This window comes from Azospirillum lipoferum (assembly GCF_024170005.1).
Lineage (GTDB): Bacteria > Pseudomonadota > Alphaproteobacteria > Azospirillales > Azospirillaceae > Azospirillum > Azospirillum lipoferum.
Genome location: NZ_JALJXJ010000018.1, coordinates 1 through 55,266 on the forward strand (window position 1 = coordinate 1; position 55,266 = coordinate 55,266).

General features: G+C 67.4%; 56 protein-coding genes and 1 rRNA gene (1 of these 57 only partly in view). 29 read left to right on the forward strand and 28 right to left on the reverse strand.

All coding sequences use genetic code 11. From position 1 onward, the window contains the following. From rrf to J2848_RS30195, 3 genes are all read left to right on the forward strand, one after another. A 5S ribosomal RNA gene (gene rrf / locus J2848_RS36310) occupies positions 1–75 on the forward strand; the annotation flags it as partial. Positions 76–293: 218 nt separating this feature from the next. Beyond that, entirely contained in the window at positions 294–1,382 is a 1,089-nt protein-coding gene (ada, locus tag J2848_RS30190) for a bifunctional DNA-binding transcriptional regulator/O6-methylguanine-DNA methyltransferase Ada (RefSeq protein WP_149234314.1), read from the forward strand. Next, positions 1,379–2,077 carry a 2OG-Fe(II) oxygenase gene (locus tag J2848_RS30195; RefSeq protein WP_149234313.1) on the forward strand — a complete coding sequence of 233 codons (699 nt, stop codon included), beginning with the start codon at positions 1,379–1,381 and terminating at the stop codon, positions 2,075–2,077. Before ada ends, J2848_RS30195 begins: the two co-directional genes overlap by 4 nt. Positions 2,078–2,081: 4 nt before the next feature. On the opposite strand, the gene J2848_RS30200 is transcribed toward J2848_RS30195, so the two are convergent. From J2848_RS30200 to J2848_RS30215, 4 genes are read right to left on the reverse strand one after another with little or no spacing between them, the layout of a single operon-like run. Continuing rightward, entirely contained in the window at positions 2,082–2,900 is an 819-nt protein-coding gene (locus J2848_RS30200; protein ID WP_149234312.1) for an ABC transporter permease, read from the reverse strand. Next, positions 2,897–3,661, reverse strand: coding sequence for an ABC transporter ATP-binding protein (locus J2848_RS30205; RefSeq protein ID WP_149234311.1), 765 nt, complete (start codon positions 3,659–3,661; stop codon positions 2,897–2,899). The genes J2848_RS30200 and J2848_RS30205 overlap by 4 nt, the downstream gene beginning before the upstream one ends. 23 nt (positions 3,662–3,684) lie before the next feature. Further along, positions 3,685–4,686 carry a YVTN family beta-propeller repeat protein gene (locus J2848_RS30210; RefSeq protein WP_149234310.1) on the reverse strand — a complete coding sequence of 334 codons (1,002 nt, stop codon included), beginning with the start codon at positions 4,684–4,686 and terminating at the stop codon, positions 3,685–3,687. Then, a complete protein-coding gene (locus tag J2848_RS30215; RefSeq protein WP_149234309.1) occupies positions 4,683–5,903 on the reverse strand; it encodes an ABC transporter substrate-binding protein in 1,221 nt (406 codons plus the stop codon). The genes J2848_RS30210 and J2848_RS30215 overlap by 4 nt, the downstream gene beginning before the upstream one ends. A gap of 231 nt (positions 5,904–6,134) precedes the next feature. Between J2848_RS30215 and J2848_RS30220 the strand changes: the two genes are divergently transcribed. The 6 genes from J2848_RS30220 to J2848_RS30245 all read left to right on the forward strand — a co-directional run bounded on the left by J2848_RS30220 (position 6,135) and on the right by J2848_RS30245 (position 12,015). Further along, entirely contained in the window at positions 6,135–7,010 is an 876-nt protein-coding gene (locus J2848_RS30220) for a transporter substrate-binding domain-containing protein (RefSeq protein WP_149234308.1), read from the forward strand. A gap of 41 nt (positions 7,011–7,051) precedes the next feature. Beyond that, positions 7,052–7,906 carry a quinoprotein dehydrogenase-associated SoxYZ-like carrier gene (locus J2848_RS30225; RefSeq protein WP_149234307.1) on the forward strand — a complete coding sequence of 285 codons (855 nt, stop codon included), beginning with the start codon at positions 7,052–7,054 and terminating at the stop codon, positions 7,904–7,906. Then, the gene (locus J2848_RS30230; RefSeq protein WP_211103296.1) at positions 7,903–8,874 is read left to right on the forward strand and encodes a quinoprotein relay system zinc metallohydrolase 1; all 972 of its coding nucleotides are present in this window, start codon (positions 7,903–7,905) and stop codon (positions 8,872–8,874) included. The genes J2848_RS30225 and J2848_RS30230 overlap by 4 nt, the downstream gene beginning before the upstream one ends. A gap of 236 nt (positions 8,875–9,110) precedes the next feature. Then, positions 9,111–10,865: a methanol/ethanol family PQQ-dependent dehydrogenase gene (locus tag J2848_RS30235; protein ID WP_149234306.1), complete on the forward strand. Its 1,755-nt coding sequence runs from the start codon at positions 9,111–9,113 to the stop codon at positions 10,863–10,865. Between the two features lie 206 nt (positions 10,866–11,071). Continuing rightward, complete coding sequence (pedF, locus tag J2848_RS30240) at positions 11,072–11,500, forward strand: cytochrome c-550 PedF (RefSeq protein WP_211103295.1); 429 nt, start codon at positions 11,072–11,074, stop codon at positions 11,498–11,500. A 56-nt stretch (positions 11,501–11,556) separates the two neighbouring features. Beyond that, complete coding sequence (locus J2848_RS30245) at positions 11,557–12,015, forward strand: cache domain-containing protein (RefSeq protein ID WP_149234305.1); 459 nt, start codon at positions 11,557–11,559, stop codon at positions 12,013–12,015. A gap of 122 nt (positions 12,016–12,137) precedes the next feature. Here J2848_RS30245 and J2848_RS30250 read toward each other — a convergent pair whose 3' ends face one another. Beyond that, positions 12,138–13,934, reverse strand: coding sequence for a tetratricopeptide repeat protein (locus J2848_RS30250; RefSeq protein ID WP_149234304.1), 1,797 nt, complete (start codon positions 13,932–13,934; stop codon positions 12,138–12,140). 244 nt (positions 13,935–14,178) lie between these two features. On the opposite strand from J2848_RS30250, the gene J2848_RS30255 reads away from it, so the two are divergent. From J2848_RS30255 to J2848_RS30270, 4 genes are all read left to right on the forward strand, one after another. Continuing rightward, the gene (locus J2848_RS30255; protein WP_246194265.1) at positions 14,179–15,117 is read left to right on the forward strand and encodes a L,D-transpeptidase; all 939 of its coding nucleotides are present in this window, start codon (positions 14,179–14,181) and stop codon (positions 15,115–15,117) included. A gap of 102 nt (positions 15,118–15,219) precedes the next feature. Then, positions 15,220–16,089, forward strand: a complete 870-nt coding sequence (locus J2848_RS30260) for a branched-chain amino acid ABC transporter permease (protein WP_149234302.1) — start codon at positions 15,220–15,222, stop codon at positions 16,087–16,089. Next, entirely contained in the window at positions 16,086–17,105 is a 1,020-nt protein-coding gene (locus tag J2848_RS30265) for a branched-chain amino acid ABC transporter permease (RefSeq protein WP_149234301.1), read from the forward strand. Before J2848_RS30260 ends, J2848_RS30265 begins: the two co-directional genes overlap by 4 nt. Position 17,106: 1 nt before the next feature. Beyond that, on the forward strand, positions 17,107–17,835 hold the full coding sequence (locus J2848_RS30270) for an ABC transporter ATP-binding protein (RefSeq protein ID WP_149234300.1): 729 nt from the start codon (positions 17,107–17,109) through the stop codon (positions 17,833–17,835). A 12-nt stretch (positions 17,836–17,847) separates the two neighbouring features. On the opposite strand, the gene J2848_RS30275 is transcribed toward J2848_RS30270, so the two are convergent. From J2848_RS30275 to J2848_RS30290, 4 genes are all read right to left on the reverse strand, one after another. Next, the gene (locus J2848_RS30275; protein WP_246194263.1) at positions 17,848–18,609 is read right to left on the reverse strand and encodes a family 16 glycosylhydrolase; all 762 of its coding nucleotides are present in this window, start codon (positions 18,607–18,609) and stop codon (positions 17,848–17,850) included. A gap of 196 nt (positions 18,610–18,805) precedes the next feature. Then, the gene (gene rodA / locus J2848_RS30280; RefSeq protein ID WP_149234298.1) at positions 18,806–19,972 is read right to left on the reverse strand and encodes a rod shape-determining protein RodA; all 1,167 of its coding nucleotides are present in this window, start codon (positions 19,970–19,972) and stop codon (positions 18,806–18,808) included. Between the two features lie 201 nt (positions 19,973–20,173). Then, positions 20,174–21,367, reverse strand: coding sequence for a GGDEF domain-containing protein (locus tag J2848_RS30285; protein ID WP_149234297.1), 1,194 nt, complete (start codon positions 21,365–21,367; stop codon positions 20,174–20,176). A gap of 185 nt (positions 21,368–21,552) precedes the next feature. Beyond that, positions 21,553–22,182, reverse strand: a complete 630-nt coding sequence (locus J2848_RS30290; protein ID WP_246194261.1) for a TetR/AcrR family transcriptional regulator — start codon at positions 22,180–22,182, stop codon at positions 21,553–21,555. Between the two features lie 236 nt (positions 22,183–22,418). Between J2848_RS30290 and J2848_RS30295 the strand changes: the two genes are divergently transcribed. The 3 genes from J2848_RS30295 (at position 22,419) to J2848_RS30305 (ending at position 25,867) form a co-directional block, all read left to right on the forward strand. Beyond that, positions 22,419–23,525: an HlyD family secretion protein gene (locus J2848_RS30295; RefSeq protein ID WP_149234295.1), complete on the forward strand. Its 1,107-nt coding sequence runs from the start codon at positions 22,419–22,421 to the stop codon at positions 23,523–23,525. A gap of 166 nt (positions 23,526–23,691) precedes the next feature. Continuing rightward, the gene (locus tag J2848_RS30300; protein ID WP_149234294.1) at positions 23,692–25,245 is read left to right on the forward strand and encodes a DHA2 family efflux MFS transporter permease subunit; all 1,554 of its coding nucleotides are present in this window, start codon (positions 23,692–23,694) and stop codon (positions 25,243–25,245) included. A 94-nt stretch (positions 25,246–25,339) separates the two neighbouring features. Continuing rightward, positions 25,340–25,867: a hypothetical protein gene (locus J2848_RS30305; RefSeq protein ID WP_149234293.1), complete on the forward strand. Its 528-nt coding sequence runs from the start codon at positions 25,340–25,342 to the stop codon at positions 25,865–25,867. Between the two features lie 43 nt (positions 25,868–25,910). Here J2848_RS30305 and J2848_RS30310 read toward each other — a convergent pair whose 3' ends face one another. Together J2848_RS30310 and J2848_RS30315 are read right to left on the reverse strand one after the other, a co-directional pair. After that, complete coding sequence (locus tag J2848_RS30310; RefSeq protein ID WP_246194259.1) at positions 25,911–27,125, reverse strand: E22 family MetX-like putative esterase; 1,215 nt, start codon at positions 27,123–27,125, stop codon at positions 25,911–25,913. 113 nt (positions 27,126–27,238) lie between these two features. Continuing rightward, a complete protein-coding gene (locus tag J2848_RS30315; RefSeq protein ID WP_149234291.1) occupies positions 27,239–27,559 on the reverse strand; it encodes a heavy metal-binding domain-containing protein in 321 nt (106 codons plus the stop codon). A 164-nt stretch (positions 27,560–27,723) separates the two neighbouring features. Here J2848_RS30315 and J2848_RS30320 point away from each other — a divergent pair, with 164 nt between their 5' ends. From J2848_RS30320 to J2848_RS30345, 6 genes are all read left to right on the forward strand, one after another. Continuing rightward, positions 27,724–28,359 carry an XRE family transcriptional regulator gene (locus tag J2848_RS30320; RefSeq protein ID WP_149234290.1) on the forward strand — a complete coding sequence of 212 codons (636 nt, stop codon included), beginning with the start codon at positions 27,724–27,726 and terminating at the stop codon, positions 28,357–28,359. Positions 28,360–28,648: 289 nt separating this feature from the next. Then, complete coding sequence (locus tag J2848_RS30325) at positions 28,649–29,623, forward strand: YqaJ viral recombinase family protein (protein WP_149234289.1); 975 nt, start codon at positions 28,649–28,651, stop codon at positions 29,621–29,623. Next, complete coding sequence (locus J2848_RS30330) at positions 29,611–30,495, forward strand: hypothetical protein (RefSeq protein ID WP_246194257.1); 885 nt, start codon at positions 29,611–29,613, stop codon at positions 30,493–30,495. Before J2848_RS30325 ends, J2848_RS30330 begins: the two co-directional genes overlap by 13 nt. 8 nt (positions 30,496–30,503) lie before the next feature. After that, the gene (locus J2848_RS30335; RefSeq protein ID WP_149234288.1) at positions 30,504–30,845 is read left to right on the forward strand and encodes a hypothetical protein; all 342 of its coding nucleotides are present in this window, start codon (positions 30,504–30,506) and stop codon (positions 30,843–30,845) included. A 33-nt stretch (positions 30,846–30,878) separates the two neighbouring features. After that, the gene (locus tag J2848_RS30340) at positions 30,879–31,139 is read left to right on the forward strand and encodes a hypothetical protein (RefSeq protein WP_085083685.1); all 261 of its coding nucleotides are present in this window, start codon (positions 30,879–30,881) and stop codon (positions 31,137–31,139) included. Between the two features lie 131 nt (positions 31,140–31,270). Then, positions 31,271–31,906 carry a LysE family translocator gene (locus J2848_RS30345; RefSeq protein WP_149234287.1) on the forward strand — a complete coding sequence of 212 codons (636 nt, stop codon included), beginning with the start codon at positions 31,271–31,273 and terminating at the stop codon, positions 31,904–31,906. Positions 31,907–31,909: 3 nt separating this feature from the next. Here the strand turns inward: J2848_RS30345 and J2848_RS30350 are convergent, their stop codons facing one another. From J2848_RS30350 to J2848_RS30365, 4 genes are all read right to left on the reverse strand, one after another. Next, the gene (locus tag J2848_RS30350; RefSeq protein ID WP_149234286.1) at positions 31,910–34,273 is read right to left on the reverse strand and encodes a Tex family protein; all 2,364 of its coding nucleotides are present in this window, start codon (positions 34,271–34,273) and stop codon (positions 31,910–31,912) included. Between the two features lie 370 nt (positions 34,274–34,643). Next, a complete protein-coding gene (locus J2848_RS30355; protein WP_149234285.1) occupies positions 34,644–35,087 on the reverse strand; it encodes a periplasmic heavy metal sensor in 444 nt (147 codons plus the stop codon). Next, positions 35,084–35,512 (reverse strand): hypothetical protein, encoded by a 429-nt coding sequence (locus J2848_RS30360; RefSeq protein ID WP_149234284.1) that lies wholly within the window; start codon positions 35,510–35,512, stop codon positions 35,084–35,086. Before J2848_RS30360 ends, J2848_RS30355 begins: the two co-directional genes overlap by 4 nt. Continuing rightward, the gene (locus J2848_RS30365; RefSeq protein ID WP_246194255.1) at positions 35,509–36,063 is read right to left on the reverse strand and encodes a sigma-70 family RNA polymerase sigma factor; all 555 of its coding nucleotides are present in this window, start codon (positions 36,061–36,063) and stop codon (positions 35,509–35,511) included. The genes J2848_RS30360 and J2848_RS30365 overlap by 4 nt, the downstream gene beginning before the upstream one ends. 350 nt (positions 36,064–36,413) lie before the next feature. Between J2848_RS30365 and J2848_RS36335 the strand changes: the two genes are divergently transcribed. Then, complete coding sequence (locus J2848_RS36335; RefSeq protein WP_465252109.1) at positions 36,414–36,500, forward strand: small membrane protein YohP; 87 nt, start codon at positions 36,414–36,416, stop codon at positions 36,498–36,500. Positions 36,501–36,541: 41 nt separating this feature from the next. Here the strand turns inward: J2848_RS36335 and J2848_RS30370 are convergent, their stop codons facing one another. Further along, positions 36,542–37,516 carry an NAD(P)H-dependent flavin oxidoreductase gene (locus J2848_RS30370; RefSeq protein WP_149234282.1) on the reverse strand — a complete coding sequence of 325 codons (975 nt, stop codon included), beginning with the start codon at positions 37,514–37,516 and terminating at the stop codon, positions 36,542–36,544. A 411-nt stretch (positions 37,517–37,927) separates the two neighbouring features. Here J2848_RS30370 and J2848_RS30375 point away from each other — a divergent pair, with 411 nt between their 5' ends. From J2848_RS30375 to J2848_RS30390, 4 genes are read left to right on the forward strand one after another with little or no spacing between them, the layout of a single operon-like run. After that, positions 37,928–40,147, forward strand: coding sequence for an ATP-binding protein (locus J2848_RS30375; RefSeq protein ID WP_149234281.1), 2,220 nt, complete (start codon positions 37,928–37,930; stop codon positions 40,145–40,147). Between the two features lie 4 nt (positions 40,148–40,151). Continuing rightward, positions 40,152–40,625, forward strand: a complete 474-nt coding sequence (locus J2848_RS30380; RefSeq protein WP_149234280.1) for a response regulator — start codon at positions 40,152–40,154, stop codon at positions 40,623–40,625. Continuing rightward, positions 40,625–42,124, forward strand: a complete 1,500-nt coding sequence (locus J2848_RS30385; RefSeq protein ID WP_149234279.1) for a sensor histidine kinase — start codon at positions 40,625–40,627, stop codon at positions 42,122–42,124. The genes J2848_RS30380 and J2848_RS30385 overlap by 1 nt, the downstream gene beginning before the upstream one ends. Next, positions 42,121–42,489, forward strand: coding sequence for a response regulator (locus J2848_RS30390; RefSeq protein ID WP_149234278.1), 369 nt, complete (start codon positions 42,121–42,123; stop codon positions 42,487–42,489). The genes J2848_RS30385 and J2848_RS30390 overlap by 4 nt, the downstream gene beginning before the upstream one ends. On the opposite strand, the gene J2848_RS30395 is transcribed toward J2848_RS30390, so the two are convergent. Continuing rightward, positions 42,455–42,922 carry a PAS domain-containing protein gene (locus J2848_RS30395; RefSeq protein ID WP_246194254.1) on the reverse strand — a complete coding sequence of 156 codons (468 nt, stop codon included), beginning with the start codon at positions 42,920–42,922 and terminating at the stop codon, positions 42,455–42,457. The two genes, J2848_RS30390 and J2848_RS30395, sit on opposite strands and share 35 nt — an antisense overlap. Before the next feature lie 303 nt (positions 42,923–43,225). Between J2848_RS30395 and kdgT the strand changes: the two genes are divergently transcribed. After that, positions 43,226–44,242, forward strand: a complete 1,017-nt coding sequence (gene kdgT / locus J2848_RS30400) for a 2-keto-3-deoxygluconate transporter (protein ID WP_149234277.1) — start codon at positions 43,226–43,228, stop codon at positions 44,240–44,242. 79 nt (positions 44,243–44,321) lie between these two features. On the opposite strand, the gene J2848_RS30405 is transcribed toward kdgT, so the two are convergent. From J2848_RS30405 to J2848_RS30440, 8 genes are all read right to left on the reverse strand, one after another. Further along, positions 44,322–44,846 (reverse strand): copper chaperone PCu(A)C, encoded by a 525-nt coding sequence (locus tag J2848_RS30405; RefSeq protein WP_149234276.1) that lies wholly within the window; start codon positions 44,844–44,846, stop codon positions 44,322–44,324. Positions 44,847–45,019: 173 nt separating this feature from the next. Continuing rightward, positions 45,020–45,460, reverse strand: coding sequence for a DUF2946 family protein (locus J2848_RS30410; RefSeq protein ID WP_246194252.1), 441 nt, complete (start codon positions 45,458–45,460; stop codon positions 45,020–45,022). Between the two features lie 138 nt (positions 45,461–45,598). Continuing rightward, on the reverse strand, positions 45,599–46,408 hold the full coding sequence (locus tag J2848_RS30415; protein WP_246194251.1) for an ABC transporter ATP-binding protein: 810 nt from the start codon (positions 46,406–46,408) through the stop codon (positions 45,599–45,601). Further along, entirely contained in the window at positions 46,311–47,078 is a 768-nt protein-coding gene (locus J2848_RS30420; RefSeq protein ID WP_366520500.1) for an ABC transporter permease, read from the reverse strand. Before J2848_RS30420 ends, J2848_RS30415 begins: the two co-directional genes overlap by 98 nt. A gap of 3 nt (positions 47,079–47,081) precedes the next feature. After that, positions 47,082–48,089, reverse strand: coding sequence for an ABC transporter substrate-binding protein (locus J2848_RS30425; protein ID WP_149234273.1), 1,008 nt, complete (start codon positions 48,087–48,089; stop codon positions 47,082–47,084). 110 nt (positions 48,090–48,199) lie between these two features. Then, positions 48,200–48,904, reverse strand: coding sequence for an ABC transporter ATP-binding protein (locus J2848_RS30430; RefSeq protein ID WP_149234272.1), 705 nt, complete (start codon positions 48,902–48,904; stop codon positions 48,200–48,202). Between the two features lie 47 nt (positions 48,905–48,951). Continuing rightward, on the reverse strand, positions 48,952–49,689 hold the full coding sequence (locus tag J2848_RS30435; protein WP_149234271.1) for a sulfite exporter TauE/SafE family protein: 738 nt from the start codon (positions 49,687–49,689) through the stop codon (positions 48,952–48,954). A gap of 4 nt (positions 49,690–49,693) precedes the next feature. Beyond that, positions 49,694–51,310, reverse strand: a complete 1,617-nt coding sequence (locus tag J2848_RS30440) for an acyl-CoA synthetase (protein WP_149234270.1) — start codon at positions 51,308–51,310, stop codon at positions 49,694–49,696. A 180-nt stretch (positions 51,311–51,490) separates the two neighbouring features. On the opposite strand from J2848_RS30440, the gene J2848_RS30445 reads away from it, so the two are divergent. Beyond that, complete coding sequence (locus tag J2848_RS30445) at positions 51,491–52,000, forward strand: RT0821/Lpp0805 family surface protein (protein WP_149234269.1); 510 nt, start codon at positions 51,491–51,493, stop codon at positions 51,998–52,000. A gap of 4 nt (positions 52,001–52,004) precedes the next feature. On the opposite strand, the gene pseG is transcribed toward J2848_RS30445, so the two are convergent. The 3 genes from pseG to J2848_RS30460 all read right to left on the reverse strand — a co-directional run. Next, positions 52,005–53,087, reverse strand: coding sequence for a UDP-2,4-diacetamido-2,4,6-trideoxy-beta-L-altropyranose hydrolase (gene pseG / locus J2848_RS30450; protein WP_149234268.1), 1,083 nt, complete (start codon positions 53,085–53,087; stop codon positions 52,005–52,007). A gap of 173 nt (positions 53,088–53,260) precedes the next feature. Continuing rightward, positions 53,261–53,986, reverse strand: coding sequence for a nucleotidyltransferase family protein (locus J2848_RS30455; RefSeq protein ID WP_149234267.1), 726 nt, complete (start codon positions 53,984–53,986; stop codon positions 53,261–53,263). Positions 53,987–54,156: 170 nt separating this feature from the next. After that, positions 54,157–55,266 carry the 3' portion of a tetratricopeptide repeat protein gene (locus tag J2848_RS30460; RefSeq protein WP_149234266.1) on the reverse strand. 2,898 nt of this gene lie beyond the right edge of the window, so only the last 1,110 of its 4,008 coding nucleotides appear in the window; its start codon lies beyond the right edge, outside the window — the gene reads right to left on this strand; its stop codon occupies positions 54,157–54,159.

The window sequence follows — 55,266 nt, forward strand, 5'->3', positions numbered from 1 at the left end:
CGAACTCGGCCGTGAAAAGCCTCCGCGCCAATGGTACTGCGTCTTAAGACGTGGGAGAGTAGGTCGCCGCCAGGTCACTCAGTCTCAAGAGACGCCCTAAACAAAGCACAAGCTTGCATCGTCATCAGCTATACCGAAACGCCCCGGCTCACAAAAGCCGGGGCGTTTCGGTGTTTGGAGTGGATCATCGCAATTCGAAAGCAAGCGGCGGAGTGTGCCGGCCGGCCCAGTGGTCCAGATTGCTCCCTCATCACACCACGGAACCTGTAAGGTTCGTGCAGGGAGAGGGACATATGACAGTCGCACTCGACACTGCCGCGCATGACGCCATCGATCTGGAGACGGACCGCTGGGCGGCTTTGCGCCGCCGTGATCCGGCCGCCGACGGGCGCTTCGTCTATGCGGTCCGCAGCACCGGCGTCTATTGCCGGCCAAGCTGCGCGGCGCGGGCGGCACGGCCGGAGAATGTCGTTTTCTACGCCACCAACGCCGAGGCCGAGCAGGCAGGCTTCCGACCTTGCAAGCGCTGCCGGCCGGATGAGCCGAGCCAGACAGACCGGCGGGCCGAGGCCGTCGCTTCCGCCTGCCGTCTGATCGAGGCGGCGGAGGAAGCGCCGCAGCTGGAGGAGCTTGCCGCGACGGCGGGGATGAGCCCGCACCACTTTCACCGCATTTTCAAACAGGTGACCGGCGTCACCCCGCGCGCCTATGTCCAGGCCCATCGTGCCGCCCGCGTCGCCGATGCCCTTAAACAGGCTGGCAGCGTGACCGAAGCGATCTATGAGGCCGGCTATGGTTCGTCCGGACGGTTCTATGAGACCGCCGCGGCGCGGCTGGGGATGACGCCCACCAGCTACCGCAAGGGCGGAATGGGTGAGACCATCCGTTTTGCGGTCGGGGTCTGTTCGCTCGGTTCGATTCTGGTGGCGACGACGGACCGCGGGGTGTGTGCGATCCTGCTGGGCGACGACCCGGACATGCTGCTCCGCGATTTGCAGGACCGCTTCCCAAAGGCGGATCTGATCGGTGGCGATTCAGGTTTCGAGGCGATCGTGGCTCAGGTCGTGGGCCTCGTCGAAGCACCGGGAACGGGGCTTGCCCTGCCGCTGGACATCGGCGGCACGGCTTTCCAGCAGCGGGTATGGCAGGCGCTGCGTGCCATTCCGGCCGGCAGGACCGCCAGCTATGCCGAGATTGCCAATGCCATCGGCGAGCCGGCGGCGGTGCGGGCGGTGGCGCGGGCCTGTGGAGCCAATCCATTGGCAGTGGCGATCCCCTGCCATCGGGTGTTGCGGTCCGACGGCGGCCTGTCCGGCTACCGCTGGGGCGTCGAGCGCAAACGCGATCTGCTGGACCGCGAGCGCAAGGAGGCGGCGCAGTGACCGTGGTCGAGGATCTGGACTGGACGCATATCGAGGCGGAACTGGAATCGGTCGGCCATGCCGTCGCGGGGCCTCTGCTGGATGCGGAAAGCTGCAAAGCGTTGGCGGGGCTTTATGAGCAGAACATCCCCTTCCGCAGCCGGGTGGTGATGGAGCGCCACGGCTTCGGCAAGGGCGAGTACAAATACTTCAATCACCCGCTGCCCGATCCGATCACGGCCTTGCGCGGGCCGCTCTACCGGCGGCTGGCGCCGCTCGCCAACCGTTGGGCGGCGGCGATGGGACTCGACACCCGCTATCCGGCAGAGCATGCCGAGTTCCTGGAGCGCTGTCATGCGGCGGGACAGATGCGTCCGACGCCGCTGCTGCTGAAATACGATCCCGGCGACTACAACTGCCTGCATCAGGATCTGTATGGCGAGACGGTGTTCCCGTTGCAGGTCGCCATCCTGCTGTCGGTACCGGGATCGGAGTTCGCCGGCGGCGAATTCGTCCTGACAGAACAGCGGCCGCGCATGCAGTCACGCGCCACTGTGGTACCGCTGGGGCTTGGGGAGGCGGTGATCTTCGCGGTGGACCAGCGCCCGGTTCAGGGCACCCGCGGCACCTACCGCGTCCGTCATCGCCATGGCGTCAGCACGGTGCGCTCGGGCGCGCGCTATACCTTGGGCATCATCTTCCACGACGCGGCGTGAGGCGTTACCCCGCCGCCGACGGCGCCCGTGATCCCATGCCGCGCGCCGGGGAATAGCCGCGCACCGCCAGAGCCGCGAACAGCAGGGTGGCGCCGGTGACGACTGCCAGCGCCAGCCCGTCGATTTGGCCATAGAGCGCGAAGCGGATCAGTTCCACCCCATGGGTGAAGGGATTGAGGCTGCACAGCCACCACAGCAGCGGTCCGGCCTCCTCCATGCGGTAGAGCGGATAGAGGGCGGAGGACAGGAAGAAGAGGGGGAAGACCACGAAGTTCATCACCCCGGCGAAATTCTCCAGCTGACGGATGGTGGAGGCCAGCACCATGCCGAGCGCCCCCAGCATCAGCCCGTTCAGCAGCAGGGCCGGCAGCACGGTCAACGGCGCCCAGGCGGGAAGGTCGATGCCATAGAGCCTGACGATCAGCAGGAAGGCCGCCACCTGGAGGATTGACACCACCACCCCGCCCAGCAGCCGCGCCACCAGCAGGAAGGCACGGGGCAACGGGCTGGTCAGCAGGATGCGCATGCTGCCCATCTCGCGGTCGTAGACCATCGACAGCGAGCCCTGCATGCCGTTGAAGAGCTGGATCATGCCGATCAGCCCCGGAACGATGTAGACCTCGTAGGGGATGTAGGTCTCGTAGGGCGGGATGATGGCGATGCCGAGCGCGGCGCGGAAGCCGGCGGCAAAGACGAACAGCCAGACCAACGGACGGACCAGCGCGCCGAGGAAGCGTTCACGCTGATGGATGAAGCGCAGCACCTCGCGTGTGACGATCCCGCGGAAGGCGATTCCCCAGATCGTGAACTGTTTACCGGTCATGCCGCGGCCTCCACTTCAGCGGTGGGGCGGGCGGCGGTCAGCCGGTCGAAGCTTTCCCCCACGGTGGCACAGCCGGTCTCGGCATTCACCATGGCCACCGGCCCGCTGGCGCGCACCCGGCCGCGGTGAAGGACCACCACATGGTCGGTCGCGGGGTCGATCTCGTCGATCAGGTGGGTGGCCCACAGCACGGCGATGCCGTCCTCCGCGCACAGGGTATGGACATGGCGGATCAGGGTGCGGCGGGCGGGGATGTCCAGCCCGACCGTGGGTTCGTCGAGCAGCAGCAGGGTCGGGCGGTGCAGCAGAGCGCGGGCGATCTCCACCCGCCGGCGGTGACCACCATTCAGGGCGCGGACCTTCTCCCCCCGACGCTCGAACAGGGACAGGCGGGTCAGTTCAATCTCGATCCGCCGGTCGGCTTCGCGCCGGCCGATTCCGTGCAGGGCCGCGAAATAGCGCAGATTCTGCAACACCGTCAGGTCGAGGTCTAGGGTCGGCTGCTGGAACACGACGCCCAGTTGGGCCAGTGCGTCGCCCGGTGCTTGCGCGATGTCGTGGTCATGGATGCGCACATGCCCGGCGGCTGGTCGCAGCAGGCCGGTGGCGAGCGCGAACAGTGTGCTTTTCCCCGCCCCGTTCGGACCGAGCAGGCATGTGAAGGCGCCGGGCATCACGCGGAAGCCGACATCCTCCAGCGCAAGGCGGCTTCCGCCATAGCCGTGGCGCAGCCCCTCGACCTCCAGTGCCGGTACCGTCATTCCGCCGTCCTTTCCCTGTACCCTCAGCCCTTGACCGCCACGCCCCAGGGGTAACGGCCGACCTTGACGGTCTTGGTCACCTTCAAGCTGTCGACATCGATCACCGACACGTCGCCGCTGACGCCGTTGGTGGTGTAGAGCATCTTCTGGTCAGGCGTCAGCGCCAGATGCCAGACGCGGCGGCCGACCAGCAGGTAATCCTTCACCTCGAAGGTCTTGGCGTCCACCACCGCGACATGGTTGGCCGGACCCAGCGCCACGAAGGCATAGCGGCCGTCATCGGTCAGCTTGACGCCCACCGGCTGGATGCGGTCCTTGGCGACGCCCTTGATGTGGAAATCGACGACCTTCCTGACCTGACGGGTGGCGGTGTCGATGACGCTGACGGTGCCGCCGATCTCCGACGACACCCACAGCTGCGAGCCGTCCTTGGTGAACTGGGCGTAGCGCGGGCGGGGGCCGACAAGCGTGTTGTCGACCACCGCGCGCTTTTCCATGTCGATCCAGTGGACCATGCTGGTCGTCTCGGAGGTGTTGACGCCCCAGCGGCCGTCGGGGCTGACGTCCATCCCCTCCGGCTCCACCCCGACATCGACCTGGAAGGCGACCTTGCGGGTCGGCACGTCGACCACGGTGACGATGTTGCTGTCCTCGTTGGCGATGATCAGGCTCTTGCCGTCGGGGCTGAGGGCGAACTGCTCGGGATCCTCGCCGGAGGGAAGGTTGTGGACGACCGTCTTGCTGGCGAGGTCGAAAACCTGCACCGTGTGGTCGTCGCTGGCGCAGATGAACAGCTGGGTACCGTCCCTGGACAGGGTGATGCCGCGCGGGCGCTTGCCGACCTTGATCGTGTCGGTGACTGCCATGGTCTTGCCGTCGATCACCGACAGCGTGTTGTCCTTCTCGTTCGACACATAGATGGTCTGGGCCGAGGCGGCCGACGCCAGAAGGATGGTTGCCGAGGCAGCAACCAGGGCGGCCCGGGAAATGCCAGTGGTTTTGCCGGTGAAGCGGGCGGCGGTCATGGCGTGGTCTTTCCTCGCGTCTTGCAGAGCGTTTCCGGTTGGTCGTAGCCCAAGCTGTCCAGTTCGGTGCGCGGATGCAGGAAACCTTCCTGCGGCGACACTGATACCAGCGAGCGGTCGGCGGCCAGCAGCACCGGCTGGCGCAGCTGGCCGTCCCAGGGGCGCAGGCTGAGCGGTGCGCCGCGGAAGGCGGACATGGTGAAGTCGGGCGACTGGATGAAGGCGATCAGGCGGTCGGGATCAGCGGTTCGGGCACGGGCGGCGGCTTCGCCGACGACGCGGACGGCGGTCCAGTCATTGTGGTCGCGCGCCGTCATCGGGCGCTTGGCCGACGCCTTGAAGCGGGACTGCAGCTGTGCGGCACCCCATTGTTCGTGGGTGCGGTGCCAGACGGTGGGGACCAGCCCCTGGGTGCCGGCGACCGGGCGGGGATCGGCGGTGCGGTAGGACAGGTAATCGCCGAACTCCCCGACCTCGTCGGCGACGACCAGCACGTCGTAGGCCTTGGTCTGGGTGAAGACCGGGATTTCGGATTCGGCGGTGCGGTTGACGTCGCTTTCGGCGGTCCAGTCCTTCTCCGCCACGATCTGGGCGCCGAAGCGCTTGGCGGCGCGGCGGACGGCATCGGCATACAGCTTGTCCTCCGGCCGGCGGCCGGTGACCAGGAACCAGCGCGGCCAGCGCTTCTTCACCAGATACTGGCCCAGCGCGTCGGCCAGCATCGCCCGGCTGGGCGCGACATGGACGAGGTTGGGCGCGCAGGCGCCGCCGCGCAGGGCATCGTCGGGGGCGGTGGCGTTCAGCAGCAGCAGGTTGCGCGCCTCCGGCAGTTTCGACAGTGCCTCCACCGTGGCGCCGGGGGCGTCGACGATGACGAAGCGGTCGCCGCGGCCGGCCAGTTCGCGCAGGGCCGCGGCGGCGTCGCCGTCCGGCGGCACCTCCACGCTGTCGAGCAGGAAGGACTGCTTGAGGAACCTGCCGGTCGTGTTGTTGTCGGCGATGGCGAGCGTGGCGCCGGCCAGCCCGTCATCGGCCGCCGGTTCGTCCGGGTTGGCGACGGAGGGCGGCGGTTCGGGCGTCTGCGAGAGGAAGCCGATGCGGATCTCGCCCACCGCTTCGGCGGCAGTACCGGCGCCCGGCGTCGCGGCCAGCAGGATGGCGCTAAGGGCTGCCAGCGATACGCTGTGAAGAAGGCGGGGCAGGCGGGGCTTCGTCATCGTATCCGTCGGGATGCCAACAGTTTGGAGAGCAGCCTATCGGGCGAACCCCGGCGGCGGAATGCGACTATGGAAGCATGGACAGGGAAGGGAGGGGTGAAGGCGGCGATCCGCCAGGGTACCGGTCGGGGAGAGGTGCCTCTTGTACGAAAGTCCAATTATTGGCGTGGCGGAGCGATGGCTATCCTGGGCGGCCGTTATCTGACGAATCCACCACTGCCGGAACCTGTCATGGCGTTTGTGACCCGCCGCCGATTCCTGTCCGGACTGGCCGCCAGCTGCGCGTCCACTGGGATCGCGTCCACGCTTGGCGTCCGACAGGCCGCAGCCCGGCCGCTGGACGAGGTGATGGAGCGCGGGCGGCTGCGCGTGGCGGTCTATCGTGAGTTTCCGCCCTTCTCCTTCCAGCGCGACGGTGCTCTGGTCGGCATCGACGTCGATCTGGCGCGGGCGATCGCGGGAAAGCTGGGCGTCAAGGCCGACATCTACGAGCAGATTCCCGGAGAGACGGTGTCGGACGACCTGCGTGTCGCGGTGTGGCGCGGCAGCCTGTTCGGTGGCGAGCTGGCCGACATCATGATGCACATCCCCTATGACAAGCGCTTCGGGCTGATGAACCCGGAAGCTGTGCTGTTCGGCCCCTATCATCAGGAGGTCTTCGCGCTCGCCCGCGACCCGCAGCGGGTGCGCAACGCCGTGCTGGCGACGCTGCCTGACGAGCCGATCGCGGTGGAGATCGACAGCGTGCCCGACTTCTTCCTGCTGGGTTTGCAGGGCGGACGGCTGCGCAGCCGCATCATCCATTGTCCGACGCCCGAGGCCGCCATCGCGAAGCTGACCTCCGGCGAGGCCGCGGCGGTGCTGGCGCCGCTGAGCCAGGTGCAGGCGGCGCTGGGTGCGAAGATGGAGCAGTTCCCGGTCACCACCGTCACCCTGCCGGGCATGATGACCTCCAGTTGGAACATCGGCATGGCGACGAAGGAGAACTCCCGCGATCTCGCCTACAGCATCGGCGACGCGGTGACGGCGCTGACCGAGGACGGCACGATGGCGAAGATCTTCGCCGCCTATGGCGTCACCCACACGCCGCCGCCGCTGGTGGAGTGAACCGGGAACAAGCGGACGGGTCGGCGGTCGGGAGGGGATAGATGAGATACGCGTGGCGCCAGATGGGACTCACCGGTGCGATGCTTGTCATCGCCGGTCCCGGTTTTGCTGCAAGCTCTCCGTCCGACCCGCTGAACTCCGTGATGTGGGAGGTGCTGCGCGACCAGTATTTCGCCGGTGCGCCGGTCGTGTTCGACGATGCGGTGAAGGTCACCGCCCCCGCGGCGGCGGAGGATACCCGCGCGGTGCCGCTCTCCGTCGACGCCACGGCGCTGGGGCGGGTGGTGGAGATGGTGGCGATCGCCGACCTCAATCCCTTTCCGCTGGTGCTGCGCTACCATCCCGGCACGGCGGCTCCCTATATCGCCACCCGCATCAAGATTCAGCAGGCAACCGCCGTGCGCGGTGCGGCGCGGACCGCTGACGGGGTTTGGCATGTCTCCGGCGTGATGGTCGATGCGGCGGGCGGTGGATGCAGCGCTCCGCCGGCGTCCTACGCCCAGAAGGATTGGGCCGACCATGTCGGCGAGGTGCAGGCGCGGCTGTGGCCGGCAGCGGAGGACGGGGTGGCGCGGCTGCGGCTGCGCATCCGCCATCCCAACGACACCGGACTGGTCGACGGCATTCCGGCCTATTTCGTCGAGACTTTGCAGGTGGATGCGCAGACCCCCGGCGGCTCGCCCACACTGGCGCGGATCGACAGCCTGGAACCGGTGTCGGAAAATCCGGTCTATTCGCTGGACCTCCGTCCGCCGCCGGACGCCACGGCGCTGATTCTGCGTGGGCGGGACAATCAGGGCGGCGAGATCCGCGCGACCATCCCGATGCCGCCGCCGGGCGCCAAACCGGCAATGTCGCTGAAACCAGCCGGCCAGTCCTGGAGCGTCGGGCAATGAGCAGGACGTTCTTGCGCCGGCTGATGTTCTCCGCAGTTCTGGCTGCTGGTGTGATGGCGGCCGGTGTGATGGCTGGTAGTGCGGCGCAGGCCGCCGGGCCGCTGACCTATGATCTGAAGCCGACGCGGATCGCCCCCGACACCTATGTCTTCGAAGGCTCGACCAAGCATTTCACCCGCGCCAATGGCGGCAACATCCTGAATTCCGGCTTCATCGTCACGGCCGACGGGGTGATCGTCATCCAGACCGGGCCGTCCCGCCGCTATGGCGAGGAGATGCGCACGGCCATCCGCAAGGTCACCGAAAAGCCGATCCGCAAGGTCTTCATCAGCAACCTGCATCCCGATTACTGGCTGGGCTCCCAGGCCTTCGCCGATGTGCCCATTGCGGCGCTGCCCGGCACCATCGCCGGCATCCAGGAGGAAGGGAACGGCATCGCCGAGAACATGTACCGGCTGGTCGGCGACTGGATGCGCGGGACCGAGGTGACGGTGCCGACCGAGCCGGTCTATGGATCGACGGTGAAGTTCGGCGACCACCGCCTGCGGCTGATCCCGCTGAGTGGCCACACCGCCGCCGACCTGATGATCCTGGACGAATCGACTGGTGTTCTGTTCGCCGGCGGCGTCATCTTCTGCGACCGCACCCCGACCACGCCGCACGCCACCGTCGCCGACTGGCTGAAGGAACTGGACGCGGTCGATGCGCTGGACATCCGGCTGCTGGTGCCCAACCACGGGCACATCCGCCCCGACAAGGCCTGCGTCGCCCAGACCCGCGACTGGCTGACCTGGCTGGACGGCACGCTGCGCCACGCCGTGGAGTCCGGACTGGACATGGCCGAAGCGCTGGAGCTGCCGATTCCCGAGCGGTTCCAAGTGCTTGATGTGCTGCGTGAAGAGTATCGCCGCTCCGTCGCCCATCTCTGGCCGAAGATCGAGCAGGCAAGTCTGCCGCGGGTCAATTGACGGATTGGTGACGCAGAGGGGAACTGACGCTTACGCCTGCTACTATCCGACAATTTACCCGACCGATCATCCGTCTACACTGCCGAATATCGTAGAGCGACGCGACCCATTCGGTCGCCAAAAGCTTGAAAAAGCCGCCCTGACTCCGTTCGCCCGCCGGACCCGCCCGTCCAGCGGCAACGGGCGGGTCTTGCCCGGGCGGTGCCGTCATCATCAGTTTTGGGAGGCAACCGCACATGAAGCGCCTGGTTACAAGTCTCGCCCTGGCAGCCTCGCTGACCGCGTTCAGCGCCACCGGCGTCCTCGCCGCCGATGGCCCCTCCAGCGACGATCTGCTGAAGAGCGCCACCAACACCGAAGCGGTCCTGACCTATGGCATGGGGCCGCAGGCCCAGCGCTTCAGCCCGCTGACCGACCTGAACGCCGACACCGTCAAGAAGCTGGTCCCGGTCTGGTCCTTCTCCTTCGGCGGCGAGAAGCAGCGCGGCCAGGAAGCCCAGCCCATCATTTATGACGGCACCATCTACGTCACCGGTTCCTATTCCCGCCTCTATGCGGTCGATGCCCGCACCGGCCACAAGAAGTGGGAATACAACCACCGGCTGCCCGATGGCATCATGCCCTGCTGCGACGTGGTGAACCGCGGTGCTGCGATCTACAAGGACAAGATCTATTTCGCCACGCTGGACGCCCGCCTCGTCGCGCTGAACCGCGAGACCGGCAAGGTGGTGTGGAACAAGAAGCTGCAGGAATACAAGGAAGGCTATTCCAACACCGCCGCCCCGCTGATCATTGACGGCAAGATCATCACCGGCAATTCCGGCGGCGAGTTCGGCGTGATCGGCATGGTCGAGGCCCGCGATGCCGAGACGGGCGAGCTGGTGTGGCAGCGCCCGACCATCGAAGGCAACATGGGCACGTTGAACGGCAAGGACTCGACCGTCACCGGCAAGACCAATGCCAGCTGGCCGGGCGACATGTACAAGACCGGCGGCGGCGCCACCTGGCTGGGTGGCACCTACGACCCGGAAACCAAGACGCTGTTCTTCGGCACCGGCAACCCGGCGCCCTGGAACTCGCACCTGCGTCCGGGCGACAACCTCTACACCTCCTCCACGCTGGCCATCAATCCGGACAACGGCGAGATCAAGTGGCACTACCAGACCACGCCGCATGACGGCTGGGACTTCGACGGCGTGAACGAGTTCGTGTCCTTCGACCTGAAGAAGGACGGCAAGGTGGTCAAGGCCGGCGGCAAGGCCGACCGCAACGGCTTCTTCTACGTCATCGACCGCACCAACGGTAAGCTGATCAACGCCTCGCCCTTCGTCACCAAGATCACCTGGGCCAAGGGCATCGACATCGAGACGGGCCGTCCGATCTACATCGACGACAACCGTCCGGGCGCTCCGACCGAAGGCGGTGGCGAAGGCAAGGGCAAGTCGGTCTTCGCGGCTCCCGCCTTCCTGGGCGCCAAGAACTGGATGCCGATGGCCTACAACCCGCAGACCGAGCTGTTCTACGTCCCGGCCAACGAGTGGGGCATGGACATCTGGAACGAGCCGATCACCTACAAGAAGGGTGCGGCCTATCTCGGCGCCGGCTTCACCATCAAGCCGCTGTATGACGATTACATCGGCGCACTGCGCGCCGTCGATCCGAAGACCGGCAAGATCGTCTGGGAATACAAGAACCCGGCCCCGCTGTGGGGTGGTGTCCTGACCACCGCCGGCAACCTCGTCTTCACCGGCACGCCGGAAGGCTATCTGAAGGCCTTTGACGCCAAGTCCGGCCAGGAGGTCTGGAAGTTCCAGACCGGTTCCGGCGTGGTCGGCAGCCCGGTCACCTGGAAGATGGATGGCGAACAGTATGTCGCCGTCGTCTCCGGCTGGGGCGGTGCGGTGCCGCTGTGGGGCGGCGATGTCGCCAAGCTGGTGAAGGACATCAACCAGGGTGGCTCGCTCTGGGTCTTCAAGCTGCCGAAGGCCTGACCACGAGCGCGGACAAGCAGGACGGGGGCGGGCCGGAGCGATCCGGTCCGCCCGTTTCTGCGTCTGCGTGCCACATAGTCATGTTGGGCATCGTTTCGATGATGTCCTACCATAGTCCAATTATTCGCGGGTCCCACTGCTGATAACGTCTGCTCATGCGAAGCAAAAGCCGCAGGGCGGCTAGAAACAGAGGGAACGTCTTTCTCATGAATGCACGGATTGTTCGGCTTGCAGCCGCGATTGGTCTGATCGGTGCCGTTGCTCTTCCCGGTCTGGTTTTCGCCCATGGCGATGTCGTCCCGCAGCCGGTCGACACCAGCGGACTGGAGAAGCTGGGCGACAAGTGGCGGGACAGCAACCCCTACCGCGGCAACCCGCGCGCCATCGAGATCGGATCATCCGCCTTCAACCAGAACTGCGCACGCTGCCATGGTCTGGGCGCGGTGTCCGGCGGCATCGCCCCCGACCTGCGCTACCTGGAAAAGGGCGATGCCGGCGACGAGTGGTTCAAGGAGCGTGTCACCAACGGCTCGATCCGCAACGGCGTGACCTACATGCCGCAGTTCGGCGAAGCGCTGGGACAGGAAGCGCTGTGGTCGATCCGTTCCTGGCTGGAAACCGTGCACGAGGACTGACCCCTGCCGGATCCTTGGCTCCTTCCCTCCATCCCTCTCTTCCAAGGTGGTCATCCATGATTCGCAGAACCGCATCCCTGGTCGCCGTCGCGGCGGCCCTTCTGGCAGCCCCGGCCCTCGCCGCCGATCACGCCACGCCAGAACAGGCCAAGTCGCTGGTCGCCGAGGCCGTCGCCTACCTGAAGGCCAAGGGGCCGGAGGAGGCGGCAAAGGCCTTCCAGGACCCCAAGGGCAGCTTCCGCCGCGGCGAGCTGTATGTCTTCGTCTTCGACACCGACGGCCGCTACGTCGCCTCCGGCGCCAACCCGAAGCTGGCCGGGTCCGATGCCGCCCAGTTGAAGGATGCGGAAGGCAAGCCCATCGTCCAGGCGATGATCACCGAGACCAAGGACAAGCCGAACGCCGTCATCGACTATGTCTGGCTGAACCGCCAGACCAACAAGGTCGAGCACAAGCATTCCTACGTCACCCGCGATGGCCGCTACATCGTCGGGGCAGGCACCTACGATCAATGACGGTCTGATACGCCTGCCGTCAGCAGGCTCCTGAAACGGTTCCGCCCGGCTCCTGCACGAAGGTCTGCTTCGTACGGGGGCCGGGCGGAAGGCGTTTTGCGGGCAGGGGGAGGCGCGATGCCTCAGAACAGCTCCTGCGCCTCCCGCGCATAATCCAGCAGCTTTTCCACCGACCGTGCGCGGTCCGCGGTTTCGGCGAAGCGGCTGCGTGCGGCCTCCGCCGCCTGTGCCCGTGCGGCGGCATCCTGTCCAAGCGCCGCGGCGCGTTCCAGGAAGCCCGCCTCGTCGGCGACGGTCATGCCCGGACCGGCGATGCCGGCGACATCGCCCTGGGCATAGGTCACCACCGGCAGCCCGTCTGCGAGCGCGAAGGCGGCGCTGCCGCCGCCACCCTGGCGGGGCGGGTTCAGATAGACGGTCGCCACGCCATACAGGCCGCGGATGCCCTCGACATTGCCCAGTGCCTGCATCCGTGCCGCATTGCGGGCGGCGGCGATCCGGCCGGACAGTTCCGTCACCGCGCCGGCGAAGGCGACATGCCCGTCGGGCACGCGGTCGAGCAGACGGTCAAGCGTCTCCAGGAACTCCGGCCCGACCTCCTGATCCAGGCGGTTGCCGACGACGACATAAAGCGGCCCATCCGTGGACAGGCCGAAATCGGCACGGCCGCGCGTGGGACCGGCATCCGGCAGGGTCCAGCCGAAGGAGAAGGGACGAAAGCGCGTCCGCGCCTCCTCGGGCCAGCCGGCGGCGTTGTCCTCCGGTGCGTAGCCCAGCAGAAGTGTGGCGAGCGAGGGAGGCAGGCCGCTGGAGGTCGGCAGGAACACCACCGGCCGGCTGCGGGCGAACAGGTCGGCCACCGTGTTGGAGCCGCCGAAGGCGACGATCACGTCCGGATCGAACCGCTCCACCGCATCGACGATGGCGGTCAGCTTCTCCTCGTCGAAACGCGGCTGCGGGAAGGACAGCATGCGGACCTTGGCGCCGTACGCGGCGATGGTCTGTTCGCCGTCATATTCTTCCGTGACGTTGTAGCTGTATTCGGGAACGAAGCCGTTCTCGCCTTCCACCGCCATGGCGTTGGGGTTGACGATCAGGACCTCGCAGCCATGCTCGTCCTGCAGCCGGCGGGCATAGTCGAAGGCGTCGGCGGTCGGCTGGTGCCCTTCGCCCAGCATCTGGTTGGTGATCAGCGCCACCCGCTTCACCGTGGCGCGCCGCGCCGCCCGGCGCAGGTGGGTGTCCAGGCCATAGCGCCGGGCCGTTTCCTCGACCAGCAGGCGGTAGAAGCGGCGGAACTCGCCCTGGGTGAAGGCGCCGACGTCGCCCTTGCGCGCGTCGCCCTGGAACAGCCGCATGGCGATGCCCCAATAGGCGTAATGCATCGACGGGATGGAGAAGCGCAGCGGGTCGTCCAGCGCCGTGTTCACCAGATTGCGGTAATAGGCGACGTCGCCGGTCAGCAGGAACAGCAGCGACTGGCGCCGCATCACGTCGCCCATGGTGTAGCGGGCATCGACCTCCGCGGCGGCGGCGGCACGGATGTCGTCGTCGTAGCGGCGGATCAGGTTGGCCAGCGCGCCGACATTGCCCCAGCCCTCCCCCTCGTTGGTCAGCAGGGTCAGGGCGCGGGCGAAGCTGAGCGCCGCCTCGCGATGGCGGCCGGAAGCGTGCAGGGCGTGGCCCAGATTGGCGTGGAACAGCGGGGAGCCGTCGTCGCCGGCGACGGCCTGGGCGATTCGGTCGACCGCCTCGTCCGCCCGGCCGGATTGCAGCGCGATTACCCCCAGCAGGTGCAGGGCGTCCGGATGGCCGGGCGAAGCGTCCAGCACGTCGCGGTACAGCCGCTCGGCTTCCGCGGTGCGGCCGGCGCGGTGGTGTTCCGTGGCGACGGCCAACGTCTGCTCGATCTGGTCCATGATGCACGTCCTTGCTGTCCGGGGCGGCCCCGTCTCCCGGCGACCGTCGTCCCATGCTGTTTACCCTGTTTTAGGGAACACGCGATCAACTTTCCGCATGCATGGAATTACGACCATCCGGGGAGACCGTGGCCGCGGCGTCATCCCCCGACCGACAACAGCCGTCACCGCCGTCCTGGCACGGTGTCTTTTCCGGGCTTTGCTTGCCATCACCGGGATGGCCGGTGCAGGTGCGGCCCTGGCGATGGAGACAGGCTCCGGTGGTCCATCCATCGCCATCAGCCTTGCAGACCGCCGTCTCTACCTGACCGATACGGACGGCGGCACCCGCAGCTTTCCGGTGGCCATCGGCCGCCCCGGCGTGCCGATCCCCGTCGGCGACAGCAGCATCCAGCGCAAGCGTCGCGACCCGACATGGCGGCCGACCGCCAACCAGCGGCGCGACAACCCCGCCCTGCCGCGGGCGGTGCCGCCGGGGCCGAACAACCCGCTGGGCAAGTTCGCGCTCGACCTCGGCTGGCCGGCCATCGCCATCCATGGCACCAACGATCCGGAGTCGATCGGCACGCGGGCCAGCGGCGGCTGCTTCCGCATGCTGCCCGAGGACATCGAAGCCGTCTTCACGGCGGCTGAGGTCGGCATGCCGGTGCGGGTGGCGCGGGACTCCCTGAGCGGAGGCGCGCCGGAGCGACCGGCTTCACAGCCGGTCAAGACAGTCCCGGTTGCAGTGCCGGCCGCGGTCAAAACTGCGCCGTCCTCGCCACCGCCGCAGCCTGCCGTCCCCGTGCCCCCGGTCGCCATCGCCCCGCCGGTCCCGTCGCCGGCGCCGGTCGCCGATCCGCGCTGCGCCACGGTGACGGCGCCGCTGCGGCGGATGATCTGCGACGTCCCGGCGCTCGCCCTTCTCGACGGCCGTGCCCGCGGAGCGCAGGAGCGGTTCCTGGCCGGCATCGACGATCCGGCGGCCCGCGCCGCCGCGGCCTATGAGCTGATTCAGGAAGAGCGGCGCTTTCACGAGCGGATCGCAGCGCTCTGCTGGATTCGCAGCGGGACCGAGGGCGATCCGGCGGTGGCTGCCGCGGCGCAGTCCTGCCTGACGACGGCTCTCGACCGCCGGTTGAGCGACGTGGCGGAGCGGATCGCAACCTTGCGCGGCGGCACCCGGATGGCTGGGCGGCCATAGCGGGAACGGACGAATCGCGTTGCCGGCGGTCGTTCTGGCTTGCCTGCATCCCCCTTGGACTGCTAACCCGCAGAACCCAACCGTTCGGACAATCCGCCGCCCATGCCGATCGACTATTATCTGAACATCGCGGCTTCCGGCCTGCTGACCGGCCTGGTCTATGGGCTGGCGGCGCTGGGGCTATCGGTTATCTTCGGCGTTGTGCGCGTCGTCAACTTCGCCCATGGCGAGATGATGGTGGCGGGCATGTACGGCGCCGTGCTGCTGGGCGGCTGGATCGGGCTGGACCCGTTGCTGTCGGCCCCGGTCATGGCGGCGCTGCTGTTCGCCTGCGGCTGGCTGCTTCAGCGCGGGCTGGTGAACAAGTTCGTCGAGCGGCCGGAGCACATGCAGTTCATCCTGCTGCTGGGCATCGCCACCATCCTGGTCAACGCCATGCTGATGCTGTTCGGTCCGGACGCCCGCAACGTCCAGGTGCCCTACAGCTTCGACACGGTGGAGATCGGCTCGATGCTGCTGGATGCGGTGCGGCTGCGCGCCGGGGCGGCGGCCATCGTGGTGGCGGCGGCGCTGTTCGCCTTCTTCCGTTTCAGCCGCACCGGCAAGGCCATCCGCGCCTGTGCCGATAACCCGCTGGGCGCCCGCGTGGTCGGGCTGAACATCGACGGGCTCTATGCGCTGACCTTCGGCATCGGCGCCGCGGTGGTCGGGGTGGCCGGCGCGCTGATGACGCTGCTGGTCGATGCCCGGCCGCAGCTGGCGCCGGAATACACGCTGCTCAGCTTCATCATCGTCATCGTCGGCGGGCTGGGCAGCCTGCCCGGTGCGCTGCTGGGCGGCGTGCTGATCGGCATGTCGGAAGCGCTGGCCGGCTTCCTGCTGACGCCGTCCCTGAAATCCCTGTTCAGCTACGGGGTGCTGATCGTGGTTCTGCTGCTGCGCCCGCAAGGGCTGTTGGGGAAGCGGTCATGAGCGGGCCTTCCAGAATGATGCCTTCGGGGGTTACCGGGCGCGGGATGATGCTGCTGGTGCTGGCGGCGCTGGGGCTGGTTATCGCGCCCTTCGTCGCCGACCGCTATCTGGTGTCGGTGCTGACCACGGTGCTGTGGTTCGCCTATGTCGGACAGGCCTGGAACGTGATGATGGGCTTTTCCGGCCTGCTGTCGCTGGGCCATGCGCTGTATGTCGGCCTCGGCGCCTATGTCAGCGCCGCGCTGTTCGTCCATTTCGGCATCGGCCCCTGGGCCGGCATGGTTCTGGCGATGCTGGTCGCGGTGGTGGCCGGCTGCGTCATCGGCTTCCTGGGCTTCCGCTTCGGGGTGAAGGGCGTGCATTTCGCCCTGCTGACCATCGCCTTCGCCGAGGTGGCGCGCATCGGCTTCGACCACATCACCTGGGTCGGCGGGTCGGGCGGCTTCTTCCTGCCGGTGGAGGCGGGGGCGAGCGATCCGCTGAACCTGCGCGGCTCGCCGGTGCTGTTCTATTACGTGGCCCTGGCGCTGGTCGTCGGCGCGCTGTTCCTGTCGCGCGCCCTGCTGCACAGCCGCCTGGGCTACCAGTGGCTGGCCGTGCGTGAGGAGCCGGACGCGGCGGAGGCGTCGGGCGTCGATCTGTTCCGCGCCCGCATGACGGCGGTGGCGGTGTCGTCCGCCCTGACCGCGCTGGGTGGTGTGTTCCAGGCCTTCTATTTCAACAACCTGTTCCCGGAGCAGGTCTTCTCAATGGGCCGCTCCATCGAGATCATCCTGCCGGCCATCGTCGGCGGCATCGGCACGCTGGTTGGGCCGATCCTGGGTGCTTTTATCCTGACTCCGCTGGGCGAGGCGCTGACCTTCCTGATCGAGGCTGGCGGGCTGGATCTGCCCGGCCTGAAGCAATTGTTCTACGGCGCGGCGCTGGTGGTGATCGTGGTGTTCCGGCCGGAGGGCGTTTGGCCCTGGCTGGCCCGCCGCCTGGGTCTTGTCCGTCAACCGGGGGAGGGCGCCTGAGATGGCCGCATTGCTGGAGGTCGAGCGCCTGTCCAAGCGGTTCCGCGGGCTGAAGGCTGTGTCGGAGGTGAGCTTCTCCGTGCCGGAGGGGCGCATCCTGGCATTGATCGGCCCGAACGGGGCTGGCAAGACCACCACCTTCAACCTGATCGCCGGGGTCTTTCCGCCGGACGAGGGCAGGGTGACGCTGAAGGGCCGCAACCTGACCGGTCTGAAGCCCAATCAGGTCTGCACCGCCGGGATCGGCCGCACCTTCCAGATCGTCAAGCCCTTCGGCCAGTTGACGGTGGAGGACAATGTCGTGGTCGGCGCGCTGGCCCGCGAACGGTCGGTGGAGGCGGCGCGAGTGCAGGCCCGCGCCGTGCTGGAGCGGCTGGAGCTGGCCGATCAGGCCAACCGTCCGGCGCGCAGCCTGACCCTGCCCGACCGCAAGCGGCTGGAGGTCGCCCGCGCGCTGGCGACCCGTCCGACCCTGCTGCTGCTCGACGAGGTGCTGGCGGGGCTCCGCCCGACCGAGGTCGACCGCATGGTCGAGGTCCTGCGCGACCTGAACCGGCGAGAAGGGCTGACCATCCTGATGATCGAGCATGTCATGCGCGCGGTGATGGCGCTGTCCGACCGCGTGGTGGTGCTGGACCATGGCGAGAAGATCGCCGACGGCGCCCCGGCGGAGGTCGTCGCCGACCCCCGCGTCGTCGAATCCTACCTGGGCGCCGAAGCGTTGGAGTGAGCGGCTTCCCCCTCAGTTGCTGAGGTTGGCCGGGTTCTCACGGTAGGTGACGGAGGCGACCTCGGCGGCCAGGGGATGGCCGGGATAGGTGAAGCGGCGCAGCCATTCGGTGTCGCCCGACGCGCTCCAGAAGCGCAGCATCAGGCGGCCGGGCATGCGCGGCAACTCATCCGGCTTCCCGGACACCTGATGGACCGGCTTGCCGTCGACGGTCCAGACGATGCCATCGGGCTTCCAGTCGAAGCCGTAACTATGGACGCCCTTGGCGGCGTCGAAGCCCAGATCGACCACGGTGTTGCGGTGCCCGGTGCCGTTGACGACGTAGCTGATCTCCAGCTTGGTGGTGTCCTTGCCGGCGATCCCCATGGTGATCTCGTCCCACGGATCGCCGAAGGGCGGGCCGGTATAGTGGGAGACCGAGGTCATCACCCCATCGGCCTTCACCGCCTTCAGCGACACCGTGTAGGCGCCGTAGCCGTAGAAGCGGTGGGTCGAGTATTCGCCGCAGGAATAGCGGTCGCCGCCGGAGATGCGGTCGCTGACCGACAGGGAGAGGTGGCCCTTCTCGGCGGTGACATTGGCGCGGCTCCAGGTGCAGTTCATGTGCCCGCCGGACTTCCAGCCGTCCGACCGCTGCCAGCGCGAGGTCTCGAAGGACCCGCCGGTCTCGCTGAAGCTGCCGCCGATATGGCTGAACAGCGATTCCGCCAGTGCCGGTGCGCTGCCGAAGACAAGGGGGCTGCTCAGAAAGGCCGCCAGTCCCGCACCGATCAAGACCGCTGTCCGCCCACGCTTTCCTGTGGCGTCTCTCCGCATGGCTGTTCCTCCCGCTGCAACGGGCCTGCCCGCAAGATCGGTCGGCCCCCACCCCGATATCGCGAGGGCGGTGCGGGGCGGCAACGGCGCGGCCGGGGTGCGACAGGCGCTTGCCCGGCGTACCTCAGCCGATAACCAAAACGAAAGAGGCAGGTCAGACGTCGGTGACGCCACTCTTGGGGATGCGCACGTCGCGGTGGACGGACATGCTCAGAAGCAGGCCGACGCCGATCATCAGCGTCATCATCGCCGATCCGCCATAGGACACCAGAGGCAGCGGAATGCCGACGACGGGGATCAGACCCATCACCATCGCCACGTTGACGAAGACGTAGAGGAAGAACTGCGCGGTCATGCCGACGGCGACCAGCCGGCCGAACTGGCTGCGGCTGTTCAGCGCGATCACCCAGCCATAGATGAACAGCAGGACGTAGAGCGCCAGCAGCGTGGCGGCGCCGACCATGCCGAACTCCTCCGCCAGGACGACGAAGATGAAATCGGTGTGCTTTTCCGGCAGGAACATCAGCTGGCTCTGCGAGCCGGACATGAAGCCCTTGCCGAACAGCCCACCCGACCCCAGCGCGATCTTCGACTGCAGGATGTTGTAGCCGGCGCCGAGCGGATCGGTTTCCGGTTCGAGGAAGGTGTAGACGCGCTGCTTCTGGTAGTCGTGCAGGAACTCCCAGGCGATGGGGATGGCGCTGAGGCCGCCGCCGATCACCAGCAGGAACTTCCAAACCCGGACGCCGGCGGCGAAGAAGATGGCGCCGCTGCCCATGATCAGCAGCAGCGAGGTGCCGAGATTGGGCTGGAGCAGCACGAAGGCAACCGGGGTGAAGACCAGCAGCAGCGGCGGGATCAGCAGAAGGGGCCGGCCGATCTGATCCAGCGTCACCCCATGGAAATAGCGGGCCAGCGCCAGCGTCAGCGCCGGCTTCATCAGCTCCGACGGCTGGAGCTGGAAAAAGCCGAGGTCGATCCAGCGCTGGGCGCCCATGCCGATGCGGCCCATCAGCTCCACCGCGATCAGCAGGCAGAGCACCATGAAGAAGATGACATAGGCCGATTTCATCAGGTGGCGGATGTCGACCAGCGCGATGCCCAGCATCAGGACCAGGCCGGGGATGGCGCGGACCAGTTGCGGCTGCGCCCAGGGTTTCCAATGGCCCCCGGCGGCCGAATAGAGCAGCCCGACGCCGACCCCGGTGATCGTGCAGATCAGCAGGACCAGCCCCCAGTTGATGAGCCTGAACTTCGTGCCGAGCGTCAGCTGCGACCGCTGCGGCTCCAGGCTGCCGGAGCCGAGATGGGAAAGAACCACGACCTTACGCCGATGTTGCCGGAAGGGACGAAGCCGGATCGGATCCGGCAAGCCGGCCCCGGACTATCGACCGGAGTAAACCGGCCGGCGGGGACCGGCGCGGATAATGCGGCAAGCGGCCCCGCTGGTAAAGGCGGCCGTGCGCCATTCCCCGTGGAGCCGATTTTTCTAACCGGCTCCGCCCGTCCGAATTCCCGCCGGTCAGGCGTGCAACGCAGGGGTCAGCGCCAGCGGGGGGAAGAAGCGCACCTGATTGCGTCCGGCATGCTTGGCGTCGTAAAGCGCGCTGTCCGACTGGGCCATCAGGTCGGAAAACTCGCTATGCTCGCGGGTCAGGCTGACGCCGCCGATGCTGCAGGTCACCGTCACGCCGCCTTCGGCGCCAAGCGGGGCCAGCTGCCGTTCGATGGCGCTGCGCAGCCGCTCGGCCAGCAGCCGGCCGGCCTCCAGGCCCGTTTCCGGCAACAGGATGGCGAACTCCTCCCCGCCGATCCTGCCCACCGTGTCCTCGCGCCGGATCTGCCCGGCGCAGCAGTCGGCCACCGCCTGGATCACCCGGTCGCCGAACGGATGGCCGGCGCGGTCGTTGATCGATTTGAATCGGTCGATGTCGAGCACCAGCACCGTCAGGTCACGGCCATGGCGGCGGGCGCGGCGGAACTCGATCTCTCCCAGCTCGAACAGGCGGCGGCGGTTGAGGCTGCCGGTCAGCCCGTCGGTGTGGGCAAGCTTCGCCAGTTCGCGGTTGAACTCGTCGCTGGCCATCAGGACGTAGTTGATCGCCCCTATGACCGTACCCAGCATCGATAATTGGAAAGTGACCCGCTCCACCCGGTCGTCGATCATGTAGGCGGCCGGCATTTCCCCCTGAACCAAGCCCGCACCCATGCGGACCAGATACACCATGGCCAATGTGGCCGACAGCAACCCGGTGACATAGTGAGGGATGCCGCGACCCTCGTAACGAACCAGCACCTCGAAGGCGATGACAAGCAATACGGCAAAGGTCGCGAAGCTGGTCAGGATGCGAATACAGGATATGCCGCCGCCGGCTAGCAGCAGCAGAAAGCAGGCCAGGGCCACGGCCAGTCCGGCCGCCGCCGGGATCAGGAGCCTGACCGGCCGGTTCTGAAGGTGGCGGACGCTGGTGTAGTTCATCGTCAAACCGGCGATCCCCAACCCGTTGGCGAGCGGGACCAGCAGGTCCGGCGCCGCACCGCCGCGCAGACCTGCGATCAGGAAGCCCGTTCCCAGCAGGAATTTTCCATAGGAATAGGCGCGCAGGGAATTGCGGATGTGACGCGGATAACGGCCGGAGGCCACGACAATGGACAGACCGACCGCAAAGCCGATGACGGTGATGACCTGCGCGATGAAGGTCGTCTCGAAATCCATCCGCAAACCCGCCACGCACCGTTACGCCGGTATGTCAACGGCACGCTATACGAAGCCTTGACCGGTGACAAGCCGAAGGGGGCGAAGTTTGTGTCAGGAATTCTGACTATTGGATCTCGATTGTCCCTGGCGCCAACTGCAAGTTGACGGTGCTTCCGTTCAACGGTTTTCAGGCGCGTAGCCACTCAGCGCCTTTCAGGCGCGTACCCCTTGACGAACAGGTCGACGGCGGCGTCGACGAAGCGTTCCAGGTCCGCGTCGCTCGGCCGTTCGCTCAGGCACAGCAGCAGCTTCATGTGCATGTTGGCCTTCAGCAGGCCGAAGAACTGGTGGGTGGCGAGATCGCAGTCGTTGATCGCCAGTTCCCCTTTGTCCCTCGCATGGACCATGAACTGGTGCGCGCGCTGGAAGGTTTCGGCCGGCCCGCTTTCGTAGAAGGCCTGGGCAAGCTGGGGTTGGCGCAGCACCTCGCCCAGCACCATGCGGTAGAGACCCAGCGCCTTCGCCGAGGCGATGAAATAGACGAAGGTCCGGCCGATCAGACGCAACCCGTCCGCCGCCGGAAGGCTCATCGCCTCGTCCCAAATACCGGCCATGACGGAGTTCGCGCATTCGCAGGCGACCATCGCCCGGAACAGTTCCTCCTTGCTGCCGAAATGGGCATAAAGCGTCGCCTTGGACACATTCGCCTTCTTGGCGACGGCATCCATGCTGACGGCGCTATAGCCATGCTCCAGGAACAGGCTGCCGGCCGCGTTCATGATCTGAGCGGGCTTCGATCCTGCTTCGGGAGTGGGGGCCACCAATGTGGTCATGCGCGCCTCGCCTGAGTCCATGTTCCTGGCCCCTACCGCGTTCCGCATCGCCCGACAAGCCCCCTGACACCAATTGCCAAAAACTAAACCGTTCAGTTCGGTCTTGACAACAGATAGGCCGTCCTCCATCTTCCGACAAGACTAAACTGAACGGTTCAGTTTCTTTCCCGTGACGGCGCCGGCAAGAGCGATCGGCGGAAAGCGGACCGGACCGCGGTGGATTGGGGATAGAGACGATGGCGAATGGCGTGCGGAAGATCGTGCTGTCGGGCGTTGCGCTGGCCGTGCTGGCGGGCGGCGCCGTCGCCGGCGAACATTGGTGGACGGAGGGGCGGTTCCTCGAAGCGACCGACAACGCGTATGTGCAGAGCGACATCACCGTCGTCAGCCCGAAGATCTCCGCCTATGTCCGCGACGTGAAGGTTGCCGAGAACCAATTGGTGCGGACGGGTGACGTGCTGGCGATCCTGGACGACCAGGACTTCCGTGCCAAGGTGGCCGAGGCCGAGGCCGCGGTGACCGCGCAGAAGGCGGCGCTCGGCACGTTGGACAGCAAGCTGGAGCTTCAACGGACGGTGATCGATCAGGCCGCCGCCACGCTGGCGAGTGCGGAGGCGGAACAGCGCCGCGCCCAGCAGGACTACGAGCGCAACCGCTCGCTGGCCAGCGACAGCTGGACCAGCCGCCAGAAGCTGGAGACCGCCGACGCCGACCTGCGCAAGGCGGTGGCCCAGGTGGCGAAGTCGCGGGCGGCCCTGGCGTCGGAGAACGAGCAGATCAACGTCCTGCGCGCCACCCGGACCGAGACGGAGGCCCATCTGGCCCAGTCCCAGGCGACCTTGCAGACCGCGCGCAACGATCTGGACAACACCGTTGTGCGCGCGCCGGTCGACGGCGTGATCGGCAACCGTGGCGTCCAGGTCGGCCAGTATGCCCGGCCGGGCGTGCAACTGCTGTCGCTGGTGCCGCTGCCCGACGTCTATGTGGTCGCCAACTTCAAGGAAACCCAGCTGTCGCGCATGCGCCCCGGCCAGCATGTCAGCATCTCCGTCGACGCCTTCCCCGACCGTCAGCTGACCGGTACGGTGGAGAGCTTCGCCCCGGCGTCGGGGTCCAAGTTCTCGCTGCTGCCGCCGGAGAATGCGACCGGCAACTTCACCAAGATCGTGCAGCGTGTTCCCGTCCGCATCGCCCTGCCGCGCGACAATGCGCTGGCCGGCCTGCTGCGCCCCGGCCTGTCGGTGGTGGCGGAGGTCGACACCCGCGGCGCCGACACCCAGCCCCATCTGGCCGGCGGCGTCTTCGGCGCGCTGACCGACAAGCAGGCGGTGGCCGCCCGATAACGGCAGTCACGGCTCCGGCGGGAACGCCGCTCCTCCCTCCCCCTTCGGGAGCGGCGTTCCCGTCAGCAATTCTTTCGGGTCTTATTGGCCTTTTGGGCAGCATATCGGCCGGAACCGCCCGCATGGCGGCGGGATTCGTTCGGCCAGGACGGAAGGCAGCGGTTCCATGGCGACACCGGCCCAGGGCATGCGCCCCCTCACCCCGCGCGACGTCGCCGGCTTCTTCGCGATGGTCGTCGGCATGTTCATGGCGATCCTGGACATCCAGATCGTCTCCAGCTCGCTGTCGGAAATCCAGGCCGGCCTCGCCGCCAGCGCCGACGAGATTTCGTGGGTGCAGACCTCCTACCTGATCGCGGAGGTCGTGATGATCCCGCTGTCGGGCATCCTGTCGCGCATCCTGTCGACCCGCGTGCTGTTCACCATGGCGGCCGCCGGTTTCACCCTGACCAGCGTCGCCTGCGCCTTTGCCGGCGGCATCGAATCGATGATCGTCTGGAGGGCACTCCAGGGCTTCATCGGCGGTGCCATGATCCCGACGGTGTTCGCCACCAGCTTCATGATCTTCCCGCCGGAAAAGCGGGCGGGCGTGACGGTGATGATGGGGCTGGTCGCCACCATGGCGCCGACCATCGGCCCGACGCTGGGCGGTTACCTGACCCAGCACCTGTCCTGGCACTGGCTGTTCCTGGCCAACGTCATTCCCGGCATCCTGGTGACTTCGCTGGTCTGGTTCCTGGTCGATGTCGACCGGCCGAATCCGGAGCTGCGCAAGGGTTTCGACTTCCTGGGTCTGGCGCTGATGGCCGCCTTCCTGGGCAGCCTGGAATATGTGGTGGAGGAGGGGCCGCGGAACGACTGGTTCGACGACGAGGCGATCTTCGCGCTGGCCGTGGTGGCCGCCATCTCCGCCGTCGGCTTTTTCTGGCGGGTGCTGTCCTACCGCAACCCGGTCGTCGAACTGCGCGCCTTCGCCGACCGCAACTTCGCCATCGGGTCGCTCTACAGCTTCATCCTTGGCATCGGCCTCTACGGGTCGGTCTATCTGCAGCCGCTGTTCCTGGCCCGCGTACGCGGATTCAACAGCCTGCAGATCGGCACCATCATGTTCGTGACCGGCGCCTTCCAGTTCATGTCGGCTCCGATCGCCGGCGCCCTGTCGAAGCGGATGGATCTGCGGGCCATGCTGGCGCTGGGGCTGATCCTGTTCGGCACCGGCGTCTGGCTGAACAGCCACTTCACCGCCGACACCGGCTTCTGGGAGCTGTTCGTGCCGCAGGCGGTGCGCGGCTTGTCGCTGATGCTGTGCTTCATCCCGATCAACAGCGTGGCGCTGGGCACCCTGCCGCCGGACAAGCTGAAGAACGCCTCGGGTCTCTATAACCTGATGCGCAACCTGGGCGGCGCCATCGGTCTTGCCGCGATCAACACGGTGCTGACCGACCGCAACGCACTGCACCTGAACCGGCTCGGCGACAATGTGAACCTCTCCCGGCCGGAGGTGCAGCAGATGGTCGACAATCTCAGCCAGCGCTTCGACGGGCTGGTGGCCGATCCGACCGCCGCCGCCATGTCCCGGCTGGTCGGGCTGGTCCAGCGCGAGGCGCTGATCCTGACCTTCAACGACGCCATGCTGCTGATGTCGGCGGTGTTCTTCGGCGCGCTGCTGTTCATGCCGCTGGTGCGGCGTCCGGGGGCGCCGGTAAAGGCGGATCACTGAGTAATTTCCCGGCGAGCGGGGTAGGTTGCCGCCCGTGGGTTGTGCTATAGCTTGCCGAAGCGTCTGAACGCCTGTTCGAACCCCGCCGAGTCCCATGAGCAAGCGCCAATACACCCGAACCGAGGTCAAGGAACTTCTGGGCGCGCTGGAACGCCAGTGCCGCGAGGCATCGAAGCTGGCCCAGTTGGCCGAGCATGAGGCCAGCAAGCACAGCTTCGGTGCCTACCGCGATTTCCGCGACAAGGTGGGCGAGTTCCAGGCACTGGTGATCTTGATCGAGCAGCGCCTGCGCAATCTGGTCGATGCCCGTTCCGACGATCTGCGCGACCAGTTCGAGAAGCTGGACATGGTGATGCTGGCCCTTCTGGTGCGGGCCAGCATGCGCTTCTTCTTCGTGCTGTCGGCCAACCCGATCCTGCCGATGGGCGCCCGCGAAATTTTCGTGGCGGAACTGCGCAGTCTGCACGATGCGGCGGAGAAGCTGAAGCGCCCCAACTATGTCGGCAAGCTCGGCCCGGAACTTGACCGCGATCTGGAAACCGCGTCGCTGATTCTGGAAGAGATCATCGACAAGGCACCGAGCCTGCTGAACTTCCGCGGGGTACCGGTGAGCGGGGAGTAGGGGGCACCCTCAAGAGGCGCCCCGCATCACTCGCTTCGCGAAATCACTTCGCCAAAAACTGCGCGATCGTGTCGCCCGCCTTGCCGATGTTCACCACGCCGTCGAGATGGCCGAGCGTCGAGGTGATCGACTCGGTGTATTCGACCACGTTGCCCTGTTTCTCCAACCGCTCCTTCAGTGGGCGCATGTTGCGGTCGGGCGGGAAGACGAGGTCGTCGGCCGACGGGATCAGCAGGACCGGCGCCTTGATCTTCGCCAGACCGTCCTCCAGCGAGGCGCCGTTGCCGGTGACGAAGGTCTGGTTGGCCTTTACCAGATAGAGGAAGTGGTTGGCGTCGCTGACTGCGGCGCGGCCGGCGGCCGCCTTGTCCAGCCAGGCTTCGATGGCGTACTGGTTGCCCATCGCGGCCTTCGGATCCTTGCCGTCTTCCGCCCATTTGCGGCCGAAGGCGGCATCGGCCCATTTCCAGTGGCGGGCGTGCAGGGTGACCAGCTTCAGCGCCTCGGCCAGGCCGGCCTTCGGCTCGGCCTTGCCGTAATAGTCGCCGTTGTTCCAGTTGGGGTCGAGCTTGATCGGCGCCGCCCACAGGTTCAACCAGCCGATCAGGAAGGGGTCGGCCTCCGGCCCGCCGATGGCGGCGATGACGCGCTTGACCATCTCCGGATGGTCGGCCCCCCATTCGAAGGCCTGGAGCGAGCCCATCGAGCCGCCCATCACCGCCTGGAGCGTCTTGATGCCCAGGCTATCGACCAGCGCCTTCTGGACATTGACGAAGTCCTGGATGGTGACGATGGGGAAGCTCATGCCATAGGGCTTGCCGGTGTCCGGGTTGATGCTGGCCGGGCCGGTGGTGACGACGTTGGGGTCCTTCGGCGACAGGTTTACCAGCGTGTCGGAGCTGATGATGAAGTATTTGTCGGTGTCCAGCGGCTTGCCGGGGCCGATGATGCTGTCCCAATAGCCGGGAGCCGCATCATCGGCCTTGTATTTCCCGGCGGCGTGGCTGTTGCCGCTGAAGAAATGGGTGATGAGGATGGCGTTGTCCTTGGCGTCGTTCAGCTTGCCGTAGCTTTCCCAGCCGATCCGGACGTTCTTGATCGTGCCGCCGCCGGTGGTGGTGTAGGACGGCATCTCGAAGACCTTCTTCTCGACGATGCCGTCGAGCGCCAGCGCCGGCAGGGCGCCAAACAGGCACGCCGCCATGGCGAGGCCGCCGATGCAGCCTGACCAGATTGAACCGCGGACAACCCCACGCATGAGCATTCCCCTCCCGATTGCTTGCTGGCCCATTGCTTGCCGGAGCGGCAGTCTACCCATACGGTCGGGTCTGTCCAGGCGCCTTCGGCAACGTGTAGGGTCAGGGGCTGCCTTTAGCGGAGACGTACGGCCGTGCCGTTGACCGACACCATCAGCATGCCGTTCTCCTTCCCCAGCACCTCGTAATCGACATCCACGCCGACCACGGCATCGGCGCCCAGCGCGCGGGCCGAGTCCTCCAGGTCGGCGAAGGCCGCCTCGCGGGCGTCACGCAGGGCGGCCTGATAGCCGCCGGCCCTTCCGCCGACGATGTCGCGCACGGAGGAGAACAGGTCGCGGAACACGTTGACGCCCATGATCGCCTCGCCGGCGACGATGCCGAGGTACTGGGTGATCTGGCGCCCTTCGACGGAATCGGTGCTGGTGACGATCATGGTTGCATCTCCTTCTGTCGGCTTCGATGCCGCACAGATGGGGCCGCCACGGCAGAGTCCAAGGCGGCACTGCGAAATCGCAGCGGGCTTGAGTCCATCGCGCCTTCCTCCACCCCGTCCGGACCGTGTAGGACAAGGTGGGGGCATGGTTGAGGGGGAGAGTGATGGACGACACGCGGCGAGCCATCCTGCGCTGGATGACCGGCGTCATGGAGGCGAAGGGCTGGAGTGCCGGCGGCTGGGCGCGGCTGGCCGGTGTCACCGCCACCAACCTGACCCGCTTCCTGCGCGATCCGGTGATGGGCAGTGTGCCCAGCGCCGACACGCTGGCCCGGCTGGCCCGCATCGCGGGGTCGGAGCCACGTTTCCTCGATGACCATGCCTATGCGCCGGTCACGCGCGTGCCGGTGCTGACTCTGGAGCAGGCGCACATCTTCCTCGACCTCGGCCGCCGGGCGGGGGAGGCGTTCCTGGCCGGGGCGCTGAAGGAGGGCGCCGCATCGGTCGCCATGAACGGCCGCACTTCCCGCCGGGCTTTCGCGTTGCGCATCCTGTCCAAGAGCCTGGACGCCGCCGGCGTGCTGCCGCGCGACTGCCTGGTGCTGGAGCCGCTGGACGTGCTGACGCCGCAGGCGGGCGACGTGGTGGTGACGGTGGGCGAGGGCACCATCTGCGGCTATCGCTTCTTTCCGCCCCATCTGATGCCGGTTTCGACCGATCCTGACTGCCGCCCAACCGCCTTCGACCGTGCCCATGTGGCCGGAGTCGCTGTTCACGTGGTGCGAGCGCTTCGCATGTAAAAGCCTGTCGCGGCGCGAGTCGCGACGTGCGTTCCGATTCCCCGCGACTCGCAAAAACGGACGCCTCTACTCCGTCCGTTTTGTCTTGCGGTGACTCTCGTCAGAAGACACCAAATATAGCGTCTTTCCAGGACTTTGGGCTAGTCTACGGTCAAGCCAGAGGTTCATGTTTTGTTCTTGAAAGCTGCGTGTTCGCATCCCATATTCAGGGTCCGGTGAGGCCGTCCGAGAATATGCTGCGAAGTCGCAGCAAGGGTCGCGCTTCGAAGCTGGGGAAGTCGGGATCAGCATGGCGATCACTCAGGCACAACGGGACTTGCGGGCGGGGCAAATCGGGTCGTCGGACGCAACGCGCGTGATGGCCGGCGACTGGTTGTCGCTGTGGCAGGAGAAGACCGGCCGCGTCGAGCCTGAGAATCTCGATCTGGTCCCTGCCGTCCAGATCGGCATTGCGACCGAGCATCTTCATCCGCGCTTCGTCACCCACGCCACTGGCCGCGTTTGCGTGGCTGCACCCGACACTTACCGCCATGCCGAGCATGACTGGATGGTCGCCCATCCCGACTTCCTGACGGGCAGCGGGACCGATGGTCCGCTCGACACCATTGTGGAGGCGAAGTTCAACAGCGGTTTCCAGAGCGATACCGACCTCGCCCGCCGCTACCACTGGCAAATCCAGCACCAGCTGGAGGTGGTTGGTCTGGACCGTGCCCTGCTGTCGATCCTGCGCCCGACCGGCCACAGCCTGGTGACGGTGGACCGGCAGCCGGACGACGTCGAGCGGCTGGTGGAGACTCTGGAAGCCTTCTGGTGGCACGTCATCAACGACGTCGAGCCGGCGGACCCGCTGCCGATGGACGCGCCGTCCTATGAGAACGGCCACGTTTTCGACATGGGGCGGCACAACCGTTTCCGTGCGCTGGCCGACCGGCTGGTCGCCAACCGGGCGGCGGCGCTGGAGGTGAAGGAGGCGGAGGCCGCCCTGAAGGCGCTGATGCCGGACGACGCCCGCATCGCTTTCGTATCCATCGACCAGCCGGATGGCCGGTCCGGTGGCATTTATCTCGCGCGCGACCGCGAGGGCCGGCTCAGCCTGCGCTACGGCGCACCGCCGCGCCGCGCTCTGGCGGAGGCGCAATCCTGGGGACCCTCCGCTGACCCGAACGCGGTGGAACTCAGCCTGGAAACAGTGCTGACCGCCGGCTGGGGTGAGGGGAGAGCCGAAACGTTTGGACAAGAAGGACCCAAATCATGGGACGCATGAGCAAGACCGACCACGTCGTTGCCGATACTGAAGCTGTGGAATCCAGCGTGCCCCAGTCGAGCATGACCGAGTCCAGCGTGACGGAGACCACTCCGGTCGAAGCGAAGTCCGGCGGCAGCCGGGGCTCGCAGGGGGCCAAGGGTGCCGGTGGCGGCAGCCGGGCGGAGGAGCCGCAGCGCATCGACACCATGTTCCTGTGGAATCGGCTGAAGCGCACCGATCCGAAGGCGACCAAGCCCTTCACCCGCTCTGGCGGCTTCCGCGGAACGCAGATCGACCCCACTTGGCGCTTCCAGATGATGACCGAGGTGTTCGGTCCGATCGGCAAAGGCTGGGGCTATGAGCAGGTCGACTGGACCATCGCGGAACGCATGATCTTCATCTGCGCCCGTGTCTGGTACATCGACCCGGAGACCAAGGAAAAGTGCTTCACCGGCCCGCAGTGGGGCGGGACCGAGATGGTCCGCCGCCGCAACGGCATGGAGATGCCGGACGACGAGTGCTTCAAGATGTCGATGACCGACGCGGTTGGCAAATGCCTGCTGCAGCTGGGTCTGGCCGCCGACGTCTATATGGGCCAGTTCGACGACAGCAAGTACCGGGAGGAGTCGGAGGCCTTCTATGCCGCCAAGTCCAACCCGGACCTTCAGCCCGCCGCCGTCGAGGCTTTCGAGGCGGAGGTGAAGCGCCGCCTGGGGGCCTGTCTGGACCTGGACGATCTGGAAGAGGTCTGGCGGTCGGGCGTCGGCACCCGCCTGCGCGAGATCGGCGCCGTCGACCGTGCCGCCCAGCACCGCATCACCGGCCTGTTCGCCCAGAAGAAGGCCGAGATTCTGAAGCGCGAGGAAGAGGACGGGCGGGAAGCCGCCTGACGGACGCCATGACCAGGACGACTATCAGGGCGACTCATAGCACCGGCGACCGGTCGCCCAGCGGTCTTTTCCGCATGAGCGCCTGGGAAGGCGAGTTCGAGCGTGCCAACGCCCAGCTGCCGCGCTGGTACTGGAACCGCGACCAGCGCCGCCGCCACTACGCCCGCTGGGTGGAGGCGGAGGCCGAAACGCTGGCGATGCGGCTGTCGGGACTACTGCGGTCCGACACGCCGGGGGAAACCGCGAGTGCCGCCCGCGTCCTCGTCGACGAGCTGTCGCGTGACATCGACTGGGCTCGACGGTTGGAAGACTCGGAATCGGAAGACGACAGATTTGCCCACGCTGCCTGACCGCAGGCGGCATCAAGGGAAGGAAATCATCTCATGACGATAGAAGAGGTCCAGGCGCGTCTGCGCGCCGCTCAAGCCCGCATCGGGCGTGAGGGCCGCTTCGCCCTCACCCTCAGCCTGGACGGGCGCGAGGAATGCTACATCACCCATTGGTTCCGCCCCGAACCGCATGCTTTCGAGGACTGCCGCGCGGTCGGTTCCGGAACTCTGGCCGAATGCCTTGACGCGCTCGACCGCTATGTCGCGGTGAACCGGGTGCGTGACGAGGCTCCGGTGCTGATGGCAGCCGAATGACATCCCCGTAACGGCCAAGCCATCGGCCTTTGTCCCCTCGTTCCCCCCGCGGACGAGGGGACTTTTTTGTCCTGTATTCGCGGGCTGCCGCGGCTGTGCTATCGTCTCCACCTTCAAGCGGGAGGGGGGCCATGGATCCTGTACTTGCCTTCGCCAGCATCGCCGGTGCCATCGCGGTCGGCGCCGCCAGCCCGGGACCGAGCTTCGTTCTGGTCGCCCGCACCTCGATCGGCGTATCCCGCCGGGCCGGTCTGGCCACAGCGCTCGGCATGGGGATCGGCGGCGTGTTCTTTGCGTCCCTGGCTTTGCTGGGGCTGCATGCCCTGCTGTCGCAGGTCGGCTGGCTCTATGCGGTGCTGAAGCTGGTGGGCGGCGCCTATCTGTTCTACCTCGCGGCCCGCATCTGGCGTGGAGCCGCCGAGGCGCTGGTGGTGGCGGAAGAGGGACAGACGGCGCCGGCCGGGCTGATGCGGCCGCTGCTGTTCGGGCTGCTGACGCAATTGAGCAACCCGAAGACGGCGCTGGTCTATGGCAGCATCTTCGCCGCGCTGATGCCGGCCGAACCGCCGCTCTGGCTGTTCGTCTTCCTGCCGCCGACGATCTTCCTGATCGAAGCCGGCTGGTACGCCATCGTCGCCGCGGCGTTTTCCGCCGGCCGTCCACGCGCCGCCTATTTGCGGTCCAAGCGCTGGGTCGACCGGGTTGCCGCCGCCGCCATGGGCGGACTCGGCGTCCGCCTGATGTCGGACGCTCTGTCCCCTCCCTGATCCTTACTTCTTCCTGCCCGACTGCGCCCTGGCGAACGCCTCGGCGAAGGCGCTGTTGACCGGCTCCGGCGCCTTGGCCGGCTTCGGTGCAGCCTTCGCCGTGGGCGCCGCCGGACGGCGGTCCTGCTGCTGCGGCTGACGGGACGGCCCACGATCGTCGCGCCGGTCATCACGGCGCTCTTCCCGGCGGGCCGGGCGCGGCGCTTCCTCACCCATGCGCATGGTCAGCGCGATTCGCTTGCGGGGGATGTCCACCTCAAGCACCTTCACCTTCACCACGTCGCCGGCCTTCACCACCGTGTGAGGGTCCTTCACGAAGCTATTGGCAAGCTGGGAAATATGCACCAGCCCGTCCTGGTGGACGCCGATGTCGACGAAGGCGCCGAAGGCGGTGACGTTGGTCACCACGCCCTCCAGCATCATGCCGGGTTGGAGGTGCTTCAGCTCCTCGACGCCTTCCTTGAAGGTGGCGGTCTTGAACTCCGGACGTGGATCGCGGCCGGGCTTCTCCAGTTCCTTGATGATGTCTTCGACGGTGGGAACGCCGAAGCGCTCGTCGGTGAACTCCTCCGCATTCAGGCCGCGTAGGAAGCGAGCGTCGCCGATGACGCTGCCGAGGTCGCGGCCGGTGGTCTTCACCATGCGCCGCACCACCGGATAGGCTTCCGGATGGACGGCGGAACCGTCGAGCGGATTCTCGCCGTCGCGGATGCGCAGGAAGCCGGCGGCCTGCTCGAAGGTCTTCGGCCCCAGCCGCGCCACGTCGAGCAGCTGCTTGCGCGAACGGAAGGCGCCGTTGCGGTCGCGATGCTCGACGATGTTCCGGGCGATGGTCTCGTTCAGGCCCGACACGCGGGTCAGCAGCGGGATGGAGGCGGTGTTCAGATCGACACCGACGGCGTTCACGCAGTCCTCGACCACTGCGTCCAGCGACCGCGCCAGTTTGCCGCCGGCGACGTCATGCTGGTACTGGCCGACGCCGATCGATTTCGGCTCGATCTTCACCAGTTCGGCCAGCGGGTCTTGAAGGCGCCGGGCGATGGACACCGCACCGCGCAGGCTGACGTCCAGATTGGGAAACTCATGCGCCGCGGTTTCCGAGGCGGAATAGACCGAGGCGCCGGCTTCGCTGACCACCAGCTTGGTCAGGGACAGTTCGGGATGGCGCTTCATCAGGTCGGCGGCCAGCTTGTCGGTCTCGCGCGATGCGGTACCGTTGCCGATGGAGATCAGTTCCACCTTGTGCCGCGCCGCCAGTGCCGCAAGCACGGCCAGCGAGCCATCCCAGTCGTTGCGCGGCGGGTGCGGATAGATGGTGGTCGTCTCCACCAGCTTGCCGGTGGCATCGACCACCGCCACCTTGACGCCGGTGCGGATGCCGGGATCCAGCCCGATGGTGGCGCGCGGACCGGCCGGGGCGGCCAGCAGCAGGTCGTGCAGGTTGCGGGCGAAGACGCGGATTGCCTCGTCCTCCGCCCGTTCGCGCAAGCTGCCCATCAGGTCGGTTTCGATGTGCGGACCGATCTTCAGCTTCCAGGTCCAGCGCACCACATCGGACAGCCACTTGTCGGCCGGGCGGCCCTGGTCGCGGATGCCGGTGTGGGCGGCGATGGTGCCCTCCGCCGGGTGAGGCTGCCCCTCTTCGACCGGAAGGTCGAGGCGGATGTCGAGCACGCCTTGTGCCCGGCCGCGGAACAGGGCCAGCGCCCGGTGTGACGGCAGCTTCGACCAGTTTTCCGAGAAGTCGAAATAGTCGGAAAATTTGGCGCCTTCCGCCTTCTTCTCCTCGATCACCTTGGAGGTGACGACGCCCTTGTCGGCCATGGCGGTACGCAGGCGGCCGACCAGTTCGGCGTCCTCGCCGAAACGCTCCACCAGGATATGGCGGGCGCCGTCAAGCGCCGCCTTGACGTCGGCGACGCCCTTTTCGGCGTTGACGAAGGCGGCGGCCTCGGCATCCGGCTGCTTCCTCGGATCGGTCAGCAGCGCGTCGGCCAGCGGCTCCAGCCCGGCTTCGCGGGCGATCTGGGCCTTGGTGCGGCGCTTCTGCTTGTAAGGGAGGTAGAGGTCCTCAAGCCGGGTCTTGGTGTCGGCCTGTTTGATCTGGCGCTCCAGCTCGGGCGTCAGCTTGCCCTGCTCCTGGATGGTCGACAGGATGCTGGCACGGCGGTCCTCCAGTTCCCGCAGATAGCCCAGCCGCTCCTCCAGGGTGCGGAGCTGGGTGTCGTCCAGACCGCCGGTCGCCTCCTTGCGGTAGCGCGCGATGAAGGGGACGGTCGATCCCTCGTCGAGCATGGCGATGGCGGAAGCGACCTGGGACTCGCGGACCGACAGTTCGTCGGCGATGCGCTGGCTGATGGACAGCATGAGGCAGGGGTCCTGCGGACTGGTGACGATACAGAGGGCGTCTGTCATAGCGCGTCGGGGTGGGGTGACGCCACCCCGGCCTTTCGGCAGAGGGGCAGGGTGCGTCAAGCTTGAGCGAAACCATTTGCCAGAGAATTTCGCAAAAAGGTGGTAGGGAGTGATTTCCCTCCGCCATTCATCGGCCGTTAACCATATCGGCTATATACCTCTACGTGCAACTTGGTTGCGTTTCCTCCCGAACCGACTTAGGGCGGCCTGACGGCGATACCGTCAGGCCGCCTTTTCTTTTTGGGCAAGAAAAAGGGCCGGGACGGACATGCCATCCCGGCCGATCCCCGGAAGTGTCTGCCGCCGGTCGAAACCGAAAGGATCAGGGAAGGCGGCTTTCAGCCAGACGCAGGCGGCCTTCGGGGGAGAGACGGGAAACGGTGTCGACGAAGCGTGCCTCGATCTCGCTGCGCAGGGCGGCGTCGTTGGCATGGACGCGGTCGAACAGGGCCTTCAGGCCGGCCGCGTCGAAGGGCTGGGCCATCAGGGCGGTGCGCAGGCGGGGGGTGAACTCCTCGTGGCTGACGCGTATGCGGACGAACAGCGGACGGGCATCGTCCAGCGCCTTGCGCAGAACCGCGCCGTCGGCCGGTGACAGGCGTTGCGACACGTCGTCGACGAAGCGTTCCAGCATCTGGTCCGGCCCGCCGGGCGGCGGGGGAGGGCGGAAGCTGTGGGCGACGACGAAGCCGCCGGCCAGCATGTTGAGCGCAAGGGACCCGACCAGAAGGAACCAGGGCCAGCGGCGCCGGATCGACGGCGTCATCGCGTGTCTCCCAGATAGCTGACGATCATCACGCCAGACAGGCTGGGCGTACTCGTCTTTTCGAAGGAAATCAGGCCCTGGCTGTAACTGAGGAAGCCGGCCAGCGCCATGCCGGCCAGGAACCCGGCCAGCGGGGCAGGGCGGAAGGGTGGCCGCGACAGGAACCACGGCACGAATTCGGGCACGACCCGCTGGGCCAGACAGTCGGCGATGCGGTCATAGACCCGCGCCTCGCGCCGGGCAGAGACCAGCGGGGTCGGGGCGGCGTCCAGCAGCGCGTCGGTGACGGCGGCATCGACCAGCAGATCGCGCGCCTCGGCACTGTCGTCCAGCAGAGCGAGCGCATCGATCCGGGCGGAATGCGGCCAGCGGTCCAGATCGGCGCCATAGGCATCGGCGTAGCGTTTGAACTCTTTGAGCGTCATGACCGTACACCGTCCTTCTGACGGATCAGGGGTTGAAGCCGGGCCCGCACGACGCGGCGCGCCCGGACCAGCAGACTTTCCATAGCCGAAACAGACACCTGCAGTATTTCCGAAGCTTCAGCGCACGTCATCTCCTCATGGTAGCAGAGGCTGAGCGCCGCCCGCTGCCGGTCAGGCAATGCTGCGATCGCCGCATCCACCGCGGCGCCGATCCGGATGCCGTCGATCACCGTTTCGGCGCTCCAGGCCGGATCGGCGATCTCGTCGGCGGCATCCAGGGGGGCGAAGCTGCGCCGCCGCTTATAGTCGATGGCGCGGTTCACCACGATCCTGTACAGCCAGGTCGTGAAGCGGGTTCCGTCGCCGCGCCAGCGGTCGGCGTTGGCCCAGATCTGCAGGAAGGCGTCCTGCGCGACCTCTTCGGCGTCGGCGGCGTTCCCGACAACCCGTTGGGCCAAGGCGATGCTGCGGCGCAGATGTCGGCGCGTGAGTGTCCCAAACGCTTTCCGGTCGCCGGCCGCTGCGTCCGCCATCAACGCTTCGTCCGACACCGTTTCCTCGGTAGGCTTCACGCCGTCTTCCGCCCGCTCCCGGTTGCTCTCGGGGATTTATACGCGGTCGGGGGCGGAAGTCCTGCGCGCCGACAGGCAAATTTCCGATAGGGGAATTCCCTGAGGGGCGATTCCGCCTACCATTTTATTTCCATAAGAATGCTTATGTGTTTTTTTGGCTCGTTTGCTGGCGCGTGCTCTCCCGGCACGAAGCGCGGTCGGCATCTTTGCCCGTGCCACGGGAACCGCCGTCCACCCGGCGGGTTGTTTCAAACATGACCGTGGCGCCACCGGAAGCCGACCATTGGCAGCGGTGGTGCCGGGAAAGAGGCCATTGAAGGACCGACACTATGCTCAAGATTCTCGGCTGGGCCATCCTGATCATCTTCATCATCGGCCTGCTGGTCGTTACCGGCATCCTGAAGCTGATCTTCTGATCCTGTCCGGCCTGCGCGCAGTCTCGCCCCGCCCTGCCCGCCTATTCCTCCGCCAGAGTCAGTGCGCGGCGCAGGTGGGCGCGGCAGTCGGCGACCATCCGGCGGATCAGTTCGTCGCAGGTAGGGATGTCGTCGATCAGGCCGATCGCCATGCCGGCCGAGACGATCCCGTCCTGAACATCACCGGATTGCAGGGCCGCCCGGCCGCGCTGGCCGGCGACCAGTGGCCGGACCTCTTCGAACCCGACACCGCCGGGACGCTTTTCCAGCGCCACGACCTCGTCCGACACCGCATTCCTGAAGACGCGGGCGGTGTTGCGCAGGCTGCGCAGGATCAGGTTGGTATCGCGTTCCCCGGCGGCGACCAAGGCCTGCTTGATGCTGTCATGCACCGGTGCCTCGCGCGTGCAGAGGAAGCGGGTGCCCATGTTGACGCCCTGGGCGCCCAAGGCCAGGGCCGCCGCCATGCCGCGCCCGTCGGCGATTCCGCCCGATGCGATCACCGGAATGCGCAGAGCCCGCACGGCCGCCGGGATCAGAATCAGCCCTGGGATGTCGTCCTCGCCCGGATGGCCGGCGCATTCGAACCCGTCGATGCTGATGATGTCCACCCCGGCCCGCTCGGCGCTCAGCGCATGGCGGACGCTGGTGCATTTGTGCAGGATACGGATGCCGTGCGCCTTCATCCGCTCGACGAAAGCGCGCGGGCTGTTGCCAGCCGTCTCCACGATGGTGATGCCGCTGTGAATGATGACGTCGAGATAGCGCTCGTAAGGCGGCGGCGTCACCGCCGGCAGCATGGTCAGGTTGACGCCGAAAGGACGGTCGGTCATCGCGCGGCAACGCTCGATCTCACGGGCCAGATCATCGGGCGTCGGCTGGGTCAGCGCGGTCAGGATGCCCAAACCGCCGGCATTCGACACCGCTGCTGCCAGTTCGGCCAGTCCGACCCACTGCATCCCGCCCTGCACGATCGGATAATCGATGCCAAGCAGGCGCGTCACCTCGGTTTTCATGCCGTCCCCTTCCCCACCGATGCCTTTTTCGTTGCCGACAGCCATGAAACGCCGGGGCATACCATCTTATAAGCGAATCCAAGCTTGAAGTCGGGCTATGATCTTCGGTCTATGATGAAAGAGCGTGGCTCTGGGAAATCCAAGGACGATCGCAAAACGTATCCTATGATAATGAAGTATAGGGTCTGACAGGATATCGTGTTGCTTCCTTCACCTCCACGCGGCGTGCGCGGCGAAAGCAGGGTTTTTACGCCTCTGATATTGCTGAATACCGATGGAAGCCCTCGGCTGACATCAGCAGGACGAACCGAAGACGGGGCTGGTTCAAGAGTAGCCCTTCGAACTTGTGACCGAGATGAGCAAAGGACGATTGTGACGCCTGCAACCGGACCGGAACCGTGGCCCCGAACCATGGCGGGCACGCTCGACCTCGACGCCTGCGCGCGCGAACCGATCCATATCCCCGGCAGCATCCAGCCGCATGGACATCTTCTGGCGGTGGAGGCGGGCAGTCTGCGCCTTGTCTGCGCGAGCGCCGAAGCCGGCGCGGTGCTGAACCGTCCGCCCGCCGACGCCTTCGGCTTGGCCGTTGACCAGCTGATCGACACCGCGTCGATGGCATCGCTGGTCCGCGGCTTGCGCGCCGCCCCGGCCGAACCGGTGCAGCTCGATATCCTCACCCTGCGCAACGGCACCGATTATCAGGCCATCGCACACCGGTCCGGCGACCTGGTGATTCTGGAACTGGAGGAGCTGCCCGCCACCGGCGCCGGCACCTTGGAGGCGCTGTATCCGCAGATGCGCGAAGGTATCCGGCGCATGCAGGCCGCCCATGATTTCGACACACTGCTGGCCAGCACCGCGTCAGAGGTGCGGGCGCTGACCGGTTTCGACCGCGTGCTGGTCTACCGCTTCGACGAGCAATGGAACGGCACCGTCATCGCCGAGGACGGCAACGGCCGCCTGCCCTCCTACCGCGGCCTGCGCTTTCCAGCCTCCGACATTCCGCAGCAGGCCCGGCGGCTCTATGGGCTGAACCGCCTGCGGCTGATCGCCGATGCCCGCTACCAGCCGGTTCCGCTGCTGTCCGGCCGGCGGGATGCGCCGCCGCTCGACCTCAGCTTTGCCGTGCTGCGCAGCGTCTCGCCGGTGCATCTGGAATATATGCGCAACATGGGCACGCCCGCCTCCATGTCGATCTCCGTCATGGACGGTGACCGGCTGTGGGGGCTGATCTCCTGCCACCATGCCGAACCGCGGCAGGCCTCCTTCGCGGTGCGCACCGCCTGCGACCTGCTGGGGCAGGTGCTGTCCAGCCAGATGATCGCGCTGGAGCGGGCTCTCGACGCCGACCACCGCATCCGCTCGAAAGGCACGCAGGCGCGGCTGCTCGCCCATATGGCGGCGGCGGAGCGCTTCATCGACGGGCTGGGCGAGGACCGCGAGGATCTGCTGGGACTGGTCAATGCCGATGGCGCCGCGATCCTGTTCGACGGCGATTGCCGGCTGATCGGCCGCACCCCGCCGCAGGAGGTGGTCGAGGCCATTGCCGCTGAACTGGCCGGCCAGGGCATCAAGGATCTGTTCGCCAGCCACCAGCTTCCGGCCGAGATGCCGGCCGCCGCCGGGATGGAACGGACTGCCAGCGGTCTGCTGGCGATTTCCATCTCGCAGTTGCACCCCAGCTATCTTCTGTGGTTCCGGCCGGAGATCGTGCAGTCCATCGACTGGGCCGGCGATCCCAAGAAGCCGCTGGACGCCGGCGGCCGGCTGTCGCCGCGCAGTTCGTTCGAGGCATGGAAGGAGACGGTGAGCGGCCAGTCCCTCCCCTGGCGCCATGGCGAGATCGAGGCGGCTGGCGACTTTCGCAACGCCATCGTCAGCATCGTGCTGCGCAAGGCGGAGGAGATGGCCGCCCTGAACGAGGAGCTGCGCCGCAGCAACGGCGAGCTTGCCGCCTTCTCCTACTCGGTCTCGCACGATCTGCGCGCACCCTTCCGCCATGTCACCAGCTATGCCGAGCTTCTTCGCTCCCGCGCCGCCGACAAGCTGAACGAGCGGGAACGCCATTATCTCGACAGCATCATCGAGGCGGCGAGCTCCGCCGGCCGGCTGGTCGACGGGCTGCTGCACTTCTCGCAGCTGGGCCGCGCCACGCTGGCGCGGGTGGAGGTCGATGTCGGCCGGCTGGTGGAGGAGGTGCGCCACCTGCTGGCGCCCGACCTGCAAGGCCGCAACCTGCGCTGGACGGTGCATCCGCTGCCCAGCGTGAACGGCGACCCCACCATGCTGCGGCTGGTCGTGCAGAACCTGCTGTCCAATGCCATCAAATACACCCGCGACAGCGCCGAACCGGAGATCGAGGTCGGTTGCCGCACCACCACCGACGCGCACGAGTTCTTCGTGCGCGATAATGGCCGTGGATTCGATATGGCCTATGCCGGTAAGCTCTTCGGCGTCTTCCAACGCCTGCACCGCGAGGAGGAGTTCGAGGGCATCGGCATCGGCCTTGCCAATGTCCGCCGTATCGTGGAACGCCACGGCGGGCGGGTCTGGGCGGAAGGCAGGCTGGAGCACGGTGCGACCTTCCATTTCTCCCTGCCGCGGTCCGCCGCCGCCGAATCGAGGTAGCCCCATGGCCGCGTTGAAACCGATCCTGCTGGTCGAGGACAATCCGAAGGATCTGGAGCTGACGCTGGAGGCCTTCGCCGAGGCGCAGCTCGCCAACGACATCGTCGTCGCCCGGGACGGGGCGGAGGCGCTGTCCTATCTGTTCCACGAGGATGGGCAGGCGGTGTCGAAGCCAACCGATCCGAAATATCCGGCCGTGATCATTCTCGACATCAAGCTGCCGAAGGTGGACGGGATCGAGGTGTTGCAACGGATCAAGGCCAACGACAGCACCCGTGCCATCCCGGTGGTGATGCTGACCTCCTCGAAGGAGGAGCAGGACCTCGTCCGCAGCTATCGGCTGGGGGTGAACGCCTTCGTGGTCAAGCCGGTCGGCTTCAAGGAGTTCTTCGACGCGATCCGTGACATCGGCAGCTTCTGGGCGATCCTCAACGAGCCGCCGCCCGGCTGCCATCCCCGACGGCCGCGCGGCAGCTGATGGCCCAGGTGATGGACCCCACCGCCGGCCCTGCCGCGCGTCTGGACCCGCCGACACCCTGCCGTGTCCTGCTGCTGGAGGACAGCGGCATGGACGCCGATCTTGTGCGCGAACATCTGCTGATGATCGACGACCATGCTTTCGACATCCATCGCGTGGACACGCGGCAGGACTTCATCGATGCCATTGCCGGCGGCGGCCCCTTCGACCTGATCCTGTCCGACTTCGACTTGCCGGATTTCGACGGAATGTCGGCGCTGGCCATCGCACGCGACCGGCTGCCGCGGGTGCCCTTCATCTTCGTGTCCGGCATGCTGGGCGAGGAGAACGCCATCGAGGCGCTGAAGAAGGGCGCCACCGACTATGTCGTGAAGCTGCGGATGGAACGGTTGCAGGTGGTGGTCCGCCGCGCCCTGGTGGAGGCGCGCGACCGCAACGAGCTGGCCGACAAGCGCACGGCCCTGGCCGAGAGTGAGGCACGGCTGCGCTTCGCGCTGGAGGCCGGGCGGCTGGGGTCGTGGGAGCTGACGCTGGCGACCAACCGGCTGCGCGTCTCGTCGATCTGTGCCGCCAACCTCGGGCTTTCCGATCCGTCGGAGATCCCGACCTATGACCGGCTGCTTGAGCGGGTCCATCCCGAGGACCGCGAGCATCAGAAGGCGATGGTCCGGCAGGCGGTGACCAGCGGCTCGCCGTTGGACATGGAGTACCGCACGATCTGGCCGGACGGCAGCGTCCATTGGGTGCAGGTGCGCGGCCGCGCCGTCTATGACAAGGACGGCATGGCAACCGGGCTGGCCGGCGTCTCGCTGAATATCACCGAGCGCAAAAAGGCGGAAGAACGGCAACTGCTGCTGCTGGAGGAACTGAACCACCGGGTCAAGAACACGCTGGCGATGGTGCAGTCCATCGCCAAGCAGACCCTGCGTGCTACGCCGTCGGTGGAGGCCTTCCCCGATGCTTTCCAGTCGCGGCTGCGCGCCCTGGCCCAGGCCCATGACCTGCTGACCCGCCGCCATTGGCAGGGCGCCTCGCTGAGCGAGATCGCCGCCCTGACGCTGGAGCCCCACGTCGATGCCGGCCGCGTGCGGGTCGGCGGCCCGCCGGTGAACCTGACGACCGGCGTGGCGGTTTCGCTGCACCTCGCCTTCCACGAGCTTGCCACCAACGCGGCGAAATACGGTGCGCTGTCGGCGGAAAACGGCCGGGTCGACCTGAATTGGGAAATTGCGCAGCTGGGGCAAATGCCGACGCGGGAGGGGGCGGGGCCTATCGTCTCCGGTCAGTTTGCCCGTAGTGGTGCCGGTGCGCTGGTTCTGCGCTGGCAGGAGAGCGGCGGGCCGCCGGTGGTGCCGCCGACCCGGCGCGGTTTCGGCTCCCGCCTGATCGAACGCGGTCTGGCACATGAGTTGGAAGGCGATGTTGCCCTTGCGTTCGACCCCGCCGGCGTGCGATGCCGGCTCGTAATCCCCCTATCGTCGCGAGTGAGCCCACAGTGACCGACGCTGATCTGTCGAACCTGACCGTCCTGATCGTCGAGGATGAACCGCTGATCGCCATGAGCCTGGAGGACGCCCTGATCGATCAGGGCGTGACCTGTCTCGGCCCGGCCGGTTCGGTATCCGCCGCCTTGGAAATGATCGAAGCGGGTGGCTTCGACATCGCGCTGCTCGACGTCAACCTGCGCGGCGAACGGGTGGATGCGGTGGCCGACCGGCTGGCTGGCGCCGGTATCCCCTTCATCTTCACCACCGGCCATGGCGCGGAAGGTCTGCCCGACGCTCACCGTACCCGGCCGGTGATCGGCAAGCCGTTCCGCGACATCGACATCACGGACGCCCTGGCCCGCCACCGGCCGCGCTGACCGCGGGCATCTGCAAGCCGCTTGCTGGTGCGGCTTGCCTGAGCGGTTCCGATACGATGAGCCAGTGGGGCTGGCCCGCATCCGCATCGACATAGCGGACGCCCGTCACCGCGAAACGGTGATAGCTCCCGTCATACCGCCTGTAACCCAATTCCAACTGGTAGGCGGCGTTCTCATAGACCGCTTTCAGCCAAGAACTGGCTGCGTTCAATTGGTCGTCGGGGTGGATCATCGAAATCCACCCGCATCCCCGCATCTGGCTGGCCGCCGGCCCGAAATACCGCCGTGTCGTTTCACTGAGCGCCAGATTGCTGCCGTCAGGGCCGCATAGGACCAGCAATGCCTCGTCGGACACCCGCATCCGCGAGATCTGGTCCCGCAGGGCTGGATTCCGCGTGATGCCATGGCTGATCGGATCGAATGACGCCGTCACGGTTCCACTCTTGCCTCGCCTTCAGGGATCGGTTCGCAAATGCAACGACTAACGAATTATTTTATATAAAAACCATTTGAAATCGAGCTTTATCTGTCGCCGGTTCCTCCCTCCCCTGCCTTCGGCGCGACACCGTGTCGCGGCTGACAATCAGCCGCTTTGACAATGACGTCCTTACTTATATACTAGTATGCACAAGACGGCGGTATGACTGCCGCCCCGACAAAATTGGCGGCCGCTGACTCACGCCCGACGGCGAAGGGGCGCGGCGGCGACGGGATGAAATTCGAAGGAGTGTCTTCCATGAACATCAAATCCCGGATCGACCGCATCCCTGGCGGGATGATGATCGTCCCCCTGTTTCTCGGCGCCTGCCTGAACACGCTGGCTCCCAACACGGGCAAGTTCTTCGGATCCTTCACCAACGGGCTGATCACCGGTACGCTGCCGATCCTGTCGGTCTGGTTCTTCTGCATCGGCGCCAGCATCAGTCTGAAGGCCACCCCGCTGGTCCTGCGCAAGAGCGGCGTTCTGGTTTCGGTGAAGATCCTCACCGCGGCGATGGCGGGCGTCATCGCCTCCTGGTTCATCCCGGCGGAAGGCATCACCTCGGGCTTCTTCTCCGGCCTGTCGGTGCTGGCGATCATCGCGGTGATGAACGACACCAACGGCGGCATGTACATGGCGCTGATGCAGCAGTACGGCACCAAGGAGGAAGCCGGCGCCTTCTGCCTGATGTGCCTGGAATCCGGTCCCTTCATGACCATGGTCACGCTGGGCATCGCCGGTCTGGCCGCCTTTCCCTGGCAGACGATGGTCGGCGCGCTGCTGCCCTTCCTGATCGGCTTCGCGCTGGGCAACCTGGACAAGGATCTGCGGGCCTTCTTCACCCAGGGCGTGTCGGTGATGGTTCCCTTCTTCGCCTTCGCGCTGGGCAACAACCTGAACTTCTCGACGATCCTCAACACCGGCCTGCTGGGCATCGTGCTGGGCCTGGGCGTGATCGCCGTCACCGGCTTCATGCTGGTGCTGGCCGACATCCTGCTGGCCAAGGGCAACGGCACGGCCGGTATCGGTGCGGCCTCCACTGCCGGGGCCGCGGTGACGGTGCCGCCGATCATCGCCTCGATCGAGCCGACCTTCGCGCCGGTCGCTCCGTCCGCCACGGCGCTGATCGCCACCAGCGTGGTCGTCACCGCCCTGCTGACGCCGCCGCTGACGGCATGGTGGGCGCGGCGCTTCGGCGTCCTGTCGCCGCGCTATCAGGCGGCCGAGGCGGCCAAGCTCTCCCAGCCGGTGGGAATCGCCCCGGCGGAGTGATCGGGCCGAGTGACCAAACCGGGCGAGACGCATGTGAAGAAAGGCCGCCGGCGGGTTCCCCTGCCGGCGGCCTTTTCCGTTACTGCTTCTGGGCCGCTGCCGCGTTGTGGTCGTGGCCGGCGCCGGCAGCGCCCATGTGGTTTTCAGCCTGCGGTGCGGCCTGTCCGGCCGCTTCGACGGCGATTTCCACCTCGACGCTGCCGGCCTTCTCGAAGCGCAGGGTCATCGGGATGCGGGCGCCCTTCTCCAGCGGCTGCTTGAGGCCGAGCAGCATGATGTGCAGGCCGCCCGGTGCGAACTTCACCGTTTCTCCAGGAGCAATGGCGATGGGCGGAACCTCGCGCATCTTCATCACGCCGTTCTCGTTCAGATGGGTGTGCAGTTCCGCCTTCTCGGCGGCGGGGGTGGAGGCGGCGACCAGATGGTCTTCCGTCGTCCCGGTGTTGGTCAGCGACAGATAGGCGCCGCCGTTCGGCGCGGACGGCGCGGTTGCACGGGCCCAGGGGTGGCCGATCTCGATCGGGCCGGCCTTGTAGCTGTGCGCCAGGGCGGTGCCGGCACCGAACAGGGCGAGGGCGGCGGCGATGCCGAGAATGTGCTTCATGAAAGCTTCTCCTGAAATGCGGATGTGAACAGCAGAGGGGTGAGCCGCCACGGCGGACGATGCCGGGGGACTGGGATTGGAAACGCCATCGGACGCAGGATCCGGGCAGGGATCGGGCGTGGAGACGCGCAGATGGCCTAAGACGGAGGAAGATCAGGCGGCGGCATCAGGCATCAGACGAGATGCGGAGGAGCCCGGGCCTGGAGGGTCGACAGGAACCAGCCGGCGGCGATCCGTTCGGCCGGCAGCAGGCACGTGTCACGGGCCATGGCAAGGGCGGGGCCGACGCTCGGCGGCGGCGGCGGCAGGGCCAGTCCGGCCACCAGCGGGCAGAGCGGGCAGTGGCCGTTGCCGGTTGGCACCGAGTCAGGCGACTTTCCATGGTCGCCGTCGTAAGCGATCCCGAACTCTTCGATGCCGTAACCGGCCGCATCGGCCTGGATGGTGGCCAGGCCACCGGAGGAGCAGATCGGCAGAGACACCGTCTCCCCGGCCCGGGCAATCCCGGTGCTGGTTCCGGTGCCCATGGGCATCCAGCCCCAGGCGATGACCTGCAGCAAAAGGGCAGCCATACCGGCCACGAGGCCGAGCCGCCGCACCTGCTGCACTGTCATCCGACCGAAGACCATCCGGCTCCGTCGCCTTCCACAAACGCCGGCCGTACCCGGCAAGGACGCGCCACGATAGCGCAGTGGTCGGGAACGGACGAGCGGCAAATGGACCCACAGGCGGCGAAGGGTCGGCATCCCGGCTCAGGCCAGCAGGCGGAAAGCCGGCTCCGGCCGGGACAGCAGGTCGCGGCGCAGCACCTCGATGGTGGCGTCGTCGCGGGCGGCACGGGGAACGGACAGCGGCACCTCGGCTACCACCCGGCCGGGCGAGGGTGCCAGCAGCAGCAGCCGGTCGGCCAGCGCCAGCGCCTCGCGCAGATTGTGGGTGACCAGCAGGACGGTGGCCGGCCGCCGGTCCAGCAACTGCGACAGCAGCCCGCGCAGCCGGAGCGCCGTCGGCTCATCCAGCGAGACGAAGGGTTCGTCCATCAACAGCAGGTCGGGATCCACCACAAAGGCGCGGGCCAGCGCCACTCGCCGCGCCATGCCCAGCGACAGCTGGGTGGGAAAGCGGTCAGCGAAGGGCGTCAACTCCAGCGCCGCCAGCATGGCGTCGACCGCCGGCCCGCGCCGCTGTGCGCGTGGCAGCACCAGCGCCAGATTCTGCCGTACGCTGCGCCAGGGCAGCAGCCGCGGTTCCTGGAAGACATAGCCGAGCCGGGCCGGCCCGCCGTCCGGCCGCGGCCCGACCTCCACCACACCGTCGAAGGCGCGGTCGAGCCCGGCGACGATGCCGAGCGCGGTCGTCTTGCCGCAGCCGCTGGGGCCGACCAGCGCCACGACCTCCCCCGCCGCGGCGGACAGGGTCAGGCCGCGCACCGCCTCCACCGCGCCGAAGCGCTTGGAGCGGATCTCAAGCCTCAGCGGGCAACCGCCGCCAGCGCTGGCAATGCCGCTCGACCGGTTGGAGGACGCCGTATTCCAGAAGCTGGACCACGGCCACGAACGCAATGGTGTAAGCCAGGATTCCTGCGACATCGAAGGTCTGGAAAAGGAGGTTGATCTGGAATCCGACACCATCGCTGCGGCCCAGCAGTTCGACCACCAGCACGATCTTCCAGATCAGCGCCAGGCCGGACCGCGCAGCCGCGGCGATGGTGGGGGTGAGTTGCGGCAGCAGCACATGGCGAAGCCGGTCCGCGGGCGACAGGCGGTAGACGCGGGCCATGTCGATCAGCCCTTCATCGATGGCGCGGGCACCGGCCCGTACCAGCACCACCGTGTTGGGAATTTTGTTGACCGCAACGGCGCCGATGGCCGCCGCCTCGGTCAGGCCGAACCAGACATAGGCCAGCACGATGACCACCAGTGCCGGCAGGTTCAGGGAGAAGACCAGCCAGGGGCCGAACAGCCGGTCGATGAAGGGCGACCGCCCCATCGGCAGCCCCAGCCCGACCCCGATCGACATGGCGAGCGCGAAGGCCGCCAGCACCCGCAGCAGCGTGGCGCCCATATGATGGAACAGAGCCCCGCTCTGCGCCTCGCGCAGCAGGGCATCGGCCACCGGCAACGGACCCGGCAGCAGGCGCCCGCCGATCGCCAGCGCCGCCCCCTGCCACACGGCCAGCAGCAGCAGGATCGACGCGACAGGCATCACCATGGACGTCAGGGCGGGCCGCACCAGTCAGGCCCCGCCGGTCCAGAAGGTGCCGGGGGCGATGGTGGGCGCGTCGCCGACCAGTTCCCGGCCGCCCAGCCGCGCCAGCAGCGCATAGAGCCTCGCCGCCCCTGCCCGCTCCTCCTCCGTCCAGCGGCGCGGGATGCCCTCACGGTAGCGGTCGCGCAGGGTGCGGAAGGTGGCGTCGTCCTCCGCCTGCATCAACGGGGCGAGCCGGTCCCAGGCGGCGTCGGACTGCGCCAGCAGGGTCTTGGCCTCACCGGTGGCGGCCTGGAAGCCGGCGAGGGCCGCCGGGTTGGCGCGCGCCCATTCCTCGCGGAAGACATAACCGATGGAAGGCAGCGTCGCCGTCTGGCCCAATGCTTCCAGCATGTCGGACACCGTCATCGCCACGCGCATGCCCTTCGCCTCCAGCCGGGCGGCGAAGGGCCAGAAGGTCAGTACGGCATCCAGGTCGCCGTCGGCGATCTTGCTGTTCAGCAAGGGTGGTGCGGCGAAGAAAGGCTGTACGTCGCGGTCGAGCGACAGCCCGTGCCGGTCGGCAGCCAGGGCTTTCAGCAGGAGCCAGCTTTTGTCGAGCGGGCTGCCGGCGACGCCGATCCGCTTGCCCCGCAGGTCGCCGACCCCGGCGATTCCGGAATTGGCCGGAACCACCAGGGCGCCGACGGCGGTCGAATAGGGGATGAAGCACAGCGCCTCCCCCTTGCTGCGCATCCGCGACACCCACAGCCAGTCGGAGACGATGATCTCGACCGCGCCGGCCTGGAGCGCCACCTGGGTGGCGGGATTGCCGGCCAGTTCGACCAGTTGCAGGTCGATGCCGGCCTGCTTGTCGAAATTGTTGGCGCGGACGGTGTCGAGTTCCCAGCTGACCGTGCCGAACTTCAGCACCCCGGCGCGGACAACCGGCCGGTTGGGGGCAGGATCGCCGGCCGCGGCGTGCCCCAGCGCCACCGACGCCAGAAGCGCACCGGCCGCCAGCAGTGTCGTCCGTCTGGTGCAGCCTGCCGCCATGGTCCCCGCCCGCTCAATCTTCGGACTGCCAGCTTAGGAGGACTGTAGATGGTTCGTATATTCAACGATAGGAGGATAAGCGGGGTATCGCCGGCTGAACCGGTGTCGGATCACAGTCCCAGATAGGCCTGCTTCACCGCCGGGTCGGCCAGCAGCGCCTCCCCCGTTCCCGACAGCACCACCCGGCCATTCTCCAGCACATACGCCGTCTGGGCGATTCGCAGGGAAGCAGCGACATTCTGTTCGACCAGGATGATCGTCATGCCGTCGGCCGCCAGCGAGCGGATGATGCGGAACAGCTCCTGCACCAGGGCGGGCGACAGGCCGAGCGAGGGTTCGTCGAACATGATCAGGTCCGGCTTGCCCATCAGGCAGCGGCCGATGGCCAGCATCTGCTGCTCGCCGCCGGACAGGGTGCCGGCCGCCTGATCCAGCCTCTCGTGCAGGCGGGGGAACAGGTCCAGCACGCGGTCGTAGGTCTGGCGCGCGCGAGCGCGGGCGCGCGGGATGACGGCGCCCATCTCCAGATTCTCGCGCACGCTCAGCGTCGGGAAGATCTGCCGCCCCTCCGCCACCTGACCGACGCCGAGGTCGCAGACGACATGGCTGGGCAGCCCGGCGATCTCGCGGTCCCTGAAGCGGATGCTGCCGCGCGCCGGCTTCAGGATTCCGGCGATGGCACGGATCAGCGAGGTCTTGCCGGCCCCGTTGGCGCCGACGATGGCGGTGGTCTGCCCTGCTGCCACCCGCAGTGTGACGCCGTCGAGCGCCTGGGCGTCACCATAGTACAGGTCGAGATCGGATACGGTCAGCATGGCGGCAGGGGTCCAAACGGGCGCGACGTGCACCCTCTATAGCGCGATCATTTCAGGAAGAATACCGCACTCATCACCAGCCCGACGGCGATGATGCCGGCGCGCAGAACCGGCTTCGGGATCCTGCGACCCAGCCGGGCGCCAACATAGCCGCCGGCGACCGCCGCGACCGTCATCAGCAGCGCCTTCGGCCATTCCACCGCCCCGCCCGCGGCATAGGCAACCACGGCGATGGCGGTCAGCACGGCGGAGAACAGGTTCTTCAGCCCGTTCATGGCATTCAGGTCGGTCATGCCGAACAGGCTCAGCTGTGCCAGCAGAAGGATGCCGAGCCCGCCGTTGAAATAGCCGCCATAGACCGAGACGGCGAACAAAGTGCCCAGTATCGCCCCGGTGCCGTGCAGACCCAGGCTGCGCAGCCGTTGCGCCAGCACGGTGCCGAAGGCGAACAGCCCGGTCGCCAGCAGCAGCAGCCACGGCACGATGCCGCGGAACACCGCATCCGGCGTCACCAGCAGCAGCCCCGCCCCGGCCAGCCCGCCGACCAGACTGACCGCCGACAGCAGCGGCAGGCCGAGCGTGCCGACCGGCGTCAGGTCCTGGCGATAGCCGTAGACCCCGCTGGCATAGCCCGGCAGCAGGGCGACAGTGCCGGTGGCGTTGGCGGCGACCGGCGGCACCCCGGCATAGATCAGGGCCGGCAGGGTCAGGAAACTGCCGCCGCCGGCAACGGCATTCATCGCCCCGGCCAGAAATGCCGCAACCAATAAAATCAATTCGGTCATGATGTTACGAGCGGTTCCTCAACTCCCGGCGAATGATCTTGCCGGTGGTGGTCATGGGAAGGCTTTCCATGAATTCGATGGCGCGGGGATATTCGTGGGCGGCCAGCCGGGTCTTCACATGCTCCTGGATCGAGGCCACCAGCGCGTCGTCCGGCATCACCCCCTCCTGCAGGACGACGAAGGCCTTGACGATCTCCGTGCGCAGCGGGTCGGGCACGCCGACCACCGCCGCCATGCGGATTGCGGGATGGCCGATCAGGCAGTCCTCGATCTCGCCGGGGCCGATGCGGTAGCCGGCGGAGGTGATGACGTCGTCGTCCCGCCCGACGAAGCGGATGTAGCCGTCCTCGTCCAGTTCCCCCTGGTCGCCGGTGACCAGCCAGTCACCGATGAATTTCGCCGCAGTGGCATCGGGGTTGTTCCAGTAGCCGAGGAACATCACCGGATCCGGCCGGCGCACCGCGATCAGGCCAAGTTGGCCCGGCGGCAGCCGGTTGCCCTCCCCGTCGATCACCGCCACGTCATGGCCGGGAACCGGGCGGCCCATGATGCCGGGCTTCGGCGCCATCAACGTGGCGGCCGAGGAGACGATCATGTTGCATTCGGTCTGGCCGTAGAACTCGTTGATCGTCACGCCGAAGGTCTCGCGCCCCCAGTCGAGCAGCCCGGCGCCCAGCGTCTCGCCGCCGCTGGCGACGGACCGCATGTCGATGCGGTGGCGCGCCCGCGGGGCCTTCACCGCCCGCATCATCTTCAGCGCGGTCGGCGGCAGGAAGGCGTTGCGTACTTGGAACTCGGCCAGCAAGGCAAAGGCGGCCTCGGCATCGAACTTCTCGAAGCGGTGGGACACCACCGTCACGCCGTGGTGCCAGGCCGGCAGCAGCACGTCGAGCAGCCCGCCGATCCAGGCCCAGTCGGCCGGCGTCCAGATGCGGTCCCCCGGCTGCGGGAACAGGTCGTGCGACATCTCCACGCCCGGCAGATGGCCGAGCAGCACCCGGTGCGCATGCAGTGCGCCCTTCGGCTGGCCGGTGGTGCCGGAGGTGTAGATGATCAGCGCCGGATCGTCCGGGTCGGTATCGGCCGGAGTGAAGCTGTCGGATGACGCATCGCACAGCCCATGCCAATCGAGGCAACCGGGGCCGGATCCGTCGATGCGGTAGACGGCGCGCAGTTCGGGCAAACGGTCGCGGATCTGGGCGATCTTTGCAGCCCCGGCGGCGTCGGTGACCACGGCACGGGCACCGCAGTTGGCCAGCCGGTATTCCAGCGCCTCCACCCCGAACAGCGAGAACAGCGGCACGGCGATGCCGCCCAGCTTGTAGACCGAGACATGGCTGATGGCGGTTTCCGGCGCCTGGGGCAGCAGGATGCCGACCCGGTCGCCCCGCAAGACCCCTTGCGCCGCGAGTGCGTTGGCGAAGCGGTTGGACAGGGCGCGGATGTCGGAGAAGCGGTATTCCTCTACCCCGCCGTCGCGCCGCTTGTGGATCAGGGCGACGCGGTCCGGTTCCGTCTCCGCCCAGCGGTCGCAGACGTCGACGCCAATGTTGTAACGGTCGGGCACGCGCCAGGCGAAGGCGCGGGACACCCCTTCCCAGCTGTCCACGTTGGGCAGCATGTTCGTTCCCTCCCAAGGGCTTGTCGTCGATTCCTTTGTGGAACCGTTGACCCGATCATAGGAGCAAGCGAGGCACCGCGTCACGCACGGGGAATAAGATGCGGGTCAGCCATGTTGATGGCGTCAGGAACGAACTGTTTCGTGCCGATCCGAACAGGACCCAACAGGACGAGAGCCACCATGAAAGCCAGCCCCTTCCTCGCCGCCGCGCTGTCCGCCAGCCTGCTCGCGGCCCCGCTTGCCGGCTGCGCCCAGCCCGGCTACGGCGATTCCTATGGCGGCATCAGCGCCAACAAGCAGACGGCCGGCACCGTGCTGGGCGGCGTGGTCGGTGGTCTGGCCGGCTCGCGTTTCGGCGGCGGCAGCGGCAAGCTGGTGGCGGTGGGCGTCGGCACGCTGCTGGGTGCGGCGCTGGGCAATGCGGCCGGGGCCTCGCTCGACCGCGCCGACCAGAATTACGCCCAGCAGGCGGCGGTCAATGCTTACAGCGCGCCGACCGGGAGCACCATCCGCTGGAACAACCCGGAGACCGGCAATTACGGCAGCTACACGCCCGTCCGCGAAGGCACCGGGCCGCAAGGCCAGCTCTGCCGCGAATACCAGACCACCATCGTCGTTCAGGGCCGTACCCAGCAGGGCTTCGGCACCGCCTGCCAGCAGGCGGACGGCAGCTGGCGCGTTGTGAGCTGACGTTTCAGGCGAGCGCCGCCCGCCGTCGGGCGGCACTGCCCGACTTCGGCGCCGGGCCGGTCAGGGCGGAGGCGATGCGTAACGCCCCCTGGCCGTCCAGCGGCAGGCCGGACGCCGCATCTTGCATCTGCTGGCGCCGTCCTGCGTCGGTCCACAGAGCGAGCGCTCGCTCGGCAATGAGCGCAGCCGCCTTGGCCGGATCGCAGCCGCGGGCATCCACTGCGCTGCTCCAGCCGAGTTGGGCGGCATCGCCACTCGCCATCGCCTGATTGTCGGCGGTGACCACCAGCAGGGTCGGCACCGCCAGGGCGGCCAGTTCGCCCATGGTGCCGCCGCCGGCGGACACCGCCAGCCCGGTATCGGCCATCAGCGCGCCCATGCGCGGGCAATCGATCTCCACGGAAATTCCATCGCGGGCGAGCGCCGCCACCTCTGCCGCGCGCGGGTTGCTGCCGCCGACCACGGCGACGATCCGGCAGCCGTCGGGCCGCGCCTTTCCCAGCGCCGTCAAAACCGGACCGGTCAGGCCGAGCGGATCGGAGCCGCCGAAGGTCACCAGCAGCACCGGACGGTCGGCGATGGCCCGCCGCGGCGCCTGGGCCGCCAGCCGGACCTCCCGCCGCAGGGGCGCATAGCCGGGGCCAAGCAGCAGGATGGCACCGGGCGCCATCGCCTCATAAGGCAGGGTCGCCGCCTGTGGTGCTGCATTGACGACGAGGTCGGCGTGCAACGGCGTGCCGTCGCCCAGATCGTCCCAGGCCAACACCCGCGCCCCCGCCGCCTGAAGCCCGGCGCGGTAAGCCTCGCCAAAGCGGTAGCCGTCGAGCATCACTGCGCTGCCATGCTCCCGCCGCAGCAGAGAACGGGTGGCGGCCAGATCCGCAGCCTCTCCCACCGGGCCGGCGATGGAGACATGGCGGAAGCCGTCGGCGGTCAGGCGGTGGTCAATGGCGGGGGTGGACTCGACGGCGGCGAACAGCGCCTCATGCCCTTGCTCGCGCAGGGCTTCGGCCACGGCGAGGCAGCGCATGACATGGCCGGTGCCGATGATGGGCGAGGCGTCGGCGCGGATGAGGATGACGGCCATGGCACTGGTCCGGAAGAGACGGCGTGGCTGTCCTGCCACGGCGCGCGGGATCGAGTCGGTCAGCATCTTGGCCCGGCACTTTGCGCCTGTCCAGCGCCAGACCGCCGGGCGCGCAGGGGCAAAGTGCGGCGCCCCCAGGGCACTCCGCCAAGACACTCCACCAAGGTTGCCCGTCAGGACTCCCGGCCGGCGATGACGCTGGCGGCGGTGGCGAGGCTTTCCGGTGTGCCGATATCGAGGAAGCGGGCCTTGGCGACATGGGCGTTCAGGGTGCCGGGCGGCAGCTTTTCCAGCACGTCGCGTTCCAGTGACACCGCCCCCGCCGCGACGAAGCGGTCGAGGAAGGCGGCGGAGAACAGGTAGACCCCGGCATTGATGGTGCCGGCTCCCGGCGCCTTGTCCAGGAAACGGCGAACCCGGCTGTCGGGACCGATCTCCACCCGCACGAAGCGGGAGGCGTCCTCCACCGTCACGCACAGCACCGAGGCTTCCGCCCCCGACAGCCGGTGCGATGCGATGAAGGCGCGCAGGTCGGCGTCGAGGAAGGTGTCGCCGTTCACCACCAGGATGGTGCTGCTGCGCAGCTCCTTGCGGACATAGCCCAGGGCGCCTGCGGTGCCGAGCGGGCGCGGTTCGATCTGGCAGACCACGTCGATGGTGCCGGCCGAATCACCGCGGGCGAGCCAGGCGGTCACCCGGTCGGCCAGATGGCCCAGGCACAGCACCACACGGCGCGATCCGTAGGTGGACAGGTAATCGAGGAGATGGCCGAGAAAGGCGCGGCCCGCGATCGGGGCCAGGACCTTCGGCGTGTCACCCAGAACGCCCCGGATGCGCGTACCCAGCCCGCCTGCGAGCACCGCGACGTCTATGTTGGCAAGAGCGTCCTCAGACCGCACCGACCGTCCTTTCCCTGAAGTCCCGCTGTCGTCAACCGGCTTGTGGAAGCAGCTTACGACGGAGCGGGCGCCGGGTCATCCACCCTGCGCAGGCCCCGGCGGCCATAGTCGATAATGGGGGCGCTCGGGAATCGCAATGCGGAATTGCGCGGAGCGGCCTCCTCCAATGGTCATTCCAACCGGGACCGGTCATCGGCCAGACGGCGCAGGCGCCGGGCGACGGCGGCCAAAGCGGCGTCATGGTCGCCGGAATCGCCGATCAGCGCCATGGTCGGGAACCAGGGCCTGATCGCCGCTCCCAAGGCCGACCAGTCGCCGGCCGCGGCGATCCGCCAGACCGGCACGCCGAGGGCCGCAGCGAGTTCTCCCACGGCGGTCGGCGCGGAAATGACGAGGTCCAGGCCGGTCATCAGCCCCGCGACTCCGTCCAGATCATTGCGCTGGTCCAGATCGGGCCAATGATGCAGGACCGTGCCGAAGCGATGCAGGGCCTCTGTCCGCTCCGCCTCGCGCTCGTCATATTGCAGGCTGACGAAGATCACGCCGGGCACGGCGAAGACCGGCCCCCATTGGTCGATACGGCTGTAGGCGCCGGTGCGGTCGGCGGTCATCCGGCTGCTGCGCCAGCAGACGCCGACCCGCAGGCCGGTGCCGAGAGACGCCAGCTGCGTGCACCATTCCGCCGCCCGCTCCGGGTCTGGGGTGAGGAACGGAGTTTTCGCCAGGAATTGCCGCAAGGACGACCGCAGCCGGGCCGCGACGCTGCCCATGGCGGCGTGGCAGTCGGCGTCCCGCGGATCGGGCGTGGGCGCTCGGACATCCGCTCTCGGCAAGGCTCGGGCAAACAGGCTGGTCAGCCGCGGGTCGCATTCGACGATGACCTTGCCGGCATGACGGAGCAGGTCGGGCAGTGCGGTGCCGAACAGGATCTCGTCGCCCAGCCCCTGCTCGCCCCAGACAAGGATGCATCGATCGGCCAGCGGCTCGCCCTGCCAGTCTGGAATATTGAAGCGGCGGGGCACGGCATCGCCAGTGGCGAAGCGGTGGGCGTAATCCTCCCAGCCGCCGCTCAAGTCGCCATCGGCCAGCCGCAGCAGGGCGCGGTTCATCCGCGCCTCAGCCCGGCCGGGCGCCAGTCTCAGCGTACGCTCAGCAAAGAGAGCGGCGCTCGCCCGCTCTCCCCGCATCAGCAGCGTATGGCCGTGGTTGACCAGCACGTCCGGCAGGTCCGGCGCAAGTGCCGTGGCACGCCGATGGGCGTGCAGCGCGTCGGCCCAGCG

What these genes read in the sequence shown, in the direction of transcription:
- ada (WP_149234314.1), top strand. Translation starts at nt 294, where the DNA reads ATGACAGTCGCACTCGACACTGCCGCGCATGACGCCATCGATCTGGAG.
- J2848_RS30200 (WP_149234312.1), bottom strand. Translation starts at nt 2,900, where the DNA reads ATGACCGGTAAACAGTTCACGATCTGGGGAATCGCCTTCCGCGGGATC.
- J2848_RS30205 (WP_149234311.1), bottom strand. Translation starts at nt 3,661, where the DNA reads ATGACGGTACCGGCACTGGAGGTCGAGGGGCTGCGCCACGGCTATGGC.
- J2848_RS30210 (WP_149234310.1), bottom strand. Translation starts at nt 4,686, where the DNA reads ATGACCGCCGCCCGCTTCACCGGCAAAACCACTGGCATTTCCCGGGCC.
- J2848_RS30215 (WP_149234309.1), bottom strand. Translation starts at nt 5,903, where the DNA reads ATGACGAAGCCCCGCCTGCCCCGCCTTCTTCACAGCGTATCGCTGGCA.
- J2848_RS30220 (WP_149234308.1), top strand. Translation starts at nt 6,135, where the DNA reads ATGGCGTTTGTGACCCGCCGCCGATTCCTGTCCGGACTGGCCGCCAGC.
- J2848_RS30225 (WP_149234307.1), top strand. Translation starts at nt 7,052, where the DNA reads ATGAGATACGCGTGGCGCCAGATGGGACTCACCGGTGCGATGCTTGTC.
- J2848_RS30230 (WP_211103296.1), top strand. Translation starts at nt 7,903, where the DNA reads ATGAGCAGGACGTTCTTGCGCCGGCTGATGTTCTCCGCAGTTCTGGCT.
- J2848_RS30235 (WP_149234306.1), top strand. Translation starts at nt 9,111, where the DNA reads ATGAAGCGCCTGGTTACAAGTCTCGCCCTGGCAGCCTCGCTGACCGCG.
- pedF (WP_211103295.1), top strand. Translation starts at nt 11,072, where the DNA reads ATGAATGCACGGATTGTTCGGCTTGCAGCCGCGATTGGTCTGATCGGT.
- J2848_RS30245 (WP_149234305.1), top strand. Translation starts at nt 11,557, where the DNA reads ATGATTCGCAGAACCGCATCCCTGGTCGCCGTCGCGGCGGCCCTTCTG.
- J2848_RS30250 (WP_149234304.1), bottom strand. Translation starts at nt 13,934, where the DNA reads ATGGACCAGATCGAGCAGACGTTGGCCGTCGCCACGGAACACCACCGC.
- J2848_RS30255 (WP_246194265.1), top strand. Translation starts at nt 14,179, where the DNA reads ATGGAGACAGGCTCCGGTGGTCCATCCATCGCCATCAGCCTTGCAGAC.
- J2848_RS30260 (WP_149234302.1), top strand. Translation starts at nt 15,220, where the DNA reads ATGCCGATCGACTATTATCTGAACATCGCGGCTTCCGGCCTGCTGACC.
- J2848_RS30265 (WP_149234301.1), top strand. Translation starts at nt 16,086, where the DNA reads ATGAGCGGGCCTTCCAGAATGATGCCTTCGGGGGTTACCGGGCGCGGG.
- J2848_RS30270 (WP_149234300.1), top strand. Translation starts at nt 17,107, where the DNA reads ATGGCCGCATTGCTGGAGGTCGAGCGCCTGTCCAAGCGGTTCCGCGGG.
- J2848_RS30285 (WP_149234297.1), bottom strand. Translation starts at nt 21,367, where the DNA reads ATGGATTTCGAGACGACCTTCATCGCGCAGGTCATCACCGTCATCGGC.
- J2848_RS30290 (WP_246194261.1), bottom strand. Translation starts at nt 22,182, where the DNA reads ATGACCACATTGGTGGCCCCCACTCCCGAAGCAGGATCGAAGCCCGCT.
- J2848_RS30295 (WP_149234295.1), top strand. Translation starts at nt 22,419, where the DNA reads ATGGCGAATGGCGTGCGGAAGATCGTGCTGTCGGGCGTTGCGCTGGCC.
- J2848_RS30300 (WP_149234294.1), top strand. Translation starts at nt 23,692, where the DNA reads ATGGCGACACCGGCCCAGGGCATGCGCCCCCTCACCCCGCGCGACGTC.
- J2848_RS30305 (WP_149234293.1), top strand. Translation starts at nt 25,340, where the DNA reads ATGAGCAAGCGCCAATACACCCGAACCGAGGTCAAGGAACTTCTGGGC.
- J2848_RS30310 (WP_246194259.1), bottom strand. Translation starts at nt 27,125, where the DNA reads ATGCGTGGGGTTGTCCGCGGTTCAATCTGGTCAGGCTGCATCGGCGGC.
- J2848_RS30315 (WP_149234291.1), bottom strand. Translation starts at nt 27,559, where the DNA reads ATGATCGTCACCAGCACCGATTCCGTCGAAGGGCGCCAGATCACCCAG.
- J2848_RS30320 (WP_149234290.1), top strand. Translation starts at nt 27,724, where the DNA reads ATGGACGACACGCGGCGAGCCATCCTGCGCTGGATGACCGGCGTCATG.
- J2848_RS30325 (WP_149234289.1), top strand. Translation starts at nt 28,649, where the DNA reads ATGGCGATCACTCAGGCACAACGGGACTTGCGGGCGGGGCAAATCGGG.
- J2848_RS30330 (WP_246194257.1), top strand. Translation starts at nt 29,611, where the DNA reads ATGGGACGCATGAGCAAGACCGACCACGTCGTTGCCGATACTGAAGCT.
- J2848_RS30335 (WP_149234288.1), top strand. Translation starts at nt 30,504, where the DNA reads ATGACCAGGACGACTATCAGGGCGACTCATAGCACCGGCGACCGGTCG.
- J2848_RS30340 (WP_085083685.1), top strand. Translation starts at nt 30,879, where the DNA reads ATGACGATAGAAGAGGTCCAGGCGCGTCTGCGCGCCGCTCAAGCCCGC.
- J2848_RS30345 (WP_149234287.1), top strand. Translation starts at nt 31,271, where the DNA reads ATGGATCCTGTACTTGCCTTCGCCAGCATCGCCGGTGCCATCGCGGTC.
- J2848_RS30350 (WP_149234286.1), bottom strand. Translation starts at nt 34,273, where the DNA reads ATGCTGTCCATCAGCCAGCGCATCGCCGACGAACTGTCGGTCCGCGAG.
- J2848_RS30355 (WP_149234285.1), bottom strand. Translation starts at nt 35,087, where the DNA reads ATGACGCCGTCGATCCGGCGCCGCTGGCCCTGGTTCCTTCTGGTCGGG.
- J2848_RS30360 (WP_149234284.1), bottom strand. Translation starts at nt 35,512, where the DNA reads ATGACGCTCAAAGAGTTCAAACGCTACGCCGATGCCTATGGCGCCGAT.
- J2848_RS36335 (WP_465252109.1), top strand. Translation starts at nt 36,414, where the DNA reads ATGCTCAAGATTCTCGGCTGGGCCATCCTGATCATCTTCATCATCGGC.
- J2848_RS30370 (WP_149234282.1), bottom strand. Translation starts at nt 37,516, where the DNA reads ATGAAAACCGAGGTGACGCGCCTGCTTGGCATCGATTATCCGATCGTG.
- J2848_RS30375 (WP_149234281.1), top strand. Translation starts at nt 37,928, where the DNA reads ATGGCGGGCACGCTCGACCTCGACGCCTGCGCGCGCGAACCGATCCAT.
- J2848_RS30380 (WP_149234280.1), top strand. Translation starts at nt 40,152, where the DNA reads ATGGCCGCGTTGAAACCGATCCTGCTGGTCGAGGACAATCCGAAGGAT.
- J2848_RS30385 (WP_149234279.1), top strand. Translation starts at nt 40,625, where the DNA reads ATGGCCCAGGTGATGGACCCCACCGCCGGCCCTGCCGCGCGTCTGGAC.
- kdgT (WP_149234277.1), top strand. Translation starts at nt 43,226, where the DNA reads ATGAACATCAAATCCCGGATCGACCGCATCCCTGGCGGGATGATGATC.
- J2848_RS30405 (WP_149234276.1), bottom strand. Translation starts at nt 44,846, where the DNA reads ATGAAGCACATTCTCGGCATCGCCGCCGCCCTCGCCCTGTTCGGTGCC.
- J2848_RS30410 (WP_246194252.1), bottom strand. Translation starts at nt 45,460, where the DNA reads ATGACAGTGCAGCAGGTGCGGCGGCTCGGCCTCGTGGCCGGTATGGCT.
- J2848_RS30425 (WP_149234273.1), bottom strand. Translation starts at nt 48,089, where the DNA reads ATGGCGGCAGGCTGCACCAGACGGACGACACTGCTGGCGGCCGGTGCG.
- J2848_RS30430 (WP_149234272.1), bottom strand. Translation starts at nt 48,904, where the DNA reads ATGCTGACCGTATCCGATCTCGACCTGTACTATGGTGACGCCCAGGCG.
- J2848_RS30435 (WP_149234271.1), bottom strand. Translation starts at nt 49,689, where the DNA reads ATGACCGAATTGATTTTATTGGTTGCGGCATTTCTGGCCGGGGCGATG.
- J2848_RS30440 (WP_149234270.1), bottom strand. Translation starts at nt 51,310, where the DNA reads ATGCTGCCCAACGTGGACAGCTGGGAAGGGGTGTCCCGCGCCTTCGCC.
- J2848_RS30445 (WP_149234269.1), top strand. Translation starts at nt 51,491, where the DNA reads ATGAAAGCCAGCCCCTTCCTCGCCGCCGCGCTGTCCGCCAGCCTGCTC.
- pseG (WP_149234268.1), bottom strand. Translation starts at nt 53,087, where the DNA reads ATGGCCGTCATCCTCATCCGCGCCGACGCCTCGCCCATCATCGGCACC.